General features: G+C 66.5%; 42 protein-coding genes. 25 read left to right on the top strand and 17 right to left on the bottom strand.

From position 1 onward, the window contains the following. Window positions 1–139 precede the first annotated feature (139 nt). The 4 genes from AAF604_17830 to AAF604_17815 all read right to left on the bottom strand — a co-directional run bounded on the left by AAF604_17830 (window position 140) and on the right by AAF604_17815 (window position 3,760). Window positions 140–1,588, bottom strand: a complete 1,449-nt coding sequence (locus tag AAF604_17830; GenBank protein ID MEM7051532.1) for an FAD-binding protein — start codon at window positions 1,586–1,588, stop codon at window positions 140–142. 85 nt (window positions 1,589–1,673) lie between these two features. Continuing rightward, window positions 1,674–2,147, bottom strand: a complete 474-nt coding sequence (locus AAF604_17825; GenBank protein MEM7051531.1) for a rhodanese-like domain-containing protein — start codon at window positions 2,145–2,147, stop codon at window positions 1,674–1,676. Between the two features lie 189 nt (window positions 2,148–2,336). Then, window positions 2,337–3,347 (bottom strand): asparaginase, encoded by a 1,011-nt coding sequence (locus AAF604_17820; protein MEM7051530.1) that lies wholly within the window; start codon window positions 3,345–3,347, stop codon window positions 2,337–2,339. Between the two features lie 74 nt (window positions 3,348–3,421). Next, on the bottom strand, window positions 3,422–3,760 hold the full coding sequence (locus tag AAF604_17815; protein ID MEM7051529.1) for an STAS domain-containing protein: 339 nt from the start codon (window positions 3,758–3,760) through the stop codon (window positions 3,422–3,424). A gap of 173 nt (window positions 3,761–3,933) precedes the next feature. Between AAF604_17815 and AAF604_17810 the strand changes: the two genes are divergently transcribed. Both AAF604_17810 and AAF604_17805 read left to right on the top strand, forming a co-directional pair. Then, window positions 3,934–4,389: a metallophosphoesterase family protein gene (locus tag AAF604_17810; GenBank protein ID MEM7051528.1), complete on the top strand. Its 456-nt coding sequence runs from the start codon at window positions 3,934–3,936 to the stop codon at window positions 4,387–4,389. Window positions 4,390–4,462: 73 nt separating this feature from the next. After that, the gene (locus AAF604_17805) at window positions 4,463–5,755 is read left to right on the top strand and encodes an outer membrane protein transport protein (GenBank protein ID MEM7051527.1); all 1,293 of its coding nucleotides are present in this window, start codon (window positions 4,463–4,465) and stop codon (window positions 5,753–5,755) included. 48 nt (window positions 5,756–5,803) lie between these two features. Here the strand turns inward: AAF604_17805 and AAF604_17800 are convergent, their stop codons facing one another. Both AAF604_17800 and AAF604_17795 read right to left on the bottom strand, forming a co-directional pair. Beyond that, window positions 5,804–7,102, bottom strand: a complete 1,299-nt coding sequence (locus AAF604_17800) for a hypothetical protein (protein MEM7051526.1) — start codon at window positions 7,100–7,102, stop codon at window positions 5,804–5,806. An 81-nt stretch (window positions 7,103–7,183) separates the two neighbouring features. Further along, entirely contained in the window at window positions 7,184–9,154 is a 1,971-nt protein-coding gene (locus tag AAF604_17795; protein MEM7051525.1) for a tetratricopeptide repeat protein, read from the bottom strand. A gap of 385 nt (window positions 9,155–9,539) precedes the next feature. On the opposite strand from AAF604_17795, the gene AAF604_17790 reads away from it, so the two are divergent. Further along, window positions 9,540–10,043: a tetratricopeptide repeat protein gene (locus AAF604_17790; GenBank protein MEM7051524.1), complete on the top strand. Its 504-nt coding sequence runs from the start codon at window positions 9,540–9,542 to the stop codon at window positions 10,041–10,043. A gap of 6 nt (window positions 10,044–10,049) precedes the next feature. Here the strand turns inward: AAF604_17790 and AAF604_17785 are convergent, their stop codons facing one another. Continuing rightward, complete coding sequence (locus tag AAF604_17785) at window positions 10,050–12,056, bottom strand: aconitase family protein (protein ID MEM7051523.1); 2,007 nt, start codon at window positions 12,054–12,056, stop codon at window positions 10,050–10,052. Window positions 12,057–12,315: 259 nt separating this feature from the next. On the opposite strand from AAF604_17785, the gene AAF604_17780 reads away from it, so the two are divergent. The 5 genes from AAF604_17780 to AAF604_17760 all read left to right on the top strand — a co-directional run bounded on the left by AAF604_17780 (window position 12,316) and on the right by AAF604_17760 (window position 17,811). After that, the gene (locus AAF604_17780; protein MEM7051522.1) at window positions 12,316–13,392 is read left to right on the top strand and encodes a mechanosensitive ion channel domain-containing protein; all 1,077 of its coding nucleotides are present in this window, start codon (window positions 12,316–12,318) and stop codon (window positions 13,390–13,392) included. Between the two features lie 182 nt (window positions 13,393–13,574). After that, window positions 13,575–16,157, top strand: a complete 2,583-nt coding sequence (locus AAF604_17775) for a DUF3516 domain-containing protein (protein MEM7051521.1) — start codon at window positions 13,575–13,577, stop codon at window positions 16,155–16,157. A 167-nt stretch (window positions 16,158–16,324) separates the two neighbouring features. Then, window positions 16,325–16,777 (top strand): hypothetical protein, encoded by a 453-nt coding sequence (locus AAF604_17770; protein MEM7051520.1) that lies wholly within the window; start codon window positions 16,325–16,327, stop codon window positions 16,775–16,777. A gap of 6 nt (window positions 16,778–16,783) precedes the next feature. Then, complete coding sequence (locus AAF604_17765) at window positions 16,784–17,353, top strand: sigma-70 family RNA polymerase sigma factor (GenBank protein ID MEM7051519.1); 570 nt, start codon at window positions 16,784–16,786, stop codon at window positions 17,351–17,353. Further along, window positions 17,350–17,811 (top strand): hypothetical protein, encoded by a 462-nt coding sequence (locus AAF604_17760; protein ID MEM7051518.1) that lies wholly within the window; start codon window positions 17,350–17,352, stop codon window positions 17,809–17,811. The genes AAF604_17765 and AAF604_17760 overlap by 4 nt, the downstream gene beginning before the upstream one ends. A gap of 7 nt (window positions 17,812–17,818) precedes the next feature. On the opposite strand, the gene AAF604_17755 is transcribed toward AAF604_17760, so the two are convergent. Next, window positions 17,819–18,283 (bottom strand): DUF1203 domain-containing protein, encoded by a 465-nt coding sequence (locus AAF604_17755; GenBank protein ID MEM7051517.1) that lies wholly within the window; start codon window positions 18,281–18,283, stop codon window positions 17,819–17,821. A 138-nt stretch (window positions 18,284–18,421) separates the two neighbouring features. Here AAF604_17755 and AAF604_17750 point away from each other — a divergent pair, with 138 nt between their 5' ends. The 3 genes from AAF604_17750 (at window position 18,422) to AAF604_17740 (ending at window position 20,414) form a co-directional block, all read left to right on the top strand. After that, window positions 18,422–18,985: a GNAT family N-acetyltransferase gene (locus AAF604_17750; protein ID MEM7051516.1), complete on the top strand. Its 564-nt coding sequence runs from the start codon at window positions 18,422–18,424 to the stop codon at window positions 18,983–18,985. Window positions 18,986–19,009: 24 nt separating this feature from the next. Beyond that, entirely contained in the window at window positions 19,010–19,531 is a 522-nt protein-coding gene (locus AAF604_17745) for a dihydrofolate reductase family protein (protein ID MEM7051515.1), read from the top strand. A gap of 67 nt (window positions 19,532–19,598) precedes the next feature. Next, window positions 19,599–20,414 carry a GH25 family lysozyme gene (locus tag AAF604_17740; GenBank protein ID MEM7051514.1) on the top strand — a complete coding sequence of 272 codons (816 nt, stop codon included), beginning with the start codon at window positions 19,599–19,601 and terminating at the stop codon, window positions 20,412–20,414. A 3-nt stretch (window positions 20,415–20,417) separates the two neighbouring features. On the opposite strand, the gene AAF604_17735 is transcribed toward AAF604_17740, so the two are convergent. Beyond that, window positions 20,418–21,509, bottom strand: a complete 1,092-nt coding sequence (locus tag AAF604_17735; protein ID MEM7051513.1) for a DUF11 domain-containing protein — start codon at window positions 21,507–21,509, stop codon at window positions 20,418–20,420. A gap of 407 nt (window positions 21,510–21,916) precedes the next feature. Between AAF604_17735 and AAF604_17730 the strand changes: the two genes are divergently transcribed. From AAF604_17730 to AAF604_17715, 4 genes are all read left to right on the top strand, one after another. After that, window positions 21,917–24,559, top strand: a complete 2,643-nt coding sequence (locus AAF604_17730; protein MEM7051512.1) for an MMPL family transporter — start codon at window positions 21,917–21,919, stop codon at window positions 24,557–24,559. Then, complete coding sequence (locus tag AAF604_17725; protein MEM7051511.1) at window positions 24,556–25,356, top strand: outer membrane lipoprotein-sorting protein; 801 nt, start codon at window positions 24,556–24,558, stop codon at window positions 25,354–25,356. Before AAF604_17730 ends, AAF604_17725 begins: the two co-directional genes overlap by 4 nt. A gap of 17 nt (window positions 25,357–25,373) precedes the next feature. Further along, on the top strand, window positions 25,374–26,870 hold the full coding sequence (locus AAF604_17720) for a hypothetical protein (GenBank protein MEM7051510.1): 1,497 nt from the start codon (window positions 25,374–25,376) through the stop codon (window positions 26,868–26,870). 219 nt (window positions 26,871–27,089) lie between these two features. Next, window positions 27,090–28,217 (top strand): hypothetical protein, encoded by a 1,128-nt coding sequence (locus AAF604_17715; GenBank protein ID MEM7051509.1) that lies wholly within the window; start codon window positions 27,090–27,092, stop codon window positions 28,215–28,217. Window positions 28,218–28,283: 66 nt separating this feature from the next. On the opposite strand, the gene AAF604_17710 is transcribed toward AAF604_17715, so the two are convergent. After that, a complete protein-coding gene (locus AAF604_17710; protein ID MEM7051508.1) occupies window positions 28,284–30,032 on the bottom strand; it encodes an aminotransferase class V-fold PLP-dependent enzyme in 1,749 nt (582 codons plus the stop codon). A 236-nt stretch (window positions 30,033–30,268) separates the two neighbouring features. Between AAF604_17710 and AAF604_17705 the strand changes: the two genes are divergently transcribed. Next, complete coding sequence (locus AAF604_17705; protein ID MEM7051507.1) at window positions 30,269–31,669, top strand: outer membrane protein transport protein; 1,401 nt, start codon at window positions 30,269–30,271, stop codon at window positions 31,667–31,669. A 213-nt stretch (window positions 31,670–31,882) separates the two neighbouring features. Here the strand turns inward: AAF604_17705 and AAF604_17700 are convergent, their stop codons facing one another. The 3 genes from AAF604_17700 to AAF604_17690 all read right to left on the bottom strand — a co-directional run bounded on the left by AAF604_17700 (window position 31,883) and on the right by AAF604_17690 (window position 34,982). Then, on the bottom strand, window positions 31,883–32,914 hold the full coding sequence (locus tag AAF604_17700; protein ID MEM7051506.1) for a hypothetical protein: 1,032 nt from the start codon (window positions 32,912–32,914) through the stop codon (window positions 31,883–31,885). Window positions 32,915–33,009: 95 nt separating this feature from the next. Further along, window positions 33,010–34,410 (bottom strand): serine/threonine-protein kinase, encoded by a 1,401-nt coding sequence (locus AAF604_17695; protein ID MEM7051505.1) that lies wholly within the window; start codon window positions 34,408–34,410, stop codon window positions 33,010–33,012. Further along, window positions 34,407–34,982: an ECF-type sigma factor gene (locus AAF604_17690; protein ID MEM7051504.1), complete on the bottom strand. Its 576-nt coding sequence runs from the start codon at window positions 34,980–34,982 to the stop codon at window positions 34,407–34,409. Before AAF604_17690 ends, AAF604_17695 begins: the two co-directional genes overlap by 4 nt. A gap of 126 nt (window positions 34,983–35,108) precedes the next feature. On the opposite strand from AAF604_17690, the gene AAF604_17685 reads away from it, so the two are divergent. Further along, on the top strand, window positions 35,109–37,100 hold the full coding sequence (locus AAF604_17685) for a hypothetical protein (protein ID MEM7051503.1): 1,992 nt from the start codon (window positions 35,109–35,111) through the stop codon (window positions 37,098–37,100). Then, the gene (locus AAF604_17680) at window positions 37,097–39,004 is read left to right on the top strand and encodes a hypothetical protein (GenBank protein ID MEM7051502.1); all 1,908 of its coding nucleotides are present in this window, start codon (window positions 37,097–37,099) and stop codon (window positions 39,002–39,004) included. Before AAF604_17685 ends, AAF604_17680 begins: the two co-directional genes overlap by 4 nt. A gap of 23 nt (window positions 39,005–39,027) precedes the next feature. Here the strand turns inward: AAF604_17680 and AAF604_17675 are convergent, their stop codons facing one another. Next, a complete protein-coding gene (locus tag AAF604_17675; protein MEM7051501.1) occupies window positions 39,028–40,677 on the bottom strand; it encodes a S41 family peptidase in 1,650 nt (549 codons plus the stop codon). A 122-nt stretch (window positions 40,678–40,799) separates the two neighbouring features. Between AAF604_17675 and AAF604_17670 the strand changes: the two genes are divergently transcribed. After that, window positions 40,800–41,330: a hypothetical protein gene (locus AAF604_17670; GenBank protein MEM7051500.1), complete on the top strand. Its 531-nt coding sequence runs from the start codon at window positions 40,800–40,802 to the stop codon at window positions 41,328–41,330. 156 nt (window positions 41,331–41,486) lie between these two features. Then, entirely contained in the window at window positions 41,487–43,004 is a 1,518-nt protein-coding gene (locus tag AAF604_17665; protein ID MEM7051499.1) for an SGNH/GDSL hydrolase family protein, read from the top strand. Here the strand turns inward: AAF604_17665 and AAF604_17660 are convergent. Then, complete coding sequence (locus AAF604_17660; GenBank protein ID MEM7051498.1) at window positions 42,929–43,585, bottom strand: HD-GYP domain-containing protein; 657 nt, start codon at window positions 43,583–43,585, stop codon at window positions 42,929–42,931. The genes AAF604_17665 and AAF604_17660 overlap by 76 nt on opposite strands. A 555-nt stretch (window positions 43,586–44,140) precedes the next feature. On the opposite strand from AAF604_17660, the gene AAF604_17655 reads away from it, so the two are divergent. The 5 genes from AAF604_17655 to AAF604_17635 all read left to right on the top strand — a co-directional run bounded on the left by AAF604_17655 (window position 44,141) and on the right by AAF604_17635 (window position 48,631). Then, window positions 44,141–45,436, top strand: a complete 1,296-nt coding sequence (locus AAF604_17655) for a polysaccharide deacetylase family protein (GenBank protein MEM7051497.1) — start codon at window positions 44,141–44,143, stop codon at window positions 45,434–45,436. A gap of 21 nt (window positions 45,437–45,457) precedes the next feature. Continuing rightward, window positions 45,458–45,931, top strand: coding sequence for a PaaI family thioesterase (locus AAF604_17650; GenBank protein ID MEM7051496.1), 474 nt, complete (start codon window positions 45,458–45,460; stop codon window positions 45,929–45,931). 93 nt (window positions 45,932–46,024) lie between these two features. Continuing rightward, window positions 46,025–46,732 carry an energy transducer TonB gene (locus AAF604_17645; protein MEM7051495.1) on the top strand — a complete coding sequence of 236 codons (708 nt, stop codon included), beginning with the start codon at window positions 46,025–46,027 and terminating at the stop codon, window positions 46,730–46,732. A gap of 121 nt (window positions 46,733–46,853) precedes the next feature. Continuing rightward, window positions 46,854–48,092: a Glu/Leu/Phe/Val dehydrogenase dimerization domain-containing protein gene (locus tag AAF604_17640; GenBank protein ID MEM7051494.1), complete on the top strand. Its 1,239-nt coding sequence runs from the start codon at window positions 46,854–46,856 to the stop codon at window positions 48,090–48,092. A gap of 38 nt (window positions 48,093–48,130) precedes the next feature. Beyond that, window positions 48,131–48,631, top strand: coding sequence for a cyclic nucleotide-binding domain-containing protein (locus tag AAF604_17635; protein MEM7051493.1), 501 nt, complete (start codon window positions 48,131–48,133; stop codon window positions 48,629–48,631). A gap of 560 nt (window positions 48,632–49,191) precedes the next feature. Here AAF604_17635 and AAF604_17630 read toward each other — a convergent pair. Both AAF604_17630 and AAF604_17625 read right to left on the bottom strand, forming a co-directional pair. Further along, window positions 49,192–49,497 (bottom strand): hypothetical protein, encoded by a 306-nt coding sequence (locus tag AAF604_17630; GenBank protein MEM7051492.1) that lies wholly within the window; start codon window positions 49,495–49,497, stop codon window positions 49,192–49,194. Continuing rightward, window positions 49,494–50,570: RHS repeat-associated core domain-containing protein (locus AAF604_17625; protein MEM7051491.1), on the bottom strand; the 1,077-nt coding region annotated here is incomplete at its 5' end. The genes AAF604_17625 and AAF604_17630, both read right to left, overlap by 4 nt.

Here is a 50,570-nt window from a genome sequence, read left to right as displayed (position 1 = left end):
GCCGCCGCCGGGCCCTCTCGGGCCCGGAAGCAGGTTGCCGATGACCTTTTCAGCAGCCTGCTAGAAAGCAAAAAGGCCAGCCCTCCCGGGCTGGCCTTTTCAGTGCCGCTCTCCGCGGCGTCGGGTTCTCGTCGCGCGGCTACTCGAACTGGAAGAAACCCGGATTGAGGAGGCCGTCGGGATCGAAACGCCGCTTGGCATCTTTGATCAAGGCCCATTTCTCGGCCCCGAAGTGGTTCTCCCAATCCTCCGGGGTCTTGAAGCTGATCCAGCCCGAGAGATAGCGCTTGCCGCCGTAGGCGACGGTGAGCTCGTGGAACATCTCGAGCTGCGACAGGGCCTGGTCGAGGAACTGGGTCGGAACCGCCGGCAGAATGCCGAAGCCCATCAGATTGGTGGCCCCCTCCGGATACATGAAGAGAGGCACGTCCGAGTTGTCGCTACGGGCCGGCCACAGCAGGATGTGACCGCCGGGGCCGAGGGCCTGCGGCGGGAAGCTCTCCAGCACCGTCGGGATCAGCTCCCGAGCCATGTCCCAGGTGAGGGTGGTCTCGACCCAAGGATGGTGCATCTCCCAGTTGCCGGAACGGTGCCAGAGATCGAAGATCGGCACCAGGCGGTTGCAGAAGCCGAGCTGGGTGTACTCCTCGGTGCGCAGGTGACGGTAGTGCTTCAGGCCGTCGAGGACCGCCGCATCGTCCGGGTTCTCGCCCTCGTCGTACTCCACCGTCAGGAACATCGGGTACATCCAGTAGGCGTAGAGCTGCTGGCCCTCACCCAGGGTCAGACCCTCACCGATGCTCTTGGTGAAGATCGGACAGGCGGCACAGCGCGACTCCAGGGTGTGGAAGCGGTCGTGGTTCTCCGGCCGCATGACGAAGTCGGCATCGTCCATGAAGGTGTCGAGCTCGTCGTAGAGCAGGTGGTACATGCGCACCTTCTGCTTGCAGCGCCGCAGCCGCATCTTGACCCGCGTGATGATGCCGAACTGGCCGAAGCCACAACGGACCGCGTTGTAGAGATCCGCGTTCTGTTCCCGCGAGCAGACCACCACTTCGCCGGTGCCGGTGACCACCTCGAGCTCGATGGCGTTGTCCGCCTGGGTGCCGTAGCGGTAGCTCGCCACGCCCAGACCGGCGACCGAGACGGTGCCGGCGAGGGAAACGCCGAGGTTGTTGGTCAACACCGGCGGGACCAGACCCAGGGGCACCGTGGCCGCCACCAGGTCACGCCACACGAGCCCGCCGTCGCACTGCGCGAAGAGGCCTTCGGCATCGATCTCGTGGATCTTGCACATCGCCGCCGTGTCGATGACGATGCCGCCATCGGTGGTCGACTGTCCGGTTTGGGTATGACCCTGGCCGCGGGCGACCACCACGATGCCGTGCTCGCGGCAGAACCGCACCACTTCGGCCACCTGCTCGGTGGAAGTGCAGCGGGCGACGGCTCCGGGCACTTGGTGCACGACCCGTCCGAAGTCGGTCTTGAACTCTTCGCGTACCGCCTCCTCGAGGACGATGACGTCGCCGAGGCGCTCTTTGAGACCGAGCAGGGCTTCGGTCTTGTCGATCGGAGAGTGGACAGCCATGGAATCTCCCTCTACTCAGGTAGCTTGACGGCCGGCGGAAGGAGACCGCCGGAACGGACCGGATCGAGAGCTCCGGTCGGGGCCTCTATCGTATCGCACTCGCGGCCCGCGCACAGCGCGAGCCATCGTCGTCGGCATCACGATCGATGGTGCCGAAGCCGTCCTTGATCCAGGCCTCGATACCGCCATCGATGATCACTGCTCGTTCGAGCTCGAGGGCGAGGAGCCGCTCCTCCAGGAGCGCACGGTCGATACCCTCGCCACCGTAGACCAAGAAGGTCTCGCCGCGCAGCCGCAAGAGGTCTTCGCGGCGCTCCTCGAAGCGCGCCAAGGGCACGCTGACGGCCCCCACCAAGTGTCCCTTGGGACCGTGGAACACGGCACTCGGCCGCACATCGAGAATCTTCAGGGTCGGAGTGTCGCGCAGCATCTCGAAGGCGACGCCGGGCAGCACCTCGAGCAGGTCGCCCTCGCGCAGGGCGGCGGAACGACAGCCCGAGATCAGCAACGCGAGAACCAGCAGCGGGCCCCCGAAGCGGAGCCAAGCGGACCTCTTCACAATTCGAGAGTCTAGCCCGAACTTCTCACCGGCTCCCTGCTGCACGGCCTCAGGTCGTCGAATCTGCGGCGTCATCTGCCGGCTCTACTCCTCGGCTCGTCGAGTAAGGCGGTGTCGCGGCATCGGCGGATGCCTTGAATCTTCAACCACCTAGGACTTTTCGCTGAGGGGTGCGGTGAGCCGGTCGGGTTAGTCGATCGCCGTCACTGGAAAGGGCAAGGGCGCGATGGTGCCCACCGGCAGGAGACGGTGATTGCGCAGCACCGGCCGGCGAAAGTCGTCGAGGGCGGTCAGCTCCTCGGCCGTCAAGCAGTCGAACCGCTGCAGCAGCTCGAGGGCCATGACGTCGCGCGCGCGATCGCCGCCATCGGCGATCTTAAAGGCCATGCCGAGACGCCGCGGCCCTTGCACCGCCATGGCATAGAAGCCCTCGGCCCCTTCTTTGCCGACGATGCGACCGGCCGTCACCTCCATCAGACGGGTGGTGAAGCGCCCCGGGCCGGCCACCATCATCGGCTCCCGCCCCATGGCGGCGAAGACCCGCTCCACCGCCCGCGCCACCCGCGGCGCCAGACCGGCGGCGGCAGGCTCGACGAGGGCGGCGTAACCGCGCGCCACCGCCAGCAAGGAAAGATGAAAGGTCGGCACGCTGCAGCCGTCGAGGCCTTCCCCGACGGTCTCCGCCCCCACCCGACAGCAGGTGCCCACCCAGCGCCGCACCTCTTCCTGAATTCGGTGGCCGCCCTCCGTGTAGCCCATCGTCGGCCACCCCCGGAGATGACAGGCCAGCAGCATGGCGGCATGCTTGCCGGAGCAGTTGTTGTGCAGCGGCGTCGGCTCGGTACCGGCGACCACCAAGGCGCGGGCGTGGTCCGCATCCATCGGCGGATGGGCGCCGCAGGCGAGGTGACCTTCGCCGAGGCCGGCTCGGGCCAGCAGGCCGCGAGCCACTTCGACGTGCTCCGGCAAGCCACCGTGGGAGGCACAAGCCAGCGCGATCTCGCGCTCCGTCAGGGCGAGCTCGTCGGCCCTCGGTGCCAGCAGCAGCGCCAGCACCTGGAAAGGCTTGGCGGAAGATCGGACGAAGGTCTCGTAGGCGGCATCGCCGACGGCGGCGATCAAGCGGCCATCGGGCCGGGCGACGGCGGCCGCGCCGAAGTGCAGCGATTCGACGAAGCCGTTGCGATCGGTGGCGACCACCGGCACCAGCTCCGCCCTTTCGGGAGCGCTCCTCCGGCTGCCCGAGTCGCCCCCCGAATGGGAGCTGCGCAAGCTCAGTCCGCGGTCCCCAGCGCCGCGTCCACGGATTCGTAGATCTGGAACAACGGCAACAGGTTGGCGAGCTCGAGCAGCTTGTGAATGCGCTCCGATGGCCGCACCAGCACCATCTTGCGCTGGCGCTCACCAAATCGCCCCAGGTAGCCCACCAGCTCACCGATTCCGGTGGAATCGATGTAGTTGATCTGCTCGAGGTCGAGAACCACGTCCCCTTCCTCCTGCGACAGGATGCGATCGAGAGTCTGGGCGAGGAACTCGGCGCTCTCGCCGAGCTTGATCACCCCTTCGACGCGCAACACGATTCCCTGCGGATGCCGGCTCTTGCTGACGATCATGGAGCGTGGTCTTTCGGCCCTGAAGGCGAAGTTGAAGGAACGCTGCCGATGGTAGCAGGTGCCGCGAAAGTCGTCATTCCCCGGTCGCCGACCCGCGGCAGCCCGTCCTCGAGACGCGAGGAGGCTGCGGCGGAAGCTTGAACCGTCCCTTGCCCCCTGCGATGATCGGCGCCATGAGAATCGGCGTCCTCTCCGACACCCATGGGCTGCTGCGCCCCCAGGTGCTCGACCTGCTGGCCGGCTGCGAGGCAATCCTGCACGCCGGCGATATCGGCGACCCGGCGATTCTCGATCGACTGGCGGCGGTCGCGCCGGTGGCGGCGGTACGCGGCAACAACGACCGCGGCCCCTCCTACGGCGCCCTGCCGGACGTGCTCGAAGGAGAGCTCGGCGGACTCACCTATCGCATGATCCACCGCCGCCAGGATGTCGAAGACGAATGGGCCCGCAGCGCCCGTCTCATCGTCTATGGCCATTCCCACCGACCCGAGCTCGAATGGCGCGGCGGGTGCCTGCTACTCAACCCCGGCGCCTGCGGGCGGCGGCGCTTCCAGCTCCCATTGACCCTCGCCCGAGTCACCCTGCGAGACGGCCGCATCGAGCCCGAGATCCACGTCGTCGACGATTGAGCACGACGCCTGAAGAGACCCGCGGCTTCCGGCCGCCTATCGAATCACCGCCCAGCCACTGCGAGACCGACCCATGACCGTTTCGAGATCCCTCACCGCCCTCCTCCTCGCCATCGCCCTGGCCGCGCCGGCCGCAGCCTCCGGCTTCTTTCGCTTTCAGCACGGCGGCCGGGCCACGGCCCAGGTGGGTGCCATGACGGCGCGCGCCGACGACGCCACGGCGGTGTTCTACAACCCTGCCGGGATCGCTCGCCTGGAGGGCATTCACATCGCCGGCGGCCTCGACTTCAACAACGCCACGGACGAGTACACCAGCGGCAGCGACGGCTCCCTGGCGGCCGACCACGTGATCAACTTTCCGCCCTTCGTCTACGTCACCTGGAACAACCAAGAGCGCTTCGGCCGCTGGGCCTTCGGCGCCGGCCTCGACACCACCTACTGGCACCGGGAGGATTGGGATCCGGTGTTCTTCGAGCCGCGCTTCCTCAACCGCCTGACGGAGCTCCAGCTCTGGGAGCTGCACCCGGTGGCGGCCTATGCGATCGACGATCGCTGGAGCGTCGGCGGCGGGCTGCGCTACGTCTTCGGGTCTTTCGAGCAGGGCGTCAACAGCGCCCTCGAGATCGCCGGCGACGACCCGGCGGTGCTCGAGCCGGCGGAAGTCCTGGTCGACGCCAATGCCAGTGTCGATGGCCTCGCCTTCGACCTCGCGGTGCACTTCGAAACCCCGGTCTGGGGCTGGGGCGCGGTCTACCGCAGCCCCCTCGAGGTCGAGGGCGACGATCGCCTCGAGCGCAGCGTGCGGGATCAACCCTTCACCGCCGCCGCCCAGGCCAACTTGGCGGACCTCCTGGCCAACGCCGGGAGCGAGCCCTTCGACCACAGCGTCGAGCTGCCCCAGGAGCTTCGCGGCGGCGTCTGGTTCGCCCCCTATCCGGAGCTCGTCGTCGAGATCAACCTCGCCTATCAGGCCTGGTCGGACTTCGACCAGCGCTTCTCGGGAAGCCCGGCGGACGACCTGCCGGCGACCTTCCTCGACCGCCGCGACTGGGATGACACGCTGTCGATCCGAATCGGTGCCGAGGGCTCCTTGAACGAGTCCTTCACCCTCTTCGGTGGTCTCGCCCTCGAGCCCTCGCCGGTTCCCGAGGATCGTCTCGATCCCGGCTTCCCGCGGGGCGATGCCCTGATCTACGCCATCGGCGCCAGCTTCCGGACCTCCAAGGTCACCTTCGACGTCGGCTACTCGTTCCACGACCACGACTCGATCGACGGCGTGCTCCAGGAGCCGCGCAACCCGCAGGTGCGCGGCAGCTACACCGCCGACGACCAGGTCTGGTCGGCCTCGGCCCGCTGGGCCTTCTAGCGACGGAAGCTCGCCTCGAGCTCAGAACCAGGGTCCTGCCCGGCGGGCTCAGCAGTTGGGCGGACAGACGTCGTCCCAGGTGGCCGTCGAGCCGCTTTCGAAGCCATTGCTGAACACCGGCTCGAAGACCCGGAAGGTCAGCTCCGTCGGCGAGCCGGGCTTGAACAGCTCCAGGGTCTCTTCGACTCCGGCCGTCGGCGGCAAGGTCGAATCGAACCAGAAGGAGAACATGGTGCCCCAGCGCAGCGCATTGGCGTTGGCATCGGTGGCGAAGCTGTCCGTTGACCAGGAGACCTGGTTCGGGGTCGACAGGTCCGGTGTCCAGGCGGCGGTGGCGTAGGGCTCGCCGGAGTGATGCACGACCCCCGAGAATCCGACGTTCGAGATCGTCGCCGCGGCCGGGAAGGTCACCGCGAAGCGGCGCGCCGAGCGGTCCGAGTTGAGGTTGTGGACGGCATACTCGTAGTGCACCCCGCCGGTCACCGCAGTCGTCTGTCGGGCGACGTGGAAACGCTCCGTGACGCCCGAGACCTCGACATCGACGGGCACCAGCCGTACCTCCGCATCGTTGGCCTTCCAAGCGTAGATGGCGGGATCGCCCTCGAAGGTCGAGCCGGTGACGTTGAGATTGCGCGACGTACTGCCGACCGTGACCCGGCGATAGGAGGCGTTGTTGAGACCGTTGCCCGCCGCCGCATCGTCCTCGGCGATGTAGTGCCCCTCCACCCAGTAGAGAGCTCCCGTATTGAGGCTCGGATCGACGTCCGACTCGAGAACCTTGAGCCGCTGGTCGAAGCTCGTCGAAGAGCCGGTGGGGGTGATCGGAAAGTCGAAGGCGCCGGTGCGCGCATCCACTTCCGACCGCTTGCCCATCGGGCGACTGCCGTTCAGGGATGGACCATAGGTGTCGGTACAGCCGATCCCGAGCTGGTCGAGGCCATGGGGTGGATCGGTGCAGTTTCCGCAAGCCGCCGAGGGCGTGTTGGTGCTCTCGAAGCCGTGCTTCAGCCAGCTCATGCCGATCTGCTCGAAGCGGCCGTCCTTGAGCCGATACAGGTTCTGGGCGATCACCGGATGCTGCTCGTCGGCGCAGTAGCTGCGCGGGTCATCGCACCACCACAGAGGAGCGTTGCCGCGGTTGCAGCTCGTGGTGCCGACGGCGTAGCCCCGGATGCCGTTCTCGGCACCGTAGTTGCGAGTGCTGTCGAGGCGGATCACGGTGACGTCGGGGCCGACCCCACCGAGGCTGGCGGGTCGGGCAATCAGTTGGTGAACGCCCAATCCCACCACCAGGGCGACAGCGAGCAACAGTGCGGTGGTCAAACCGCGAGAAGCTTGGCGAGACATTTCTATCCTCCTCGGCCCCGAGAAAAATCGCGTCACCTCGGCGCGTCGGTCTGGTCAGACCGACCGCCCGGTGCCTTCAATCTAGCCAGACGGCGCCTTGGTGTCATCCAGGCGCCGATCGAGCTGCTCCATCAGCCCCACCGCCGGGGACCAACCGGGAGCGAGCTCGAGAGCCCGGCGAGCCTGCCGACGAGCCTCCTCCCAACGCCCGGCGGCGGCCAGAATCTCCGCCCGCTGCAGCCAGCGCTCCGCCGTGTCGCCGGGTTCTTCCGGCAGCCAACCGAGGCTGTCGTCGAAACGCCCAACGCGGGCTAGCGCGGCCGCCAGGTTTTCCCGTGCGGCACGGTGATCCGGCGCCAACTCGAGGGTTTCCTCGAACCGGGCGATGGCCTCCCCTAGATGACCTTCCATGACCCGCAGAACGGCCAAATTGTAGCGCACCGCAGCGGCGCCGGGCGCCGCCCCCAGAGCGGCTTCGAGCACTTCACCGGCGGCGGCGAGGTCGCCGGCCTCGGCCAACAGTCGAGCGAGCTCGACATAGGCCGTGGGGCGACCGGGGGCGGCTTCGATCCAGCCTCGGTAGTGCCGTCGAGCCGCTTCCAGAGCGCCGCGATCGCGCGCCTCGCGAGCCAGCAGCAGGTGCATTTCCTCCGGCCGCTCGCCGCGTTCGAGGGCAGTGGTCGCGGCGCGGCGCAGCGCGCCATCGGCCGGAGCGAGGCGATGCAGCCAGGCGAGACGGCGGGCGTTGCCGCGGGTCGGCACCAGCCCCCAGTCGCGCACCCGGCCGAGATGAAACCGCCCGACGGCGACGTCGCGGCGATCGGCCGCGGTGAGCACCAGCTCCCCCTCGCCGATCGCCACCTGGCGACGGAGCTCCGCCGTGGCTCGGTAGGCACGCTGTCCCAGGACATCGTGATAGCGATGAACGGCACTGTGAAACCAAAGCCCCAACAGGGCGCCGAAGACGACGACGAAGCTCCATCCGGCGGGCCGCAGGCGCCCGCCGCGGCGCAGGGCGAGGCGCCGGAAAGTGACGGTCGGCTGTACCCATAGGCGCACCGCCAGCCAGCTCGAGACCGCCAAGACTCCAGCCCAGCCGAGGGACAGGAGGAACGGCACCTCGCCATAGAGGCCTCGAAAGGAGAAGAACGCCAAGGCAAAAGCGATCGCCAAAAGGGCCTCCTCCCAGGCCGCCAAGGGATAGCGCCGCGGCTCTGGGTTGGGCACTCGCGGCGTCGCCAACAGTGGAATCGGTCCGGAGCCGTAGTAGAGGGCCTGGTTGGGACAGACGCTGATGCAGTCCTGGCAACGCATGCAACCGGAGTCCACCACCATGCCCCAATCGCGCACCTCCTGGTGGACTCGCACGTTGGACGTACAGGTGGCGGTGCAGTGACCGCACCCGGAGCAGGCGTCGGTCACCCGGATGCGAAGCGGCGCCAGGCGGTCGGCGGCGGCGAAGGCCGCTCCGTAGGGACAAGCATAGGTACAAAAGCCCTTGGCGCCGAGAAAATAGACGCAGGCGAAGCCACAGACAAGGAAGGTCACGAGGGCGACCAGCCAGCCCGGAAAGGTCGCCCAAAAATCCGATGTCGTCCATTCGGTGCGCAGCCCGGGCCACGGCTCACGCGCCAGCCAGCGGTAAATTGCCGGCCACAGAAACATGTAGACGAAGGCCAACACCGGCACCCAGCGCAGCAGACGCGAGCGCAGCGGCACCGGACGGATACCGAGGCGGCGCAGCAGCCAGAGGCAGCCGTCCTGCAAGGCCACCAGATGGCATGCCCAACCGCAGAAGAAGCGACCGAAGACGGCGGTCAGGAGAATGGCCGCCGCGAAGAAGATCACGCCGGCGTTGACCACTCCATCCCGCCCGAGGGCCATCGCCTCGGAGGGCTCCACCGGCGTCACCGTACGGCCAGCGATCAACCAGTGGGTGATGTGCAGGGCGATGATCACGTGGACCGCGAGGAGCACCCCCGCCCGCCAGCGCGAGCGCCGCGAGGACCGCATCGGCGAACCGGACGACGGAACCACCGGGAGCTTGGCCACCCGATCACGCTACCGGAACGAGGCGGACAACGCCACCAAGGGAAGCCCGCTTCGCCCAACCCTCGCCCGGCCAAGAATTATCCCTTCATATAAGTATCTCTTCAGAATTTGACTCTCATGAGATAGTCTATTTACTTTTCAGAATTATCTCAGCGATCCGCGAGGTAACTGAGCGATGAAGACACGGACCCTCTTGGCGTTACTCCTCGCGGCCCTGGGACTACAGGCCGGGGCAAGTCTTGCTGAAGATCGTTGCCGGACCCTGATGGCAGAAGGAGAGAAGCTGCGCAGTGATGGTCTCCAACCAGAAGACCGGAGGCGTGGTGAAGACCTGATCAGGCAAGCCAAACAGGCTTGCCGATTGAAGGGAGTTTCCGCAGAGGCAATGGCAGAAGCGAGTCTCGCCGCGGCCTCACTCCTCCCGGACCAACAGAGCCTCGACGAAATCCACTCGGTGATCGAAACGCTGCAGTTCGAGTCCCCGAATAGCGAGATCCTTCCCAAGGCCATGATCGAGCTGGCGAACGTTTATTTCCAGCTTGACCGCCTGGAAGAAGGTCGACAGCTCGCTCACCAGTCCCTCGAAGAACGAGAGCGCATTTTCGGCACCGATAGCCGCGAGTACATCCGCGGTCTCGCGATCCTGGGGGTCTTTCTGGCGACCTCGGACGGCGGTGGGCCGATTCGCCCCAATCTCGAAGACGGCTATCGCTATGTCCGTGAAGGTGCCCGCCGCGCTCGAGAGCTCTTCGGGACGGGTGATCCTACGACGGTCAGTAATTTGATTCACTACAGATCGGTGCTCGACGAGATGGGCCGCCACGACGAGGCCAAGGCCCTCGACGAGCAGATCCTGCCCTACCTCGACAACATCGACGAAGGCTGGTAGCCGCGCCTACACCAGCACCGGCTCGACCGCTTCGACGAACATGCCCGGCGTGTAGGCGGTGATGCGGCCGGTGAAGGCCGAGGCGGCGACCGTGAGGGGCGACGCCAGGTAGAGGCGGCCGGGGCCGGAACGGCCCTTGTAGTTGCGGTTGATGGCGCTGACGGTGACCTGGTCTTCGTTGTCCGAGACTCCCGGTCCACAGCCGATGCAGGCACCACAGCCGGGCCGGATGAGGGTGACGCCGGCACGCTCGAAGGTCTCGATCATGCCGCGCTCACGGCAGTGGCGCTCCACCGCCTCGGAACCGAACTGAATCAGGAAGCGCACCCCGTCGGGCACCCGCATGCCGGCGGCGACCGCCTCTTCGACCACCCGATGGTAGAACTCGAGGTCGTCGATCTTGCCGGCGGTACAGCTTCCGCCGTAGGCGATCTCCACCGGCACATCGCCGAGGTCGCGAATGAAGGCGCCGTTGGTGGGATCGGAAGGAATGCCGCGATCGGGATCCCCGGGATGGGCGACCATTGGCCGGATCACCGAAAGATCGATGGTGTAAACGCCGCCGGCGTACTCGGCGCCTTCGTCCGGCTCCACCGTCCGGGCCCTGAGGCGCTCGAGATCGACTCCCGGTCGCCACTCCTCCAGCCAGCGGAAGGTCTCTTCGTCGGCCAAGCAGATGGCGGTGCGAGCGGCGCATTCCGTGGCCATGTTGGTGAGCGTCGCGCGCTCGTCCATGGAGAGCGCCGACAGCCCCGGCCCGGTGAACTCCATCACCCGGTTGAGGGTCTTCTGAGGCTTGGCGTACTCGAGCAGGATCATGAGCATCAGGTCCTTCGCCGTCACCCCTTCGGCGAGCTCGCCGACCAGCTCGAAACGGATCGACTCGGGGACCTCCACCTGAGTGAAGCCGGCGTGGATCAGGTTGGCGTACTCGGTGGCACCGACGCCCCAGGTGAGGGCGTTGTTGACCCCGCCCATGCAGGTGTGACTGTCGGTCGCCTGGATGAAGTCACCGGGCTCGATGAGGGCTTCGCGGGCGACCTCGTGGCAGATTCCCGGGGACACCTTGTCCTTGGCCGAAAAGTCCTGTGTCTCGGTATGGCGCTGAAAGTCGCGCTGCAGATCGCGCAGCACCTGGATCTTGTCTACGAAGGGGCGCATCTTGGGCACCTCGTCGGCGTAGATCAGGTGGTCTTCGAAGACTGCGAACTTGCCGGGATTGGGGAGCTGATAGTCGGCGCCGTACTCGCTCTCCAGGAAATAGTGCACCTGGGCGGTGGTGAACTCGTGCGAATAGCCGCCGTCGACCTCCACCACCACCGCATCGCCGGGCTTGACGAAGCGCTTCCCTTCGCCGACCCCCACCAGATGGCGAGCGAGCAGCTTTTCGGCCATGGTCATGGGCCGCGGCCCGGTCCGGTGCGGGGGCAGCTCGATCTCGCCCGCCGCCAGGGCCTTCGAGAAGGCGAACAAGCCTCCCGCCTGCACCACCTGCTGGGTGATCGGATCGTAGTCGCGGTAGAAGTCCTCGAGCGCGATACCCTCGCCACGCTGCAACCGCGAGAGCATGGCGTGGTCGCCCATCAACACCCCTTGGTTGATGTTGTTGCGGGCATGAATCGGGGCGAAGGACTCGGCGATGGCCAGCCGAATGCCGCTCCACTTCTCCGCCTGCACCGCCGTTTCGCGGGAGCTTCCGACGCCCTTGCGCAGCCCCGAAACGATCACCTCGAAGCCCCCGTCGCGCAAGGCGTCGCGCCCGAACAACCGCTCACCATCGACGATCAGACCGGCATAGGCATCCCGGGCGATGTCTTCCGGCTTGTGCGAGAAGCACACCCAGGCCGGGGTCATGGCGTCGGTATTGATGTCGTCCAGCAGATCGTCGACGGAGAGATCATCCATCGAGAGATCGAGCTCACCGGCGAGCTGCCGCCGGATGAGCTCCGGATCCTTGGTCATGAACAGGACCCGTTTGCCGGGCGTCAATCGAAACGTCTCGGGAGGCTTCAAGCGCGACTCCGAAGCAAGTTGGGGTGTCCAAGAATGCCCGGCAGGAGTGCCGGGGTGACACGACCGTCACATTCTAGCATCCAGCCGATGGCGTTCCCGGAGTCCATAATGGACCACTAAAGATGGGCTCAACGGCGCTCCGGGAAGCCGTTTCGCAGCTCCTCAGAACCTCGCCGCCGGCGGCTCGACGGCCCTGACGACATTACGGACGCGGGGCGCGAGGGGCCTTCTCCACGGGCTGCTAACCTACCGGCAAGCGATGCGCCAGACACCTCCGACCGTCGAATCCCTCACTCAGGGCATTGCGCCCTTCGTGCCCTTGCTGCTGACGGTGGCCGCCTCCGCTCTCGTCCTCTGGGTGGCCCACTGGCTGTTCCTCGGTCGCCAGCGGAAGATGGGCAACGAACGCAAATTCGCCCGCCAGCTGGTGATGCTCGGCCTCACCCTGGCCGCGATGGTGACGATCATCCTGACGCTGCCGGTCAGCGAGTCGATGCGCAATCAGGTGCTGGGGCTCTTCGGCTTGGTCGTGTCGGGAATCATCGCCTTCTCCTCCACGACGGTGACGGCCAATCTGATGGCGGGCCTGATGCTGCGCGTCACCCAGCCGTTCCGCACCGGTGATTTCGTCGAAGTCGACGGCCAGTTCGGACGGGTCGCCGAACGCGGTCTCCTCGACACCGAGATCCAGACCGAGCATCGCGAGCTCATCGCCCTGCCCAACACGCTGTTGATTCGAGAGCCGGTGTCGGTGGTACAGAAGTCCGGCGCCATCGTCTCGTGCTCTTTGTCCCTGGGCTACGACATCCATCACCGCCGGGTCGAATCGGCACTGATGGATGCCGCCCACAGCTGTGGCCTGGAAGACCCCTTCGTCCACGTCCTCTCCCTCGGCGACTTTTCCATCAACTACCGCGTCCACGGCCTGCTGCGCGAGGTCAAAGGCCTGTTGACGGCGCGCTCGGACCTGCGTCGTAAAGTGCTCGACACCCTACACGGCAAAGGCATCGAAATCGTCTCGCCGACCTTCATGAACCAGCGCCAGGTCCACTCCGAGGCTGCGGTCCTGGCAGAGCCCCCGCCTCTCGCCATCGACGAGTCCGCCGGCCGCGCCGCAGCCGGCCGCGCCGAAGCCATCGTCTTCGACAAGGCGGAGGCTGCCGAGCGCCTCGAGGAGGAGGCCGATCTGCTGCGTCAGGAGATCGCCGGCCTCGATCAGGCGAAGGCCGAGCTGCCGCCGGAAGAGCAGGAAGACGCCCTCGGCCGACTCGCCGAGATTCGCCAGCGCCTCGCCGAGCTGGCAGCCGAGAGCTCACCCAAGAGCTCCGAATCCTGACGCCTCTGATCGGCCGCCGGATCGATCTCGCCGCCATCTCCTCGCCTCGACCAGCAGCCCCCATGATCGCCCTCGGTGTGCTCTACGTCTTCGCCGAGCCGGACCCGGAGCACCAGCGGTAGCACCTTTCCCGGCCGAACTGCGCTACTGTCGCAACCGAACCTCCTACCCGCGAGAATTACGTGACCAAGGCCAGCCTCGTCGACTTCCTCCCGGATTCCCCGCTGCAGGACGCGGACGAGATCCTCGAACGTTTTCTCGACTGGGTCGGGGCCGTCGGCTTCGAGCTCTATCCGGCCCAGGAAGAGGCCATCCTCGAGCTGGTGGCGGGCCGCCACGTGGTCCTCAATACGCCCACCGGCTCGGGCAAGTCGCTGGTCGCCCAGGCCCTGCAGTTCAAGGCCGTTTGCGAGGGCCGCACCTGCTTCTACACCAGCCCGATCAAGGCCCTGGCGAGCGAGAAGTTCTTCTCCCTGTGCGACGAGTTCGGAGCCGACCGGGTGGGTATGCTCACCGGCGACGCCTCGATCAATCCCGAGGCGCCGGTGCTGTGCTGCACCGCCGAGGTGCTCTCCAACATGGCCCTGCGTCGCGGTGAGGAGCTCGATGCGCCCTACGTGGTGATGGACGAGTTCCACTACTACTCGGACAGCGAGCGCGGCGTCGCCTGGCAGGTGCCGCTGATCACCCTGCCCCACACCACCTTTCTGCTGATGTCGGCGACCCTCGGCAACGTCGCCCCGATCACCGAGCGCCTGGAGGCCTTCAGCGGCCGTTCGGTCGCCCACGTCACCTCCGCCGAACGGCCGGTCCCCCTCGACTTCGAGTACCGCGACACGCCCTTGACGGAGACCGTCCAAGCGCTCCTCGACGGCGGCAAGGCGCCGATCTACATCGTCAACTTCACCCAGCGCGACGCCGCCGAGCTCGCCCAAAGCCTGACCAGCCTGAAACCGGCGAGCCGCGAAGAGCGCGACGCCGTCTGGCAAGCCCTCGGCGACTTCCGCTTCGACACCCCCTACGGCAAAGATCTGCGCCGTTTCCTGGGTTTCGGTGTCGGGGTGCACCACGCCGGATTGCTGCCGAAATACCGGCTGACCGTCGAGCAGCTCGCCCAGCAGGGCCTCCTCAAGGTCATCTGCGGTACCGACACGCTGGGAGTCGGAGTCAACATCCCGATTCGCACGGTGCTATTCACCAAGCTCGCCAAGTACGACGGTCAGAAGGTCGGCATCCTGTCGGTGCGCGACTTCCAACAGATCGCCGGCCGCGCCGGACGCAAGGGCTTCGACGACCACGGCAGCGTGGTGGCGCAGGCCCCGGAGCACGTCATCGAGCGCCAGCGCATCGCCAACAGCGCCGCCAGCGCCAAGGCCAAGCGCAAGAAGATGGCGAAGAAGAAGGGTCCCGGCAAAGGCGACGTCTCCTGGACCAAGGAGACCTTCGAAAGCCTGCAGAGCCGGCCGCCGGAAACCCTGCAATCACGTTTTCGCATCACCCACGGCATGATCCTCGACCTGGTGCAGCGGGACGCCGAGCTCGACGATCCGGAACGCCGCAACTTCGCCGCCCTGCGCGAGCTGATCGCCGCCAGCCACGATGACGAAGGCAGCAAGAAACGCCACCTGCGGGACGCCGCCGAACGCATCCGCTCCCTCGGCCGGGCGGGAGTCCTGCGGCTGCGGCGGGACACCGATTCGAGCTACCTGTGGGTGGTCGTGGACCACGAGCTGCAGGAGAATTTTTCGCTCCATCAAGCCCTGTCCCTCTATCTGGTGGAAGCCCTCGGCAGCCTCGATCCGGAGGACGAGCACTACCCGGTGCTGGTGCTGACCTTCGTCGAATCGATCCTCGAGGATCCGCGGGTGGTGCTCTACCGGCTGCAGGACAAAGCGCGCGAAGAGGCGATTGCGCGCATGAAGGCCGAAGGCATCGACTACGAGGAGCGCATGGAACGCCTCGAGGAGGTCACCCACCCGAAGCCCGACGCCGAGCGCATCTACGAGACCTTCAACGCCTTCCGGCGCCTCCATCCCTGGGTCCGGGGCGAGGCCATCCGGCCCAAGGCGGTGGGCCGCGAGATGTTCGAGGGCTACTTGTCCTTTGCCGACTTCGTGCGCCGCTACGGCCTGGCGCGCAGCGAGGGCGTGCTGCTGCGCTACCTGTCCCAGCTCTACAAGACCTTGGCCCAGAGCGTCCCGGAGAAGTACAAGACCGAGGGCGTGCTCGACATTCAGTCCTTCTTCCGCACCCTCCTCGAGCGCGTCGACACCAGCTTGATCGAGGAATGGGAGAGCATGCTCCATCCGGAGCTGGTGTTCGACGCCACCGGCGAGCGAGCCGGCGAGAAAGAGAAGGCCAAGGAAGAGCTCCGTCTCTACGAGCTATTCCACGACCCCAAGGCCTTCACCGCCCGGGTGCGGGCCGAGATCCACCATCTGGTGCGCGCCCTGGCGCAGCAGGACTGGGAGACCGCCGCTGGCTGCGTGCGCGCCGCCGATGGCCAGGAGCCATGGACCGCCGAACGCTTCGAAGACACCTTGGCGCCCTTCCTCGACGAGTACGAGGAGGTGCTCTTCACGCCTCCGGCGCGCCAGGCCCACTGGACTCGCATCGAGGCCCTCGGGCCGCGCCAGTGGCAGGTTCAGCACACCCTCCTCGACCCCGCCGACGACAACTTCTGGCACCTCACCGGCAAGGTCGACCTGCGGCAGGACGGGAGCTGGGAAGGGCCGCTTCTGCGCCTCGAGTCGATCGGCGAGTAGCAGCCCGGACGCCAGCTCTCCGCACCACGAAGGCGGGTCGGCCCCGCCGTAGGCGTTTTTCGCGGTCGTTTGTTAACGCCGACCCAAGGGCTCAGTAGTAGCTCATGAAGGTCGCGCTCAATCCCCACCTCCGAGCGCGGCGACGACAAAGGAGCTGCTGAGCCACCATGAATCAAGTCTTCGATGTTCTCGGTCCGATCATAGTGATCTTCTTCATCGCCTGGACGGTGCGCGGGTTCATCCAATACCGCCAAGCAAAGGCGGCCATCGATCGCCGGGCCGAGTTGCAGAACCGCCTGCTCGACAAGTTCGACACCGCCGAGAACCTCCAGGTCTTTTTGCAGAGCGACTCGGGCGCCAAGTTTCTCGAATCGGCCACCCTCGAGAAGGGCAATCCCTTCGGTCGCATCCTGGGTTCGGTGCAGGCGGGCTTGATCCTGCTCGTCGGCGGTGCCGCTTTCTACGCGCAGCGCAATGTCGTCGAGGGCGCCTACGAAGGCTTCTCCTTCATCGGCACACTGGGGATGGCCCTCGGAATCGGCTTCCTCCTCTCGGCGGTCGCCTCCTACCGCCTATCGCAGAAGTGGGGCCTCCTCGACCAGAGGCCTCCCGTAGACTAAGTACCGATGATCGCTGCCGCCTTGCTCGAGCGCCATCACCGCACGACCGCCGCCGAAGTCCGCCGGCCTGCGGGTCCAATGGATGAACAGCGCTTCCGCGCCTTTCACCGCCGGACCTGTGGCCCCTTGTGGGCATATCTCAGCCGAGCCTGCGGCGACCGCAGCCTCGCCGACGACCTGACTCAGGAGTCCTATCTGCGCTTCCTGGGCTCGAGCTTCGAGCCGGAGAGTGATCTCCATGCGCGGCGATACCTGTTCCGCATCGCCAGCAACCTGCTGCGAGATCGCCTGCGGCGACGGCGGCACGAGGGTCCGCCGCCGGAGGGCGCTGTCGAACCCCGCACACCGGCACTGGAACCCGGCGAACGCATCGACCTCGACCGAGCCCTGCGAGGCTTCAAGGAACGCGACCGTCAGGTGCTCTGGCTGTGCCACGTCGAGGGTGTCCCTCATCACGAGATCGCCGAGATGCTCGGCCTGGCCCCAGCGAGCGTCCGGGTCATCGCCTTCCGGGCGCGAAAGAAGCTCGCTCGCATCCTCCGAGCGGAGCCACCGGCAACGGGTTCCAAGCCGTGAGCGCCTCTCCTTGCCCACGCAGCGACGAGCTACTGGTCGCTCTTCAGGCAAAAGGTCCCAGCGAGGACCTCAGCCGCCATGCGGAAGGCTGCCTCGACTGCTCCGATCTGTTGCTGGTACACCAGCAACTGGCCTTCGATGCCCGCGAGCTCGCCGCCGAGCAACCGAGCTTCGATGCCCGTGCCCTGTGGTGGATGGCGCGGCTCGAAGGTCGCGAGGAGCGGGCCCGTCGAGCCACCTGGACGATCCACCTCTGCGAGCGCCTGGGCCTCGCCTTCGCCCTCGGCCTTCTGCTCCTGGGGTTTCAGTGGCAGGGCCCGGCGCTGCTCCGCTGGATGCTTCAAGTCCTCGACGGGCCATCCTCCCTGGTCGACAGCCACGGAGCCTTCACCGCCTTCATCCTGGTGACCTTGGCGGTGGCAGCCCTCGGACTCGCCGACAGCCACTCTGAGACCTGAGGCCGGCTCAAACGCGTTCGACCCGCGCGATGTAGCAGCCGGCTTCGCCGTTGCGGAGATGGACGTAGTCGACCTCGTCATCCGCCAGCATCGAGCTCAGAGTGGTCTCGATCTCGGACTGGGCAGGCCTCTCACGGACCATCAGCCAGCGGTCGCGACCGTAGCCTTCGAGGACCAACGGCAGAGAGCGAAGCTCGTTGGGGAACCCCGGCCCAGCGAAAGCCGAGCACTCGTCCTCGTGGATGAAGACCGGACCCGGCGAGGGGTAGTCGACGAGGCCGGCGAAGGCATCGAAAGTGAATAGAATTCGGTTTTCCCTTTCCTGACGAAACTGTTTCAGACAAGAACGACAAGGGCCATAGCCGGTCGCTGGCTCGACCTGAGCCTGGTGGCCGTAGCCGGGCGCCCGGCCGGTTTCTCGTACAGCTCGGGAAAGCTCTTCCGGCAGGGCCACGACTCGAAAGCTCGACATGATTTCACTCCCTTCTAGGACTCGGTCGCGAGATTGCCACCCAGCCCGACGAGCTTGCCGTGCCGATCCAGCGGGAACCACCCGATTGTTGCCTTCGACTATGCTGGAGCCCGCCCGCTACCAGCCACGGACCGAGCGATGAAGAACGATCTCGAGCTTCGCCTAGCCACCACGTCCGACGTCGCGACCCTCGCCGACCTCGGCGCCCGCACCTTCCGCGACGCCTTCGCCGCCGACAATGATCCGGACGATCTCGAGCGCTACCTCGCCACCGCGTTCTCGCCGGCTCAGGTGGCTCGCGAGCTGGCGGACCCGGGAGCGACCTTTCTGTTGGCGTGCGATCCCGGCGCGGAGAGAACGCCCCTCGGGTACGTCAAGCTGCAAGCCGGTGGCCGCTATCCCTGCCTCGGAGGGCGTCGTCCGGTGGAGCTGGTTCGCCTCTATGTCGAGAGCAGCGCCATCGGCACCGGCTGCGGCTCGGCCCTGATGGCCGCCTGCCTCGCCGAGGCGCGCCGGCAAGGCTTCGACCGCCTCTGGCTGGGAGTGTGGGAGCACAATCCGCGCGCCATTCGTTTCTATGAACGCTGGCACTTCGAAGTGGTCGGAGATCACGAGTTCCTGCTCGGCAGCGACCGCCAACGGGATCTGCTGATGGAGCGGCCGACGGCGGAAATGGAAATGCCGACGTCCTCGCCAGCGTAAAGAGACTTCGGAAGGGAGAATCGCTTGCGCCACATCGAATACCACGTCGCCACCTCCATCGACGGCTTCATCGCCCATCCCGACGGCAGCTGGGACGGCTTCCTCCAGGAAGGTCCTCACGTCGCCGATTACCTGGCATCCTTCGAGCGCTACGACACCGTGCTGATGGGGCGCCACACCTACGAAGCCGGCCTACGCCAGGGCGTCACCAACCCCTATCCCCAGCTCGTCAGCTTGGTCTTCTCGCGCCGCCTCGAGGCCAGCCCGGATCCCGCCGTCGAGCTGGTGAAAAGCGACGCGGCGGCCCGAGTTCGAGAGCTCAAGGAACGGCCCGGCAAGGCGATCTACCTCTGCGGCGGCGGGCGCCTGGCCTCGAGCCTGCTGGCCGCAGGCCTCCTCGACGAGCTGGTCTTGAAGCTCAACCCGGTGGTCTTCGGCGATGGCATTCCGCTGTTCTCGGAACGCCACCACCAGGCCCTCGACCTCACCCACCACCAGGTCTACGACAACGGAGTCCAGCTCCTGCACTACCGCTTCCGGAACTAGCGGCTAAGGGCACGCGACTCCTCGAAGCTGCCCCATTCTGGCCACATCCGGCAGTCACCATGGCTGCATGAGCGGGCGAGCGAAAACGACTCTCTGGCTGGCGGCGATCCTCGCCACCATGGTCACGTCCCTGGCCGGAGCCAGCCTGTTGCAGAGCGGCATACTGCGCCTCAACTATCCCAACCGCATCGAGTACCCGGTACGCGGCCTCGACATCTCTCACCACCAGGGCGAGATTCTCTGGCAGGAGCTGCCGCGACCGCTGGTGCAGTTCCTCTTCATCAAGGCGTCCGAAGGGGGCGACTTTCGGGACCCGGCCTTCGACACCAACCGGCAGGCGGCAAGCGACCGCGACATCCCCTGGGGGGCCTACCACTTCTTCACCTTCTGCCGCGATGGCGCAGAGCAGGCCGAGAACTTTCTCACCGTCCCCGGTTTCCACGCCGCCGATCTGCCGCCGGTGATCGACGTCGAGCTCGGTGGCAACTGCAAATCCTGGCAGAGCGTCGCCGATGTGCGCCGCGACCTGCGAGCGATGATCACCCGGGTCGCAGAAGGCAGCGGCCGCCGCCCCATGCTCTACGTCACCCGCGAGGCCTACGACCACATTCTGAGCCCTGACCTGCGTCGCCACGACCTCTGGGTAAGAGACGTCTTCCGGCCGCCTCGCTGGGCCGACGCCGAGGGCTGGCTGTTCTGGCAGTACGGCAACCGCGGTCGCATCGACGGCATCTCGGGACACGTCGACCTCAACGTCTTCCGCGGCAGCCGTGATGAGTTCCTGAAGCTGATCGCGGCGAGCCCGCCGGCACGAAAAAAGGCGGACCCGAAGGTCCGCCTTTCGTCTTGGCGTGCCGGAGACCGGCCCGCCCCCGCTCGCTGAGGTCTAGCCGCGGCGAACGATGTAGAGACCAGCACCGCCCAGGGCCACCAGCAGGAGCAGCAAGCCCCAGGTGCCGAGGGTCGGAATCTCGAGCACCGAGCCAACCCCGACGATCGCCGTCGACGAGTTGTCGGCGGTCAGCGGATCGGCGTTGTCGGCGGTCACCATGGCGGTGTTCATGACGTCGCCGGTGGTGCCCGGATTGATGTCGACGGTGATGTTGCACATCGCCGAAGCGCCGTTGGCGAGAGGACCGACATTCCAGGTCCACGGCGGCACGTCGAGGGCGCCGCAGTCGTCGCTGACGTAGGTCACCTCGGCCGGCAGCATGTCCGTCACCACCACGTTGACCGCATCGGCAGGACCGTTGTTGGTCACCGTGACGGTGTAGACGATCTGGTTGCCGAAGACCTCACCGGTCTTCGTGATGGCGAGATCGGCCTCCATCGGCGGCACCGGCGCGTTCAGGCAGAAGACGTGGTCCGAAGGCACCGGAGCCGCGTTCTGATCGGCGGTGTTGTCGTAGGTGGCGTTGTTGATCTCGTCGAGCCACAGGAAGAGACACTGGTTACCACCCGGCGTGCTGGCGCCGGTCTGGCGCTGAATGCCGATCCAGGCGGCATCGGTGACGTCCGTCGGCGGAATCGTCACGTCCCACTCGAAGATGGTGGTGAAGGCGAAGGGAATGCCGGTGTTGGTGATCGACGCCGGAGTTCCCACCACCGATGCGATGACGGCGCCCGGCGTGCCGGCGTTGTCTTCCGAAAAGATGATGTTGAACGGCGTGTTGGCCGTGTCGTCGTCGGTGCAGGGACCGAGGAAGCCGGCGTTGAACTCAGCCGAGATGCCCCAGAAGCGAACGCCCTCGGCCACACCCTCGGTGAGGGCCGTGATGGTCGAGCCGCTGACAAAGGCCTCGGAGGTCAGGAAGGCGGCCTCGACGTCCGAGGTCCGCGCGGTGTTGAAGTTGGCGGTGTCGATCGGCTGTTCGTAATCACTGAAGCCAGTGCACGCCGGACCACCCAGCGGGCTCGGCACGATCGCGCCGTCATGGGTGAGCTTGCTGGCGTCCTGCGCCAAAATCGGAGCAGCCATCAGCGCGGCAACAGCCAAAACGACGGCAACCTGTCCCAGAATTCGGGTTCTATCCTTGTTCACATTTCCTCCCACGTCTCGGGTTCGTTACGAGCCCTGGCCCGAAACCTGGGCCGGCCCCTTCTCGTTCGCCTGCCAGAAAAAACTCATGGCAAATTCTGCACACAGAAATCCAACAAGAGATTCTAGTAATCGCAGAACGGTCGCAAATTGTGGCGTCGAAGTCAAGCCTTTCAGAGGATGAACGACGATTCCAGGGGAGCCCCGAATTCTCCCCCGGGGCGCGGCGAGGGGATTGAAAGAGGCCGTGGTTTCACCCCATCGCCGAAGACTGGTGACAAGATCGGGCTAGTATGCCGAAGGCGGTCGCCTCTCGGCGATCATTCCGTCACCTCCGGAGAATCTCGATGAGCCTCGCAGCCTCCCGTTCCGCCATGGAGCGGCCCAAGACCACCCTCGCCAGCTGGCTCCTGCTCACCGCCGTCCTGGTGCTGATCGCGCTCCTGCCTTCCCTCTGGCCGGAGCGCTTCTCGCCGCTCCACGGCGTTCGGGTCGACACCAACCCCGAGAACATGCTGCAAGCCGACGAGCCGGTGCGGATCTTCCATCGCCAGATGAAAGAGGCCTTCGATCTGCACGATCTGGTGGTGGTGGGGGTGGTCAACGAGAGCCACCCCCAAGGCGTTTTCAACGCCGCATCCTTGGGCCGCGTCTGGGAGCTGACGGAGTTCGCCAAGACGCTCCGTGGCGAGGCCATCGGCCAGACCGACCCGCGCGCCGGCGTGGTCGAGGTCGACCTGATCGCGCCGTCGACGGTCGACGCCATCGAGCCCATTGGCCCCGGCACCCTGCGCTTCGAGTGGCTGATGGCAGAGCCACCGGCGGACGATGCCGAGGCCGCCGAGATCCGCCGCCGGGCGCAGCGCGTTCCCTTCCTGCAGAACACCTTGGTTTCAGGCGATGGCAAGGCCCTCGGTCTCTACCTCCCGCTGACCTCGAAGGAGCTCAGCTACCAGGTCTATCGCCGCCTCCAGGAGCGCATCGCGAGCTTCGACGGCAACGACCAGTTCTTCGTCACCGGCCTGCCGGTGGCGGAGGACACCTTCGGCGTCGAGATGTTCATCCAGATGGCGATCTCGGCCCCCTTGGCGATGCTGGTCATCTTCCTCCTGATGTGGTTCTTCTTCCGCCAGCTCAGGCTGATCGCCTCGCCCTTGTTGGTGGCGATGCTGGCGGTCATGTGCACCATGGCCCTGCTCATCGCCAGCGGCCAGGTGATCCACATCATGAGCTCGATGATCCCGATTTTCGTGATGCCGATCGCCGTCCTCGACGCGGTTCACATCCTCTCCGAGTTCTTCGATCGCTATCGCCGTGACGGCGACCGCCGGCAAATCCTCGGCGAGGTGATGGCCGGCCTCGCCCGCCCCATGCTCTCCACCTCCCTGACCTCGGCAGCGGGCTTTGCCTCCCTCGCCCTGACGCCGATTCCCCCGGTGCGGGTATTCGGCATCTTCGTCGCCATTGGCATCTTGCTCGCCTGGCTGATGACCATCACCCTGGTACCGGCCTACATCCTGTTGATGCCGGCCTCGGCCTTGGAGCGCTTCGGAGCCGCCGCCCGCAGCCGCGACCGTCGCCCCCTGGGCGACTCGACCCGCGTCGGCCGCGCCATCCTGGCGCTGGGCCGGTTCGCCCAACGGCGCTCGGCCGCCATTCTGGTCGCCACCCTCGGCCTCGGCCTGCTCTCCGCCTGGGGAATTCAGCGCATCGAGGTCAACGACAATCCGATTCGCTGGTTCCGCGCGGCGCACGAGATTCGGCAATCGGACCGCGTCCTCAACGAGCACTTCGCGGGCACCTACACCGCCTACCTGGCGCTCACTCCGGCCGAGGGCGTCGCGGCCCCTCCGCAAGGTGCCCCAGTCGCCGAACCAGTCGCCGAACCAGACACCGAACCTGATATCGCCCCGGGTGACGCCCCAGTCGATGCCACCGAGCCAAGCCTGCCGGCGGGCCTCGGCGGGGCCGACACCAGCGCAGGCGAGCCGGAGCTGCCCGCGGGCCTCGGTGGCAGCCCCGAGGCCACCGCCGAACCCGTCGCAGCGGTGGCGACGGCCGCCTCCGACGAGACCTTCAAGGACCCGACAGCGCTGGCCTACCTCGAAGACCTGCAGCAGGCCCTCCTCGGCACCGGCATCGTCGGCAAATCGAACTCCCTGGCGGACATCGTCAAGACAGTTCATCGCGACCTGCACCAAGGCCAGCCGGAGGAGCTGCGCATTCCCGACTCGGCGGCCGCCGTCGCCCAGACCCTGGTGCAGTACGAGAGCAGTCACCGTCCCGGCGATCTGTGGCACTTCGTCACTCCCGACTACCGCGCCGCCAATCTCTGGGTGCAGCTCAAGAGCGGCGACAACCAGGACATGGCGGCGGTGGTCCAGGCAGTGGCCGACCACGTCGCCGCCCATCCGCCGCCGGCAGGACTCGAGGCCCACTGGTTCGGTCTCACCTACATCAACGTCATCTGGCAGGAGAAGATGGTCCTCGGCATGCTCAAGGCATTCCTGGGCAGCTTCCTGGTCATCCTCTTGATGATGACCCTGTTCTTCCGCTCGCTGCTCTGGGGCCTGCTGTCGATGATTCCCCTCACCCTGACCATCGCCATGGTCTACGGCCTGATCGGCTGGATCGGCAAGGACTACGACATGCCGGTGGCGGTACTGTCCGCCCTCGCGCTCGGTCTGGCGGTCGACTTCGCCATCCACTTCCTGACCCGTTCACGGGCGAGCTACCAACGCTTCGGCAACTGGCGCCAGACCTCCGCCGACGTCTTCGAGGAGCCGGCCCGCGCCATCGCGCGCAACGTGGTGGTGATCGCCGCCGGCTTCACGCCGCTGCTGCTGGCACCGCTGATTCCCTACAATACGGTCGGAGTGTTGCTGGCGATGATCCTGGTCATCTCCGGCTTCGCCACCTTCCTGGTGCTACCGGCCGCCTTGGGCACCTTCGAAGGACGGTTCTTCCCAGCCCGCGAGACCTCGAAATGACCCGATTCGCCTTCTCTCTTCTGCTCGTCCTCGCCATCCTGTGGGCGCCCGGCGCCGCGGCAGCCGACGAAGCCACGCCGAGCCTCGCCGAGATCGTCGAGAAGACCAACCATGTCGCCTACTACCAGGGTCAGGACGGCCGCGCCGTCGCTTCGCTGACGATCACCGACGGCAAAGGCCGGGTGCGCCGCAAGGACTTCACCATTCTGCGCCGCGACCAAGGCTCCGAAGACGGCGCCCAAAAGCTCTACGTCTACTTCGACCAGCCGGCCGATGAGCGCGGCGTCACCTTCCTGGTGTGGAAGCACCTCGGCAAGGACGACGACCGCTGGCTCTACCTGCCGGCCCTCGACGTCCAGAAGCGCATCGCCGCCTCCGACGAGCGCACCAGCTTCGTGGGCTCCCACTTCTTTTACGAGGACGTCTCCGGCCGCGGCATCGACGAGGATCATCATCGGCTGATCGAGACGACGGCCAATTACTACGTCCTCGAGAACACTCCCAAAGACCCCAAAGCCGTCGAGTTCGACCGCTTCACCATGTGGATCCACAAGGCGAGCTTCATCCCGGTGGAAATCAAGTTCGAGCAGGACGGCAACGTCTACCGCACCCTCAAAGTGCTCGCCGTGGAAGACATCCAGGGCAAGAAGACGGTCACCAAGATGAAGATGAGCGACCAGCGCATCGGTGGCCACACGGTGCTCGAGTACTCGCAGGTGGACTACGACCTCGGCCTGCCCGAAGAGATCTTCTCGGAGCGCTACCTGCGCAATCCACCGCGCCAGCACCTGCCCTGACGATGCGCCGGCTCGCCGTGATTCTGCTGCTCCTGGGCAGCATCGGCGCCGCCGCCCAGGAGGCTCCCCCGGAACCGACCCCGGCGGATTCCCCGGCGCCAGTCACAGCCCCAGAATCCGCCGCAGAACCGGCCCTGCCACCTGGGCTCGCCGGCCCCGACGGCGAGAGCCCTCGAGACCAGCCCGAGGAGGCGACGGAACCGGAGCTGCCGGCCGGCCTCGGCGCCGGCCAGGAGCCGGCCTTGCCGGGCGGCCTGGGCGACGAACCGGCCCTGCCCAGCGGCCTCGGGGAAGACCCGAGCCCGGCCCCGGCGCCCGCCTCCAAAGGCGACTGGATGGATCGCGTGCGGCTGCTCTGGGAAGCGCGCTATGGCTCGCGCCTCGACAATGATCCGGCGCAGCGAGACGACCTCACCCTCCTCGAGACCCGCCTGCAGCTAGCGGCCGAGAAGGCCTGGTCGCGGCATGTCCTCGAGGCCCGCGTCGACCTGCTGGCGGATGGCCTCGAGAGCGGCCTCGAGAGCGACCTGCGCCAGTTGCGCTGGACCTGGCGGGCGAGCGACGCCCTCGACCTCCAGGTCGGGCGTCAGATCCTCACCTGGGGCACCGGCGACCTGCTGTTCATCAACGACCTCTTTCCCAAGGACTGGCAGTCCTTCCTCCTCGGACGCAAGACCGAGTACCTCAAGGCGCCTTCCGACGCCCTGCGCCTCGGCTGGTTCACCGAGCGCGGCAACGTCGAAATCGTCTACACGCCGCAGTTCGACCCGGACCGTTTCATCACCGGCGAACGCCTGAGCTTCTTCGATCCCGCCAGCGGCAGCCGCCGAGGGCGGGACCAGCGCCTGCGCACCGCGCCACCAGACGACCTCTGGCAGGACGACGAGATCGCCCTGCGGCTGAGCGACGGCATCGGTTCCTGGGAGGTCGCTCTCTATGGCTACTCGGGTTTCTGGAAGAGTCCCGCCGGATTCGATCCCAACAGCGGCCGCGCCACCTTTCCGCGCCTCGCCGTCTGGGGTGCCAGCGCCCGCGGGCCCTGGGGCCGCGGCATCGCCAGCTTCGAGGCCGGTTGGTACGACTCGCGGGACGATGCCGATGGCGGCGATCCGACCGTCGCCAACGGTGAGCTACGCGCCCTCGCCGGCTACGAGCTCGAGCTCGGCCGTGAGCTCACCGGCGGCCTGCAGCTCTACGCCGAGCAGCTGCTCGACCACGACGCCTATCGGCGCACCCTGCCGGCCGGCGTTCCCGCCCGTGACGAGACCCGCCTGCTGGTCACCGTGCGCCTCACGCAACGGCTGCGCCAGCAAACCGTTCGCCTCTCTCTGTTCACCTTTTGGAGCCCCACCGACGAAGACGCCTACCTGCGGCCGCGCCTCGAGTTCGACCTCGGCGACCGCTGGCGCTTCGAGCTCGGCGGCAACCTCTTCCTGGGCACCGAGCCGCACACCTTCTTCGGCCAGTTCGAGGACAACAGCAGCCTCTACACCGCCTGGCGCTACGCCCGCTGAGTTGGCACCTTGTGTTGTGAGACGGAGGGCAATCCCCTCCTGAAGACGTTTCCTCTCCCAGCCCTGGTGACCGGTAAGTCCAGCGACCCACGAAAATCGAAGGAAATTCGAGGAAGATTCAAAGGCCTCCGCCTCGGCTGACTTGCCAAGGTCCTTCGGACCCAGCGCGGCCCGGAAAGTCCGGCAGTCGAAACGTCAACCGACGAACAAGGAGGACCGATGTCCCGAACCACGGCTCTAGTCTTCACCCTCGCCTGTCTTAGCCTGGCAGCACCCGTCCAAGCCGGTCAGACCCATTCCACCGAGGTGACCTTCTGGGGCACCACCACCTACAATCAACTCGGAATCAATCTCGCCATCTGCAAGAGTGCACTCCAGAGCGACTGCACCTCCTGGGGTAACTCGATCTGTCGTCCGAGTGCACCCGAGCTCCCGCCCAGCCTCCTCAGTGACTTCGACCACGATCTCATCTACCAATCCTGCGGCGCTTCAACCTTCCCCGAGCCTTGCGTCTACTCGTTGTTCTGCAGCCAAACCTGTCGAGTGACCTGTGCCGACGATCCCACCCCACCACCCACTCTCAATCAGTGCGATTACACCAACTCGACCGTCTGCAATGGAGACTGTCCGGGTCGCTTCAACAACAACGGCTCCTGCTTTAACTGGACCTCGATCGCAACCAACTGCTGGATGTGCCGATGTCAGGCGGGCACGCCGGCCTGTGAATGCACCGGCACCTGCAACCAAGGCAATCCCGGGAACGGAACTCCGGAACAAAACGGAGATCCCGAGTGCCCCAACACACCAATCCTGATCGATATGGACGGTCTCGGCTATCGCCTGACCGATGTCAGCAACGGTGCGTTGTTCGATATCGACGCCGATGGCGCCGTCGAGCTGGTGGCCTGGACGGATCCCGCCTCCGGCGACGGCTGGCTTTTCCTCGATCGCAACCAGAACGGACGGATCGACCATGGAGGCGAACTGTTCGGCGACAGCACCGCTCTCATTTCAGGGGAGTTGGCGGAGCATGGATTCGCCGCCCTCGCGGATCTCGACACGCCCTTCCTGGGAGGCAATGGAGACGGCATCATCGACCCCTCCGACGAGCGCTTCTATGAGCTCGGCATCTGGGTCGATGCCAACCACGACGGCGTTTCCGACAAGGGCGAGACAGTAGATCTCTGGGAAGCTGGAATCCTCTGGATCGAGCTCGACTATGTACAACAGAAAAGCCGCGACGAGCACGGCAACTGGTTTCAATATCGCGGCCGGGTCTGGGTCCAGCAAGGCTTGGGAGTCAACCCGCGAGAGATCTACGACGTGATCCTACAGGTCATGCCCTGAATCCCGTCCTTCCGCGACGGGAAGCGGTCGAGCGTTTCCCGTCGCGGGCTCGACCGCCAACCCAGACTAGAGGCGAAACGAAACCGAGTTGAAGAAGCGCAGCTCCTCGAGCTCTCCGGGCAGGGTGGCGTACTCCGCCTCGGGCTGATCGGCGAGCTGGTCGGCGAGGCCCTGGGCTTCCGCCAGGTAGCGCTCGAGCTCGCGATTGCGCTCCTCCTCGCCCGGCGCCGGAGGCGCAGCACCTCGCTCCTGCCGCGCGACGGCGATACCGAAGGCCGGCTCCGGCCGCGCGAAGCCGTCCCGCCGCGACCACACAGCGGTACGCATGTCGAGCTCGTACTGGGGCAGGAAGCGGGACCCGAACTCGGCCACCATCTCGATCGAGCGGCAGAGAAACTCGATCTCCGCAGTGGTCAGGGTGTAGTGCAGACCGATCCGCACCCAGCCCGGCTTGATGCCTTCGAAACCGGCCTGCAGTTGGGCCCGGTAGCGCTCCGAAAGCTCATCGTCGATTCCCAGCAGCCGATGGCCGTAGGGACCGGCGCAGGAGCAACCGGCGCGCGCCTGGACGCCGAAAAGATCGTTGAGCAAGCGCGCCACCAGCTTGGGGTGGAGGAACTTGTCGCCGTGGCGGATGTTGAAGGAGATCACCGCCATGCGCTGCCGAGGGTCGGGATTGCCGAGGACGTGAATCCCCGGATGGGCCAGGAAGCGGTCCATCACCTGCTCGAGGTAGCGGTGCTCGGTGGCCTCGATGGCCTCGAACCCCAGCGTCTCCTTGAGATCCATCGCCAACGCCGCCCGCATCAACTGCAGGATCGGCGGCGTGCCGGCCTTCTCGCGCTCCTCGATATCGCTCAGGTAGTCGTGATCGTGGGGACCGACGTAGTCGACGGTGCCGCCGCCGCTACAGCTCGGCGGCAGGTCGCAGCGGTAGAGGTCGTCGCGGAACAACAGCACGCCGCAGGAGCCCGGACCCCCGAGATACTTGTGGGGCGAGATGAAGATGGCGTCGAAGTAGCTCTCGTCGTCGCGATTCATGTCGATCTCGCAGTACGGAGCCGAGGCGGCGAAATCGAAACAGGCCAGCGCGCCGTGACGGTGGAGCAGCTTGGCGACCTCGTAGAGCGGCGTGCGAATGCCGGTGACGTTGGAGCTCGAAGAAAAACTGCCGATCTTGAAACGACCGTCGTAGCGCGGGTCCGCGACCTTGGCTTCGAGATCCGCGAGGTCGAGCAGACCGTCGCTGGTCAGCCGCACCTCGACCACCTCGGCGAAGCACTCGCGCCAGGAGACTTCGTTCGAGTGGTGCTCGTAGGGACCGACGAAGACCACCGGCAGGCGATCGGCGAGGCGCTCCTTCAAGCACTCTTGGGTCGCACCGTTTCCGAGATGGGGCTCGAGGGCCTCCTCGAGACGCTCCCAGGTGGCCGGAGGAAAGCGCAGCCCGAGCAGCTCCTGGAAGCGCAAAATTGCCCCCGTCGAGCCACTCCCGGTGGCGATCAGGCAGGTCGAATCGTCGGCGTTGACGGAGCGCTTGATGCACTCCTCCGCCTGCGCCAGGAGATCCGAGGTCACCAGCCCCGATTCCGTGTCCTCGGTATGGGTGTTGCCATAGATCTCCTGCAGCTCGCCGAGGTAGCTCTCGACGAATCGCAGATTGCGGCCCGAGGCGGTGTAGTCGGCGTAGGTCATCAAGCGCTCGCCAAAGGGCGTGCGCAGGCGCGTGCCGCGGCCGATGATCTCGCCGAGGAGATCGGCGATGGTGAGGTTTTGATCCTTCAGGCTCTGCGGAGGCGCAGTCAGCTGGTCCATGACGAATCGCTCGCGGTCGATCGGCGGTGCGCGACCGATGTCAGGGGTCGCGGTGGCTCCATACCGCCGGAGGTCACTGGGACCTGTGATTTTACCAGGCTTGGAGACCCGCTGCCTGGGATCGCGGTTCCTTACGAGTCGCGACTCGAAATCCGGCGCGGCGCGGCTTCTCGGCAACCCGCGGGCCATAGAATCGCTCCGCCGGCATCATCCTTCGAAACTCGCGGAGACTCCCCTTGGCTACCGATGCACCCCGTCGAGCGACCCTCCTGATTCTCGCCCTCCTGACCTCGGCCCCGTTCGCCCACGCCCAGAGCAACGACGAGATCCAGACCGCAACCCAGTTCGATCTCTTCCCTCCGGGCGCCCGCAGCCTCGCCCTCGGCGGAGCCTTCGTCGCCCTGGCCGATGACGCCACCGCCGCCTACAGCAATCCGGCCGGGCTCACCCAGTTGGTGGAGCCGGAGGTCGCCATCGAAGCTCGCCACGGCACCTTCCGCAGCCAGTTCGCGGAACGCGGACACGTTCCCGAAACCGCCCTCACCGGCATCGGCATCGACGTCGTCGACGGCTTGCAGCGCGGCGAGGAGCGCAATCGCGCCGCGGGGCTGGCCTTCGCCTCCTTCACCTACCCCGGCACCTCCCCCGGCAACCGGCCCGACAACCCTGCAGCCAAGCGCTGGGCGGTGGCCATCTACGGCCATCAGCTGACCCGCTTCCGCAGCTCCCTCACGTCCCAGGGCCTGTTCGTCGGACCACGCAGCGCGCCCTTCCGCACCTTTCCGGTGCGTTCGTCCCTCGACCTCGACATCGCCGGTATCGGCGCCGCCGGCGCCTATCGCCTGAGGGATGACTTCTCCGTTGGCTTCGGCCTCGCCAGCTACCACCTCGACCTCGACTCCACGACCGAGCGATTCCGCCGCGCCGAGCCCACCGGAGATCTGCTGCAGGACGGCCTCACCGGGCAGTTCTACGGTCCGGCGGACTTCTCCCCCGAAAACGTCTTCAATCGCCAGCTACAGCGCGGCAGCGACGACGACCTGGTCTTCCAGGCCGGCTTCCTGTGGCGCCTCGACAGTCGCTGGAGCCTTGGCGGCGCCTACCGCCAGGGGCCGAGCTTCGATTTTCGTGCCGAGTTCGTCGAAGGTCCGGCGGGCGAAGCTCCGGGGCGCGTCGACCCGACCGTCGGTGGCCAGGGCACCTTCCGAGTTCCGGACGTCGCCGCCCTCGGCGTCGCCCTCCACGCCACCGATCAGTGGCTGATCACCGCCGACTACGACTGGATCCGCTATTCGTCCCTGAGCGACGGCTTGCTCAACCTCTTGCGCGCAGCGATCGGCGCCGAGAACGACTTCGTCATCGATGATGCCCACCAGCTCCATCTCGGCACCGAGATTCAGCTCCTCGAGCCCCGCTTTCCGGTGGCGCTGCGCGCCGGCCTTTGGTGGGACCCGGATCATCGCCTGCGCTACGTCGGCGACGAAGCGCTGCTCGCCGCCCGCTTCCGCGCCGGCGACGACGAGCTACACCTCACCGCCGGCGCCGGCATCGTCTTCGGTCGAGCACAGATCGACCTCGCCGTCGACCACGCCGACCCGGTGACCACCGTCTCCCTTTCGGCCGTGGCGCGTTTCTAGCCCGGCCTTCTCACGAGGTTTCCTCGCGAGAGGCCGTAGGTTCTTGAAGATGCAAGGCATCCGTCGCTGCCACGACGCAGCCGTACTCGACGTACTGCGAGGAGAGCAGGCGACGGATAACGCAGCAGATTCGGGGACCTACGGACTCGCAGCGGAAAGCTCGTGAGAAGGACGGGTTAGGCCGCCCTGCTGAGCAATCGAGCTGGTCCCGCCTCACGGCTCGGCGGCAGCGAACAGTGTCCGAAAGGGCGGCGGAAAGAGCGCCGCCGCCGGCTCGAGATCCGGCGCCAGTCGATGACAAGCGGCGAGCTCCCGGGCCATCGCCGCCCGCTGCTCCTCTGCCTGTTCACCGGAAAGGCGCCAGAGAGCGAAGTGACTGGCGGCGCGCAACAGAGCCGCCGGCCCGCCGCCGACGCCGGCCAGCTCGCCGAGGGCAGCGCGGTAACGGCCCGCGAAGTACTCTTCGGCTCCTCGCCGCCAAGGGGCCACAACGACAGCGGCGGCATCGGGCCCTCCTGGGCCGGACCGCGCCGCCTCGGAGGGTACTTCCGTCGCTCCCTCTCGGGAATCATCGGGCGAGGGTGAAGCTTCACTCACAACCGTCACCGCCGCCGACTCGACGGCGGGATCCACCGGCGGCGCCGCCGGCTCGATCGGCCCCTCTCGACTGTCCTCTCGGGAAGGCTCCGCAGCGACCTCCGTCGGCAGTGCCATCGGCGGAGCGGAGGAGCCCAAGGCGGGATCCTGGTCGGTCGACTGCCGCTCGATGAGGTCATCGAGCCGCTGCCGCAGCCCGGCCAAATCGTCGAAGGCCCGACGGGCGGCCAGACTCGCCAGCTCCCGGCGGAGCGCCTCGCCCTCGGACCCGGCGGTCGTCGCCGATCGCCGCTGCAGCTCGACGAGAGCGGAACAGTGACCGAGATCCTCCTCGAGACTCGCCCAGAGGTCGGCCTCTGACCGCACGGCCCCCTGCTCGAGGGAGGTGGTCCAGGACTCCGCCGCCGCGGCGCAATCGCCCTGTTCGAAGGCAGCTCGGCCCAACCAGTAGTGGGGCAAATAGGGTTGGGGAATCGCTCCGACGAGTCGAGCCCGGCGACGCGCCTCGGGGCGTCCTGCGATGGCCGCCCGCAGGCGACCCTCGGCCGCCTGCCACGCGCCCGCCTCGGCCGCTTGCAGCGCCTCGAGATAGTCCTGGCGCCAATCGGCGATGACGGAGGTCGCCAGGAACATTCCCAGAACCGCCACGAGCCAGCATCGCCGCCGGCGAGCAGTGGCTCGTGTCCGTCTCCCATCCCCAGCGGGAGCGGAACCGAACCGCTGGCGAACTGCCGAGCGAGGCCTCACCGCAAGGACTCCAGAAACTCCGCCACCCCGAGAGCCGGAAAGGCCGTCTCGCAGCGCCCGGTCCCCGACACCGGCACCACCACCGAGCAAGCGCCCTCGCCGGCCTCCGGATGATGCAGGACGGCGCGATAGCGCCCCGGCGGAAGAGACAGCACCAACGGCGTGCTACGACCACCGGCGATCTCGACGGGGCGACCGACACCGTCGACTAACGATCGCACCTCGGCCCACGGCACGGCGCGGATCTCTAGACGGCCGGACGGCCCGTGCGGCACCACCTCGGCCTCCGGCCAAAAGACCAGCGTCGCCCAGGCGGCCAGGCCCAGCAGCGCGGCGACGGCGATCGCAAGCCCTCTTCGACGCCGCGGCGGTCGGCCACGATCCCAACCGGCGAGCAGCTCGTCGAAGGACTCCGGTCGCGCCGCCGGATCCTTTTCGAGGCAGCGCTCGAGCCAGCCGGCGAGGGCCGGCGGGCCATCGGGCCGAAGCTCCCGCAGCGGCGGCAGAGCGACCTCGAGCACGCGATAGAGGGTGCCGGCTTCGCTTTCAGCGACGAAGGCGCGGCGACCGGTAAGGAGCTCCCAACCGACGGCACCGAAGGCGAAGAGATCGGCGCGCCGGTCGACCACCTCGCCGCGCACCTGCTCCGGCGCCATGTAGGCGAGGGTGCCGAGGGTGGCGCCTTCGCGGGTCAGGTCGCTGGCCGTCGACTGCTGCCGCGCAATGCCGAAGTCGAGCACCTTGAGCTGTCCGTCGGGCAGGCGAAACAGGTTGCCGGGCTTGATGTCGCGGTGCACGACGCCGCGCCGGTGGGCATAGGCGAGGGCCTCGGCGAGCTGGTGCAGCAGGCCTTCCACTTCGGCGATCTCCAGGCCCCGCGGCGCCGATTGCAGAATGGCCCCGAGATCCTCCCCATCCAGCAGCTCCTGAACCAGAAAGGGGACACCGGCCTCTTCTCCGACATCGAAGACCCGGATGATTCCGGGATGGTCGAGACCGCTGGCGATCTCCGCCTCGCGCGCGAAGCGCCGACGGAGGGACGCCTCGGCGGCACTGCAGGTTTTGATCGCCACCGCTCGCTTGAGGTCCGGATCCCAGGCCTCGAAGACTTCGCCGAAGCCGCCGCGAGCCAGGCGACGACGTACTTGATAGCGCCCGAGAGCGGATGGTGGTGCCGGAACGTCGGCAATCGTGGCGCCCTTCGGAGAGGTCGGGCCGTCGCCCCCACGCTCGAAGATCACTTCCGCCGCGGCATCGGCCGAAATCAGCTCCTCGAGGGACCGACGCAGATTTTCATCGGCTCCACACTCGGCCGCCAGCCAGGCATCGCGATCTTCCGGCGCCACCTCGAGGAGGGCCTCGAAACGCGCCATCAGATCGATCCGGCTCCGGCTCACGAAGGCTCCGGCTCTCCGGCGAGCTCGCGCAGTAGCCAGGCTCGGGCGGCCCGCCACTGGCGCGTCACGGTCGGAGCCGAGCAGCCCAGGATCTCGGCCGTCTCCTCGACCGTACAGCCGGCGAAGAAGCGCAGCTCCACCAACCTCGCCTTGACGGCGTCGAACTCGGCCAGAGCGCGCAGTGCTTCGTCGAGGGCCTCGATGTCTTGCGACGTCGCCAAGGGCTGCCAGTCCCCGAAGGTGACGCGGAGCGGGGCGCTGCCGCGCTTCTGGGCATGCCGGCGGCGCGCATGGTCGATCAGGATACGGCGCATTTGCTGCGCCGCGAGGGCCAGGAAATGGGATCGGTCCCGCCAGTCGAGGCAGCAGTAGTCGACCAGCCGCAGGTAGGTCTCGTGGACCAGCGCCGTGACTTCGAGACTGTGATCTCGCCGCTCGCCCGCCAGGTAGCGGGCGGCGCGCTCCTTGAGGTCGCCGTAGACCTTCGGAAGCAGGCGCTCTCCGGCGACCTCGTCGCCCTGCCGCCAAGCCCGCAAGAGGCCGGTCACGTCGTCCGCTGCTTCGCCGGTCATGGTCCATCCGCAGCTTACCAATCGGACCAAATTCGAAGGCGGTGATCGCTCCTGGTCTTTTCCTGCGCCTCCTTGTCTGCCGAACCTTGTCGGCCGGAAACTCCAGCACCGAAAGAGGAACAGACCATGCACCACCTTGCCGAAGATCGAAAGCGTCAACGCTCTCCCCTCGCAGCCCTTCTCTTGGCTCTAACTCTCGTCGCCGGAGTCACTCCCACGAGGACAGCGATTGCAGAAACGCTCGAGCTCGATATCGGCGATCGAGAGGCCATCACCTTCGATATCGCCAGCGACCTCGCCGGCCGGCGCATCCTCGTATGGAACAGCCTCGAAGACGAGCAGCCGCGCCTCTTCGGACGCCTCTACGGTCCCGACGGCGCCCCACGCTCGGAGACCTTCGCGGTCGACCCCGAGGGTGTCGGCGTCCAGATCACTCCGGCCGTCGCGAGCGACGGTCGCGGTCGCTTCGTCGTCGCCTGGAAAGCTCCCGGGGCTGGCGAAAGATTGATCTACAGCCGAGCCTTCGATGCCTTAGCCAACCCTGTGGGGCCCGTCCACCAGCTCTCCGAGCCCGATGGCATTACGCTCGGAGGACCGGACGTGGCGCGCACCCTCGACGGCCGCACGCTGGTGGTCTGGGATCGATCGTTCTTCGACGCGGCCCCGATCCGTGGCCGCTTCCTGGACTCTAACGGCACGCCCCGCGGACCGGTGCAGCTCCTCCGAGACGGTCCCATCGACCCGGACGATGTGCGCCTCGAGGCGCTGCCGAGAGTCACCACCTCGGCAGCCGGCACCTTCTCCGTCGTGTGGAACAACTTGGGCAATACCGACCTCGGCCGAGACATCGTCGCGAAGCTCTTCGATCCCTCGGGACGCCCTCGCACCGCGAGCTTTTCGCTGACCAGTAGCCGCCCGAGCTTCGCGCGCCTCGACCCGGTGGTCGCGGCCACCGGCGAGGATCGATTCCTGTTGACCTGGGCCGATTCCCTCGACCTTCCGCTCGTCCCGGAGCTATTCAGCGTCGCCATCGACGGCGACACCGGCCGCGCCGAGCCAGCGGTACCCAGCGGTGAAGTCTCCACCGAGTTGAATGACGACTTTCCCGAGCTGACGAGCGACGGCTTCGGCAACACCTGGGTCGCCTGGTATCGCGAGACAGAGCAAACCGAAAGCTCGGGATGGTTCGTCCGCGAGCTGGCGACCGATGGATCGGTTCGGGGCCCGGCCCTCCGCCTCACACCGTGGACCCTCCAGGTCCGCCTCACCGTAGGAGCCGCGGGCCCGGCGATGGCCGCTTGGGTCGACTCTGGGCGGATCGTGACGCGTACCCTGCCGCGCACCCTCGAGTGCTCGACCGGGCCAGGAGATCTCTGCCTAGGAGAGCGCTTTCGGGTGCGCGCCTGGTGGCGCGACCCGCGCCGTGACCAGCTCGGCATCGCGCAGGCGGCGCCCCTCGGCGAGGTCACCGGAACTTTCTGGTTTTTCGATGCGAGCAACCGCGAGCTGTTCGTCAAAGTGGTCGACGGGCGCTCGGTCAACGATCGCTTCTGGTTCTTCTGGAGTGGCCTCACCGATCTCGAAGTCTGGTTGGTGATGGAAGACCTCGTCACCGGCCGCAGCGCGGTCTACTACAACCCACCCTTCGCACCGCCGGCACAAGCCGACACCGCCACCTTCGTCGATTCCGCCAACCCGAGCAACACTCGAGACCTTGTCCACGCCGGCTCGCCGTCTTTGCCCCGCCGCGACAGTGCTGGCGCCGCCACGGCGGAGGTCGAGCTCCAGGACGGGCGCTTCGCCCTGCGCCTCGAGTTCGACGACCCGCGGGTCGGACAGGGCGTCGGGCAGGGACGAGCCCTGTCCCCGGAAACGGCGGCCTTTTCCTTCTTCGGCGAGAACGACCTCGAGTTGCTGGTCAAGATTCTCGACGGTCGCCCCATCAACGGCTCTTTCTGGGTCTTCCGCGCTCAGCTCACCGACATCGGCTACACCCTGACCATCACCGACCGCCGGCTCGGCACCGTGCAGCGATACCGCAATCCGCCCTTTCGCTTGGCGAGCGATATCGACACCCAAACCTTCCCGGCGGAGAACGACCGGAGAACAGCCCCATGAGTCGCAACACCCTTCGCACTCTGCCGTGGCGCTGCATCGCCAGCCTTCTCCTCATCGCTCCAGCGGCGCCGATACCAGCCGAAGCACCTGACGGTTCTTTCGAGCTTCCGGTGCCGGAGATCGAGAACACCTGCTGCCATCGCCTCGCAGCCGATCTCGATGGCGACCTGATGCTGGTCTGGCAGCGTTTCCAGCCATCGCGAATCGAGGCTCGCATCTACGACCCCCACGGCCACCCGCGCAGTGAGGTCATCGCGGTGAGCGGGTCCCAGACCAACGATGAGCGCAGCCCCAACGTCACCAGCGATGGGCAGGGCAACTTCCTCGTCACCTGGCAGGCATGGCCTCCGCTGCTCGACAGAGCCCACGTGGTCAGTCGCCGTTTCGATCATCAGGGTCGTCCCCTGACCGGCGCCCTGCGAGTATCGGAAACCGCCGCTTCTCTGCGCTTCGGCACGCCACCGGCGATGGCCACGGCGCCCGACGGCACCAGCCTGGTGGTGTGGGAGGAACCTGGACTGTTCCCCCTCATCGGCCGGATGATCGGACGCGACGGAAAACCCGCCCGCAGCCCTTTCGAGATCACCGAGCGCCGCGAGCTGCCGTCCCTACCGCGGGTTGCGGTCGGCAACGACGGGACCTTCGCCGTATCCTTCGAGGACTACACCGACCTCGGCGTCGACCAGCGCCTGATGGCGCGGACCTTTACCGCCAGAGGTGAGCCCCGAGCACCGACCCGAGTCCTGCCGACGGACCTTCTGCGAGGCATTTCGAGCACCACCACCGCCATCGCAGCCTCAGGTTCCGGCGACTTCGTGGTCATCTGGGCCGACCTGCCGGAGGTCTTCGACAACTATCGGATGCACTCCCTGCTCCTCGACTCGGAGGCACGGCCGCGAACCCGGCCGACACCGATTCAGCCGCAGCCGCAAGGCGATGACAACGTCTTTCCACAGCTCGTGGGTGACCGATTCGGAGGTCTCCTGGCAGCCTGGAGGAGCTTCGGACTGGCATCCAAAGGGCGCCGCCTCGATGCCCTCGGGCGGGGTCTCGGTGAGGTCTTCGAGCTGCCCGACGCGCCCTTCACGGTGACGGCTTCGCCAGCCGGCGGCGCGGTCATCGCCTGGCGCGAGCCGGGGAACCTCTCGGCCCTGCGCATCCCCCTCCACGAGGGCTGCGTCACCCAGGGAACGGACCTCTGTCTGCGCCAGCGCTTTCGCATCCGCACCCTGTGGCGCGATCCGCGCACCGGCCGCTCGGGGACTGCGAGAGCCGCAGCGGTGACGGCCGAGACCGGCAGCTTCTGGTTCTTTGACCAGGACAATCTCGAGCTCTTCGTCAAGATCCTCGACGGCCGACCGGTCAATGGTCGTCACTGGATGTTCTGGACCGGCCTGACCGATCTCGAGCTTTGGATGGTGGTCGAAGACACCCTCACTGGCACCGCCGAGACCTACTACAACCCGCCGGCGACGCTGCCGGCCCAGGCGGATACGCGGACCTTCGAAGGCACCGCGGAGAGTGGCAAAAGGCAACCGCCAACGGCGCCATCGGGGCCCTCCTCGCCGGTCGCCGCGGGCGAGCCCCTCGCAGAACTGCTGCAGGGTCGTTTCCGACTTCGGGTGGACTTCGAAGACCCACGCTCAGGCCAGCGAGGAGCCGCCCTGGCCATCGCCGTGAGTGATCAGACGGCCGCCTTCTCCTTCTTCTCCGGCGACAATCTTGAGCTCTTCGTCAAGGTCCTCGACGGTCGCCCCGTCAACGGTTCCTTCTGGGTCTTTCGCGCCGCGCTCACCAACCTGGCCTTCACCCTGACCATCGAAGACACCGAGACGGGCTCGGTTCGCATCTACGACAGCCCCGCCGGCACGCTGCGCAGCGAGGTCGATCTCGAGGCCTTCTGAGCCAGCGCTCCGCGGCGGCGATCTCATCCGGGCGTCTGCAACGCCTCGACGGCCGCCTCGAGGACGGTGTCCCGACCGGCCCGGAAGTCGGCGACGGTCGGCGCCACCACCCGGTCCGGCAGGATGCCGACGCCGACGAACTCGCGACCGTCGGGATAGAGGTCGCGCTTGGCGCACACCCGAGCCGAGCCACCGCCGGGCAGCGTGAAGGACACCGGTTGGCCGGTGCTGCCGCCGGTCGCCTCGCCGATCAGCAGACCGCGGTCGAGGAGATCGAAGGTGAGGGCGAAGTCTTCCGCCGCCGAGAAAGTGCGGGGACCGATCAGCACCGCCACCGGCCCGGTGTAGGGACCGGGTCCTGTGAGCCGCCGCACACCGCCCTCCCTGCCGAAGGTACTCGGACCCCGTCCCCAGGCGCGATGGGCCGGCCGATACTGGCGCGTGTACCAGCTCGCCACGGGCAACGCCTCGGCGGTGAGATGGGAGAGCACACGCCAGCCTTCGGAGCTGTTGCCGCCGCCGTTTTCACGCACGTCCAGGATCAGAGCCTTGGCCGACGACAGCTCGTCGAAGGCGGCGGCGAAGCCGTCCGCCGCCGCCGGCGTCCCGAAACCGTTGAGGCGAACGTGGGCGATGTCACCGTCCAACCAGGAGAGCTCGAAGGGCCGGTGGGACGGCCGCATCACCGCCTGCTCGGCGAGCGGCCGACGGGTCAACTCGACCTGTCGGAGCTCGCCTTCGGCGTTGCGCACCGCCAGAGTGACGGTGCTGCCGGCGGGCCCGGCGAGCAACCCCCGACCGAAGGTCCGCGACGCCAGGTCTTGGTCCGTCGAAGCGCTTTGCATCGGCTCCACTCGGCGCCGGGCATAGTCGGCCGCCGGCTGACCGTCGATACTGACCACCCGATCGCCGACGCCGACGCCGAGATCCGGTTCCTCAACCTTGGTCACGATCACCTGCTGCTCGATCCAAGCAGTGGCCACCAGAGGGCGGCCCCAGAATTCATCGCGCAGCTCGGCCGGCGGGTAGACGTTGCTGTGGCCATCCCGCAGGCGAGCCATCAGGCGGGTCAGGATGCGGTAGTACTCGACCGTCGACCGTGACTGGCGCACCCGCGGCAAAGACTCTCGATAGAGGGCATCCCAGTCGACCTCGGGCACCAGGTCGAAGTTGACGAAGTTGAATTTGACCTCCGCCCACAGGGTCGCCAAGCCGGCGAGCTTGTCGTCGAGGGAGAGATCCTCTCGAAACGGCACTTCGGACGCGGGCCCCTGCCAGAAGTCCGCCTGACGAGCCGCCAGCGCGCTCGCCTTCTCGGCCAGGGGCGCCCATCGCCGGTCCTCTCTCAGCGTGGCCAGGTCGCCGTCTTGGCGCATCCAATCAGCATCCATGAAGCCGAATCGCACCGCCCTCTCGAGCTGCCCGAAGGCTTCCTCCGGCAGCTTGGCCAGGGCATAGCTACAGGCCGCGTTGTAGGCCTCGCCGGGATTGCGCGTGGTGAGGGCCGAGCGCTCGAAGAGCTCACCCGCCCGCCGGAAGTCTTTGCTCTCGTAGGCGGCGTTGGCTTCCTCCAGAAGACTCGGCGATGACTGCGCGATGGCGCCGGATGCCACCATCAGTCCGATCAGCAGGGCGATTCCAGGCACAGCACGACGGCACCGGCATGACAGCATCTCGGTTCCTCCCCTAGTGATTGCAGTCTTCAGCCCATAGAACGCGACCAACCCGCCGAGAGTTCCAAGCATCCAGCGGTCGCCCGCCGGCGAAGAGGTTGTCGACAGGAAAGGAGCCGAGCATGATCGAGAAGAGAATCCGTCGCGCCACCTTCTGGACATGGGTCTGCCTGATCCCCCTCGCGACCTTCGGCTGCGCCTCTGGCGGCGGCGCGGCAGGCGCCGGATCGGAGCTCGATTTCCTGGTCGGCACCTGGTCCGGAGTCCTCGAGTACCTCGACTACGGCGACAACCAAACCCGTGTCGAGCTGCCCACCGAGACCACCTACCGGCGCGATGGCAGTGGCCTCGCCTACACCACCGTATTCACCGAGCCCAACGGCTCCAAGATCACCGATGAAGGGCGCCTGGCCCGCCTCACGGGCAATCGCTTCCGGGTCGGCAACGACGTCTACGACATCGCCGAAAAAGCCTCAAACGGCAGCTCCTGGCGGCTCACCACCCGAGGTACGGACAACGACCGACCGGCCGAGTTTCGCCTCCTCATCGAACGCCGGGGAGACGCCCTGGTGCTGCGCAAGGAAGTGATCATCGATGGCACCGAGGAGCCCTTCGTTCGCAACGAGCTGCGGCTGACTCGCCGCCGGGACTAGCCCAACGAAGGGCCTTTGACCCGTCCGGCGAGCCGTTGGTAGGCTGCCGCCATCAAACCGGATTCCGCTCCTTCCGCCGCCCGCGGCCGGCTTCTCGCCCGTGCCGTCGCCATCCTGCTTTCAGCCCTGCTCGGCCTCGCCCTCGCCGAGCTGGCGGTGCGCTTGACCGGTGCCGACTCGAGCTACCGAGACGCTTTTCGCCATCATCCGATCTATGGCTGGACCGCCAATCCGGAGCGCCCCGACGTCGACCGCTTGAACGCCCAGGGGTTTCGCTTCGGCGAGCTGCCGCGACAGAAGCCACCGGGAGTCCGCCGCCTCCTGCTGCTCGGCGACTCCTTCACCTTCGGCAGCGCCTACCCGCGGGCCGCCACCTTTCCCGGCTTGCTCGAAAACTGGCTGAACGACGCTGGCGAACGCTGGGAGGTGATCCCTCTGGCGGCCGGCGGCTGGGGCACCGGCCAGCAGCTCCTGGCGCTGCGCCACGCCGGCCTGGCCCTCGATCCGGATGCGGTGGTGCTGCAACTCTTGCCCTACAACGACCTCTGCAACAACAGTCGGCCGCTGGCCTTCGGCTGCGATCTCCAGGACTACTACCGCCCCTATTTCGTCGATCGCGAGGGCGACCTCGAGCTCACCTGGTTTCAGCCGCAGCGCGCTGCCTGGCGCCGGCGCTCGGCCCTCTTCCGGCTGGTCGAGCGCCGCCGTTGGCTGAGCCTGGGACCGCCCGAGAGCGCGCCAAACCTGACGCCGAAGGAGCAGCGCCAGTGGATTCGCAGCATCCACCGGCAGTACTCCCTGGCGGCTGGCTTGGCCTACAAACCGGGCTTGTACTCGCTGACCCCGGGCCAGGACGTACCGCCAGCGATCCGCCAGAGCTGGTCCATCTCACGGCGTTTGGTAAGTGAGATCGCGGCCACCCTCGAAGCCCGGCAGATCCCGCTCCTCGGCATGGTGGTGCCCTTCGCCGACACCTTCGGGCCACAGTGGGTGCGTTTTCACTCCGAGCCGGGGAGCTGGCCGCGCGGTGCCGCGGGCGCCGCGATTCGCCCGGGACACGGCACCGCCACCGTCGAAGGCTGGCTGAAGAGCCGACAGGTACCGGTGCTCTCCCTGCGCCGAAAGATGCTGCGCAGCCCGATCGGGGCCAAGGACTTCTTCCACCCCTACGGCAAGGCCAACGACCGTCATTTCAATCGCCTGGGGCACGACCAGGTGGCCCAGTGGCTCCTCGAAGCCATGGCAGATCTCGGCTGGACCGAAGCCTCGGCGCCCGATCGCTGGTCGCGATCCCACGACCTGCTCGGCCTGCCGACGGCGCCGGTGGCGACCCTCGGCCTCACCGCCACCCCGCGCAAAGCGACCTCCCGGAGCCGCCTCGGGCGGGGGCAGCAAACCCGGCTGGTGTTCGAGTCACCACAGGCCCACGACCTCGAGCTGGCGTTCCGCTTTCAGACGGTCCAGCCGATGCGGCGGATCGAGATTTCGATCAACGGCCAGCTCCGCTGGCGCCGACGCACCGGCGAGCGCCAGGGGACCCGCCTCGGGGACGTGATTCCCTTCGAGGTTCGGCCAGGGCTGAACCAGATCGTGTTTCGCTATCGGCCCGGCGTCGGCGAGGGCGAGCCGGCGGTGCGCTTCGAGGCGCTGGAGCTGAAGGCACCTTCCTCCTGAAGGGCGAAGAAGACGTCGACCACCCGCGGATCGAACTGCCCGCCGCGCTCGCGCTGCAAAACGGCACGAGCTTCGGCGATCGGTAAGCCACAGCGGTAGGGACGATCGGAGGTCATGGCGTCGAAGGCATCGACGGCGGCGATGATCCGAGCGCCCAGGGAAATCTCCTCGCCGGCCAATCCCAGGGGATATCCCCGGAATGCACCCTCGGTGCGGCCATCCCAACGTTCCTGATGCTGCTCCACCATGTCGGCGACATCGACCAGCTCCGGAAAACCGCGCAGGATGCGCGCCCCGATGGTGGGATGCTCTTCCATCAGCCGTCGTTCCTCGTTGTCGAGGGGTCCCCGCTTGCCGAGAATCCAGTCTGGAATGCCGATCTTGCCGAGATCGTGGAGGACCGCCGCACAGTAGACCCGATCGATCTCGGCAGCACCCATGCCGATGCGCTCGGCGACGCGCACCGCCTGAACCGCAACCCGGCGCAGGTGCCCGCCGGTGGCGCGGTCATGCTCGTCCAGCGCAGCAGCCAGGGACGCCACCAGGCGTTCCCGCACCGCTCCGCGGCCGGACTCAAGCATCGAATGGGTACTCATTGCGACAACTCCCATAGCTCCCATAGCGCAAGAAAACTGCAAAATGCGTCTTCGGTCCCTGCAATCCGAGGACATCCCGAGTGGTTCGATCCGATTCCCAGGGCAGCCCACCCGCGAGAGACCTCCGCGATGCGAACGAGTGCTGAGATCTGGAGTCGGCCCCGGCGAGGGTTCCAACCCTCGAATCAACGGTACACAGCCCTGGATTGACTCACAGCGACCGGGGACGCGATGGCGCTCGCGGCATCCCGAACCCGGGGGGTACAGCTCCGAAATGTCCTACGGCAATCGACTGGCGAAACCGCCAGACGGAACTGCAGAAGATCAGGAAAACCGCGCCGAAGAGACCTGCCGAGGTGCGCGGCCGATCGACATCAACCCTCCTTCGCCGGCCATTATTCCCAGCGAATTCCATCGCCTGGCGACGAAGCGAAGCTCCGGCCATAGAATCGCAGGGAGAGGAGAATCGCGATGAGATCTCGACCGCCCAAATCGCAAAGCAGGAGCCTTCCTGGCTGGACCGGAGCTGCCGGCACCATATTGGCCGCAACCCTCCTGGCCACCGTGATGGCGAGCGTCCCGGCGCGCGCCGAGGAGCCGATTCCGCTCCTGATCAGTGTCGACGACCTGCCGATGGCCGGCGGCCTCAACCCAGACGTCGAAACCCGCCGCCGGCTCACCGACGAGATGCTCGCCACCCTCGCCAAGCATCAGGTGCCAGCGGTGGGCCTGGTGACCTGGGGGAACATGCGACCGGGCGACGAAGCGCTCCTCGAGTCCTGGCTCGATGCCGGCCACGAGCTCGGCAACCACTCCACCGCTCACCTCTCCTACACCGCCACCGAGTTTCCGGCCTACTTCGCCGACATCGAAAGCGCCCGCCAGGAGATCAATCGGTTCCTCGTCGCCCAATCCGAAAGCCTCGGCAAGCACACCCAAAGCCAGCGGGCCGTGCGCTTCTTCCGCTTTCCAATGCTGCGCGAAGGCGACACGGCGGCAAAGCTCAATGCCATGCGGGAGTACTTGGCGGACAGCGGACAGCGCAACCTGCCGGTCACCCTCGACACCCAGGACTGGTCCTTCGAGCGCCCCTGGTTGGCGGCCGTCCGGAGCGGCGACAAGAAACGCCAGCAGGCCGTCGCCGAGGCTTATCACGAGTCCCTTCATCTCTCGATTCGGCACCAGGAGCAGCTCGCCCGACGCCTGTTCGAGCGACCGGTGGCGCAGATTCTCCTACTCCACGCCAACGCCGTCGGCGCCGCCCAGTGGGATCGCCTCTTCACCTGGTTGAAGGACCAGGGCTACCGCTTCGCCAGCGCCGACGAAGTGCTCGCCGATCCGGCCTTCGCCGAGCAGCATGCTTACGTCGGCACCCATGGCCCGGGCCTGTGGCACCGCCTGCGGGCGGAGCGCCAGACGGGCGAGATCGCCGACGAGGTGAAGGCCTTCTTGCTCGAACAGGCCGATGCCTGGAACCGCGGCGATCTCGAGACCTTCACCCGCTCCTATGCCGAGGACGCCCGCTTCGTCTCGCCGTCGGGCCTCACCCTCGGCCGCGCCGAGGTTCTGGCCCGCTACCAACGGCGCTACCCGGATCGCTCCGCCATGGGCCATTTGACCTTCGAGTTTCACCACGTCGGCCTGCACTCCGGCACCGAGGTCAGCCTGCTCGGCGACGCCGTGCCGAGCCGCGTCCACGGCGCCACCGTGGTCGCCAAATGGATGCTCGGCTACCCTGACGACGCCGAGCGCGACGACGCCTCCGGCCTCACCCTCATCGTCCTGCGGCGCAGCCTCAACGGCGCCTGGGAGATCACCGAAGACGCCTCGATGTAGCGCGACGACTGCGAGTCCGACATGACCGAACCGGCCTTCCAAGACCTCATTCCCCACAATCACTGCTACGGCTGTGGACCGCTCAACCAGCAGGGCCTCCAGATCAAGAGCCACTGGGACGGCGAGGACGAAGCGGTCTGCCATTACCAACCTCTGACGCACCACGCCGCCGGGCCGACGCACGTCCTCAACGGCGGCATCATCGCCACCCTGATCGACTGCCACGGCATCTGCACCGCCGTCGCCGACGGCTATCGCCAGGAGGACCGCGAGATCGGCTCGCCGCCGGATCTGTGGTTCGCCACCGCCTCCCTCGAGGTGCGCTACCTGCGACCGGCGCCGCTCGCCGCCGAGGTCGAGATTCGGGCTCGGATCGTCGCTCGCGAAGAGCGCAAGACCCACCTCGACTGCACCCTGACGAGCGCCGGCAAGGTGCGAGCCGAAGGTACCGTGGTGGCGGTGAGGGTCCCGGCGAGCTGGCGCGACGCCGGCTGAGCCGTCGACCGCCGATCGGCACGCACGCCCAGCAGCGGCCGGGCCGCCGAAGAGGACAAGGCGGGCGCTTTCATGGCAGCATAGGGATTCATCATGCGAACTCGTCGCCTCGCCCTGCTCGCTCTCCTCGTGATCGCCACCCTGCCGCTGCCGGCCAGCGCCCAGTCGACCACCGGGTCGACCTTTGACGAAATCGATGCCGCCCTGCGCGATGGCTCCCCTTTGCGGGCCTTGCGGCTGGTGCGACGGACCCTCGACGACTTGCCCGAAACCGTCTCCGAGGATGAGCAAGGGGCCGCCACCCTGGGCCGCTTGGTCACCCTGCGGGCGGTCGCCGAGTCGATGATCGACGACACCGCAGCCGCCCTCTGGAGCTGGGCCCTGGCGCAGGATCTCGATCCCAGCGTGCGCGATCTCGACCTGCGACGCTATGGCTCTTCCGGCAACCTGCTGCGCGACACCGAGGAACGGCCCCTCGCCGAGGACGGCGACTTCGCCGACGACGAAAGTCGTCGCATCAACAACATCTTCCGCGCCGATGGTGAGGTGGTGCTGCCGGACCGGCGTCGCGGGCGGGAGCCGCGCTACCGCCGCTCGGCGGATCCCACGCCGGTGATTCTGCAGGTGTTGATCGATCGCCGCGGCCGGCCGAGCAACCCGCGGGTGGTCGATGCACCTTCCGCCCTGAGGCTCTTTCTCGCCGCCCAGGCGGTGAGCGAGTGGCGCTTCCAGCCGGCGCGCCTGAACCGCGACGAGGTCGCCATCTACTACAACATCCGAGTCGACTTCGACACCGACTGAGGCCTTCGGCGGGACGCCGCGGAGGGCGCCCGCCAAGGTCTCCTAGGAGGCCCCTCGAAGACCGCCTGTCGGGTGGTAGCATCGCGGCCACTATCCGCATCAGGGAGGAAGAGTCGACGCCATGGCGAGTCATTTCGAGAATGCGCTGAAGTACTTCACCGATGCGGCTCGGGTGATGGAGGTGAGCCGCTCGATCGAGAAGCTGCTGGTCACCCCGGCGCGCCAGATGAAGGTCGAGGTAGCGATCGAGAAGGACGACGGCGGCATCGAAGTCTTCGACGGCTTCCGGGTGCAGCACAACGGCGCCCGCGGCCCCTTCAAGGGCGGTATCCGCTATCACCCCGAGGCGGACGACGACGAGGTCAATGCCCTCGCCAGCCTGATGACCTGGAAAACCGCCGTGGTGGGCATTCCCTACGGCGGCGGCAAGGGCGGCGTCACCGTCGACCCGCACCGCCTCTCACCGGGCGAGCTGCAGCGCCTGACCCGGAAGTTCGTCGACCAGATCCACTTCATCATCGGCCCCAACGTCGACATCCCGGCGCCGGACGTCAACACCGGTTCCCAGACCATGGCCTGGATCGTCGACCAGTACGCCAAGTACCACGGCTTCGAGCCCGGCGTGGTCACCGGCAAGCCGATCGAGGTCTACGGCTCCAAGGGCCGCACCGAGGCCACCGGCCGCGGCGTCGCGCTGTGCTCCCGCTGGGCCCTGGAAGAGATCGGGCGACCTCTCGAAGGCGCCACTTTCGCCATGCAGGGCTTCGGCAACGTCGGTAGCTGGGCGGCCCGCATCCTCGACTCCTGGGGCGCCAAGCTGGTCGCCGTGGGGGACCACGCCGCCTACCTGAAGAATCCCGAGGGCTTCGACGCCGAGGCCCTCGCCGAGCACGTCAGCAAGAGCCCGCAGCGCTCCGTCGACGGTTTCCCGGGAGCCGACGCCAGCTCCCCCGAGGAGCTCTTCGCGATGGACGTCGACGTCCTCATCCCGGCGGCCCTCGGAGGCGTGATCACGGACGAAGTCGCCGCCACCATCCGGGCTCCGATCATCGTCGAGGGCGCCAACGGCCCGACCGTGCCCTCGGCTCACCAGCAGTTGGTCGATCGCGACGTCCTGATCGTTCCGGACATCCTGGCCAACGCCGGCGGCGTCACCGTCTCCTACTTCGAGTGGGTACAGAACACCCAACGCTTCTACTGGGAGCACGAAGAGGTCGACGAGAAGCTCGAAAAGCTGCTGCACAAAGCCTGGGGCTCGGTGACCAAGATCGCCAAGGGCCGCAAGCTCGATTTGCGCACCGCCGCCTTCGTGCTCGCGATTCGCGAAGTCGGCAAGGCCACCGTCTTGCGGGGCCTCTGATCAACCCATCACCCTTCACTCGATCCGCGGAGACGGCCATGGACTACAGCAGCTTTCCACTCTTCCGGAACCTCGCCAAAGACGACCTCGCCGCCTTCCTCTCCGCCTGCCGCGAGGAAAACCTCGAGGCCGGCACGGCCTTCATCGAAACCGGCAGCGAGAGCACGGACCTCTACTTCGTGCTCTCCGGATCGCTCGAGGTCTTTCGTCATGACGAGGACGGCAGCGAGCGCCAGCTCGCGGTGCTGCAAGCCCCGGCCGTCGTCGGCGAAATGGAAGCCCTCACCGGCGACCGCCGCGCCGCCTCGGTGCGCTCCCGGGAAGAGACCCTGGCCCTCGTCCTGCCCTGTGCCACCCTGCGCCAGCGCTTCCACCGTGGCGACCCGGCCACCCTCCAGATCTTTCTCCAGATCACCCAGGTCCTCGCCCGGCGCCTCACCGCCATGAACGAAAAGTTCGTCGAGCTCCAGCAGACCGGCGCCCCGGTCCGCGACCTCCAGCGCTTCCAGCAGAAGCTGTTCAGCGAGTGGACCTTCTGAGGGGGTTCGGCACAGCGGCTGACCCACCTCCAGATCTCTGAGATTAGGACCGTCGCCCATCATCTGGCCTTCCCATGTTTACTCAGCAGCCTTCCCAGAATCAGCGCTTACCCAGAGTCATATTCTCCCGACGCATCAGGGGCGCGCCCCAACCTGGCGGGAATTTCCGACAACATTTCGATAAAAGAACCGAGATTGAGAGTCTTTTCATCTGGGCTAGCGTGGATTAACAACACAGGCCCACCATCGCGCAACAGCACAGTCGCAGCATGCTCATCGTCTAGCAGAATCTCACCAACCAGATTCTCCTCGTCGGGCCAACTTGCCAATTGATATCTCGGGATCTCCATCCTAGGGCTCCAGTAGTCCGATAGTCTCCTGTCTGCAGAGCATCAAAGGCCAAGACCGTTGGGATCTCAAACTTCTATTACTTCACCAAACACCTTGTGGTTGCTGCTTGAAAGTATCGACCTTGCCTTGTTTGGATATCATCCAATACTGCCTAATTAGCAGTAGTTCTCTCTTGCCTTCAAAAAAGGCGTCATCACAGAAGCGCGCCGTCACAGAGAAAGAACTCGGCCCTTCAACCTCTCGAAGAATGAACGGCGCAGAAGGTCCAAAGAAGGGTAGTCCTGAGCCTCGAAAACATACCAGTCATCCCCGAAGTAAAACCCAGCCTCATCCTCATAAATGTAGACTTCAATCCGCTCTCCCCCACCCACCTTATAGACCATGTATGACTCGCTATCGCCTTCGACAAGATTTCTCGAATAATCCAAACCTCCCTCATCAAGAAGAGAATCGACATCTCTGGAACATAACTCCTGAAATCTATTAATTCTTATCAAGTCGAAAACTCCAATCACAGTCTTCCGATCGTCCAGAGATCGACCTTGGACCGCCCCGTGACCTTGTGGACCCAAGAACCACCAATTCGAAAGACCCTTTCACCACCTCGCCTCCCATAGCCAATCCTGAGATATCTATTGTGATTAAGAAGTCCAGTTTTACCAAACAGAGACATACGAGAACTGCGAGCAATCCGAGAACCTGCAACCGCCGCCCGGGCGCCGACCGGAACCCCTACAAGTAGAGACAACGATACCTGCTGAGCATCTGCGATCGAATTGTAAGCAGGATTTGAATAAAAATTCTCTGCGACATGACCCAGCACCTGACAGTTCGCATCACAGACACCCACGCCCGCAGCCTGAAGAGAGACACTGAAACTAGATCTCATCAGGGCTGACCTCGCCTCACCCTGACCGCCATCTCTGTGGTAGGCCTCTGAGACGAAGTTTCTAAAACTGTCAAAATCCGGCGACTTGTCAGATTTAGTAGAGTGACTTTCATGATCCGGCCTACAGGGCTCACCAGTTTCCTGATCTTCGCAAACATCTACTTGCCCTCCATCGATAGGATTTTCTCTTGTCTCCCCTCTAAATAGACCATCAGGATCGATGAAGTTCAACGGATTGTTACCGACATAAGCGTATCGATTCCAAGTCTGAGGATTCCACGGCTCTCCGTCGATTGGATCCACGGATAGAAACCGTCCGTTCAACGGATTGCAGTACCGGGCATGCATGTAGTCGAGGTCATCGCCCTGACCGACGGTGCCGTGGGTGTCCCGCTCGTGCCCGGTGAACTTCATCCGCTCGCTGGACCCGTTGGGCACGGACTCTTCGCCAAACGGGAAGTAGGTGTGAAGCCCTGCGCTTCTCCCGTCGGCCTTGGTGATGAGCCTCGAGGTGCCGAGATGGTCGAGGTGGAAGAACCTCAACCCCTCGGCCGGTCTCCACGAAGCCAGCAGCTGACCGTCCCGATGGATGTGGTCTTCGCGGTGGTTCCAGGTGCCGGAGGAACCTCCGACGGTGCCCCAGGTGCGCAGCACCTGGCCGCCGAGGTCCCTGAGAGTCCAGGTCTCTTCGATCGGGCT

It is taken from the genome of Acidobacteriota bacterium (genome assembly GCA_039028635.1).
GTDB lineage: Bacteria > Acidobacteriota > Thermoanaerobaculia > Multivoradales > JBCCEF01 > JBCCEF01.
This window is presented reverse-complemented; position numbering and strand designations above follow the sequence as displayed.

Excerpts from the sequence above, each read along its gene's own strand:
- AAF604_17670 (MEM7051500.1), top strand. The coding sequence starts at position 40,800 with ATGATCGAGAAGAGAATCCGTCGCGCCACCTTCTGGACATGGGTCTGC.
- AAF604_17635 (MEM7051493.1), top strand. The coding sequence starts at position 48,131 with ATGGACTACAGCAGCTTTCCACTCTTCCGGAACCTCGCCAAAGACGAC.
- AAF604_17690 (MEM7051504.1), bottom strand. The coding sequence starts at position 34,982 with ATGACCGGCGAAGCAGCGGACGACGTGACCGGCCTCTTGCGGGCTTGG.
- AAF604_17800 (MEM7051526.1), bottom strand. The coding sequence starts at position 7,102 with ATGTCTCGCCAAGCTTCTCGCGGTTTGACCACCGCACTGTTGCTCGCT.
- AAF604_17815 (MEM7051529.1), bottom strand. The coding sequence starts at position 3,760 with ATGATCGTCAGCAAGAGCCGGCATCCGCAGGGAATCGTGTTGCGCGTC.
- AAF604_17725 (MEM7051511.1), top strand. The coding sequence starts at position 24,556 with ATGACCCGATTCGCCTTCTCTCTTCTGCTCGTCCTCGCCATCCTGTGG.
- AAF604_17790 (MEM7051524.1), top strand. The coding sequence starts at position 9,540 with ATGGCAGAAGCGAGTCTCGCCGCGGCCTCACTCCTCCCGGACCAACAG.
- AAF604_17780 (MEM7051522.1), top strand. The coding sequence starts at position 12,316 with ATGCGCCAGACACCTCCGACCGTCGAATCCCTCACTCAGGGCATTGCG.
- AAF604_17770 (MEM7051520.1), top strand. The coding sequence starts at position 16,325 with ATGAATCAAGTCTTCGATGTTCTCGGTCCGATCATAGTGATCTTCTTC.
- AAF604_17650 (MEM7051496.1), top strand. The coding sequence starts at position 45,458 with ATGACCGAACCGGCCTTCCAAGACCTCATTCCCCACAATCACTGCTAC.
- AAF604_17740 (MEM7051514.1), top strand. The coding sequence starts at position 19,599 with ATGAGCGGGCGAGCGAAAACGACTCTCTGGCTGGCGGCGATCCTCGCC.
- AAF604_17755 (MEM7051517.1), bottom strand. The coding sequence starts at position 18,283 with ATGTCGAGCTTTCGAGTCGTGGCCCTGCCGGAAGAGCTTTCCCGAGCT.
- AAF604_17660 (MEM7051498.1), bottom strand. The coding sequence starts at position 43,585 with ATGCTTGAGTCCGGCCGCGGAGCGGTGCGGGAACGCCTGGTGGCGTCC.
- AAF604_17750 (MEM7051516.1), top strand. The coding sequence starts at position 18,422 with ATGAAGAACGATCTCGAGCTTCGCCTAGCCACCACGTCCGACGTCGCG.
- AAF604_17730 (MEM7051512.1), top strand. The coding sequence starts at position 21,917 with ATGAGCCTCGCAGCCTCCCGTTCCGCCATGGAGCGGCCCAAGACCACC.
- AAF604_17640 (MEM7051494.1), top strand. The coding sequence starts at position 46,854 with ATGGCGAGTCATTTCGAGAATGCGCTGAAGTACTTCACCGATGCGGCT.
- AAF604_17685 (MEM7051503.1), top strand. The coding sequence starts at position 35,109 with ATGCACCACCTTGCCGAAGATCGAAAGCGTCAACGCTCTCCCCTCGCA.
- AAF604_17805 (MEM7051527.1), top strand. The coding sequence starts at position 4,463 with ATGACCGTTTCGAGATCCCTCACCGCCCTCCTCCTCGCCATCGCCCTG.
- AAF604_17830 (MEM7051532.1), bottom strand. The coding sequence starts at position 1,588 with ATGGCTGTCCACTCTCCGATCGACAAGACCGAAGCCCTGCTCGGTCTC.
- AAF604_17735 (MEM7051513.1), bottom strand. The coding sequence starts at position 21,509 with ATGGCTGCTCCGATTTTGGCGCAGGACGCCAGCAAGCTCACCCATGAC.
- AAF604_17680 (MEM7051502.1), top strand. The coding sequence starts at position 37,097 with ATGAGTCGCAACACCCTTCGCACTCTGCCGTGGCGCTGCATCGCCAGC.
- AAF604_17710 (MEM7051508.1), bottom strand. The coding sequence starts at position 30,032 with ATGGACCAGCTGACTGCGCCTCCGCAGAGCCTGAAGGATCAAAACCTC.
- AAF604_17765 (MEM7051519.1), top strand. The coding sequence starts at position 16,784 with ATGATCGCTGCCGCCTTGCTCGAGCGCCATCACCGCACGACCGCCGCC.
- AAF604_17715 (MEM7051509.1), top strand. The coding sequence starts at position 27,090 with ATGTCCCGAACCACGGCTCTAGTCTTCACCCTCGCCTGTCTTAGCCTG.
- AAF604_17645 (MEM7051495.1), top strand. The coding sequence starts at position 46,025 with ATGCGAACTCGTCGCCTCGCCCTGCTCGCTCTCCTCGTGATCGCCACC.
- AAF604_17675 (MEM7051501.1), bottom strand. The coding sequence starts at position 40,677 with ATGCTGTCATGCCGGTGCCGTCGTGCTGTGCCTGGAATCGCCCTGCTG.
- AAF604_17810 (MEM7051528.1), top strand. The coding sequence starts at position 3,934 with ATGAGAATCGGCGTCCTCTCCGACACCCATGGGCTGCTGCGCCCCCAG.